This window comes from Spirulina sp. CCY15215 (genome assembly GCF_016888125.1).
Lineage (GTDB): Bacteria > Cyanobacteriota > Cyanobacteriia > Cyanobacteriales > Spirulinaceae > CCY15215.
The window spans coordinates 1-44,283 of record NZ_JACSWA010000389.1 but is presented as its reverse complement, the minus strand read 5'-3'; the positions used below and the strand labels follow the sequence as shown (position 1 = coordinate 44,283).

General features: G+C 42.4%; 37 protein-coding genes and 2 tRNA genes. 20 read left to right on the top strand and 19 right to left on the bottom strand.

Annotated elements, in window-relative coordinates; translation table 11 throughout:
• The 4 genes from JUI58_RS11195 to JUI58_RS11180 all read right to left on the bottom strand — a co-directional run.
• Positions 1-2,012 (bottom strand): S8 family serine peptidase (locus tag JUI58_RS11195; RefSeq protein ID WP_204103863.1); only part of this gene is annotated, 2,012 nt, incomplete at its 3' end.
• 158 nt (positions 2,013-2,170) lie between these two features.
• On the bottom strand, positions 2,171-3,841 hold the full coding sequence (gene groL, locus JUI58_RS11190; RefSeq protein ID WP_204103862.1) for a chaperonin GroEL: 1,671 nt from the start codon (positions 3,839-3,841) through the stop codon (positions 2,171-2,173).
• Positions 3,842-4,089: 248 nt separating this feature from the next.
• On the bottom strand, positions 4,090-5,265 hold the full coding sequence (locus JUI58_RS11185; protein WP_204103861.1) for a M20 family metallopeptidase: 1,176 nt from the start codon (positions 5,263-5,265) through the stop codon (positions 4,090-4,092).
• Between the two features lie 25 nt (positions 5,266-5,290).
• The gene (locus tag JUI58_RS11180; protein ID WP_204103860.1) at positions 5,291-7,501 is read right to left on the bottom strand and encodes an ATP-binding protein; all 2,211 of its coding nucleotides are present in this window, start codon (positions 7,499-7,501) and stop codon (positions 5,291-5,293) included.
• Between the two features lie 204 nt (positions 7,502-7,705).
• On the opposite strand from JUI58_RS11180, the gene JUI58_RS11175 reads away from it, so the two are divergent.
• From JUI58_RS11175 to JUI58_RS11160, 4 genes are all read left to right on the top strand, one after another.
• Positions 7,706-9,337 carry an AAA family ATPase gene (locus JUI58_RS11175; RefSeq protein WP_204103870.1) on the top strand — a complete coding sequence of 544 codons (1,632 nt, stop codon included), beginning with the start codon at positions 7,706-7,708 and terminating at the stop codon, positions 9,335-9,337.
• Positions 9,334-9,774 carry a deaminase domain-containing protein gene (locus tag JUI58_RS11170; RefSeq protein ID WP_204103859.1) on the top strand — a complete coding sequence of 147 codons (441 nt, stop codon included), beginning with the start codon at positions 9,334-9,336 and terminating at the stop codon, positions 9,772-9,774. Before JUI58_RS11175 ends, JUI58_RS11170 begins: the two co-directional genes overlap by 4 nt.
• Before the next feature lie 45 nt (positions 9,775-9,819).
• Positions 9,820-10,524 carry a hypothetical protein gene (locus JUI58_RS11165; protein WP_204103858.1) on the top strand — a complete coding sequence of 235 codons (705 nt, stop codon included), beginning with the start codon at positions 9,820-9,822 and terminating at the stop codon, positions 10,522-10,524.
• A 131-nt stretch (positions 10,525-10,655) separates the two neighbouring features.
• Complete coding sequence (locus tag JUI58_RS11160) at positions 10,656-11,243, top strand: Uma2 family endonuclease (RefSeq protein ID WP_348539878.1); 588 nt, start codon at positions 10,656-10,658, stop codon at positions 11,241-11,243.
• Between the two features lie 16 nt (positions 11,244-11,259).
• On the opposite strand, the gene JUI58_RS11155 is transcribed toward JUI58_RS11160, so the two are convergent.
• A complete protein-coding gene (locus tag JUI58_RS11155) occupies positions 11,260-12,828 on the bottom strand; it encodes an NAD(P)H-hydrate dehydratase (RefSeq protein WP_204103857.1) in 1,569 nt (522 codons plus the stop codon).
• A 147-nt stretch (positions 12,829-12,975) separates the two neighbouring features.
• Here JUI58_RS11155 and JUI58_RS11150 point away from each other — a divergent pair, with 147 nt between their 5' ends.
• Complete coding sequence (locus JUI58_RS11150; RefSeq protein WP_204103856.1) at positions 12,976-17,130, top strand: response regulator; 4,155 nt, start codon at positions 12,976-12,978, stop codon at positions 17,128-17,130.
• Between the two features lie 199 nt (positions 17,131-17,329).
• Positions 17,330-17,773: a thioesterase family protein gene (locus JUI58_RS11145; protein WP_204103855.1), complete on the top strand. Its 444-nt coding sequence runs from the start codon at positions 17,330-17,332 to the stop codon at positions 17,771-17,773.
• 23 nt (positions 17,774-17,796) lie between these two features.
• Here JUI58_RS11145 and glmU read toward each other — a convergent pair whose 3' ends face one another.
• The gene (gene glmU / locus JUI58_RS11140) at positions 17,797-19,146 is read right to left on the bottom strand and encodes a bifunctional UDP-N-acetylglucosamine diphosphorylase/glucosamine-1-phosphate N-acetyltransferase GlmU (RefSeq protein WP_204103868.1); all 1,350 of its coding nucleotides are present in this window, start codon (positions 19,144-19,146) and stop codon (positions 17,797-17,799) included.
• A gap of 83 nt (positions 19,147-19,229) precedes the next feature.
• On the opposite strand from glmU, the gene JUI58_RS11135 reads away from it, so the two are divergent.
• From JUI58_RS11135 to JUI58_RS11120, 4 genes are all read left to right on the top strand, one after another.
• Positions 19,230-20,015 carry a PD-(D/E)XK nuclease family protein gene (locus tag JUI58_RS11135; RefSeq protein WP_204103854.1) on the top strand — a complete coding sequence of 262 codons (786 nt, stop codon included), beginning with the start codon at positions 19,230-19,232 and terminating at the stop codon, positions 20,013-20,015.
• Positions 20,016-20,078: 63 nt separating this feature from the next.
• The gene (locus JUI58_RS11130; protein WP_204103853.1) at positions 20,079-20,603 is read left to right on the top strand and encodes a hypothetical protein; all 525 of its coding nucleotides are present in this window, start codon (positions 20,079-20,081) and stop codon (positions 20,601-20,603) included.
• Between the two features lie 60 nt (positions 20,604-20,663).
• Positions 20,664-21,596, top strand: coding sequence for a tRNA epoxyqueuosine(34) reductase QueG (gene queG / locus JUI58_RS11125; RefSeq protein WP_204103852.1), 933 nt, complete (start codon positions 20,664-20,666; stop codon positions 21,594-21,596).
• Between the two features lie 23 nt (positions 21,597-21,619).
• On the top strand, positions 21,620-22,258 hold the full coding sequence (locus tag JUI58_RS11120) for an HAD hydrolase-like protein (RefSeq protein WP_204103851.1): 639 nt from the start codon (positions 21,620-21,622) through the stop codon (positions 22,256-22,258).
• Positions 22,259-22,297: 39 nt separating this feature from the next.
• On the opposite strand, the gene JUI58_RS11115 is transcribed toward JUI58_RS11120, so the two are convergent.
• The 4 genes from JUI58_RS11115 to JUI58_RS11100 all read right to left on the bottom strand — a co-directional run bounded on the left by JUI58_RS11115 (position 22,298) and on the right by JUI58_RS11100 (position 25,747).
• Complete coding sequence (locus tag JUI58_RS11115; RefSeq protein ID WP_204103850.1) at positions 22,298-23,170, bottom strand: S-methyl-5'-thioadenosine phosphorylase; 873 nt, start codon at positions 23,168-23,170, stop codon at positions 22,298-22,300.
• Positions 23,171-23,200: 30 nt separating this feature from the next.
• Positions 23,201-23,830, bottom strand: a complete 630-nt coding sequence (mreD, locus tag JUI58_RS11110; RefSeq protein ID WP_239121398.1) for a rod shape-determining protein MreD — start codon at positions 23,828-23,830, stop codon at positions 23,201-23,203.
• 16 nt (positions 23,831-23,846) lie between these two features.
• The gene (gene mreC / locus JUI58_RS11105; RefSeq protein ID WP_204103849.1) at positions 23,847-24,614 is read right to left on the bottom strand and encodes a rod shape-determining protein MreC; all 768 of its coding nucleotides are present in this window, start codon (positions 24,612-24,614) and stop codon (positions 23,847-23,849) included.
• Positions 24,615-24,739: 125 nt separating this feature from the next.
• Positions 24,740-25,747 carry a rod shape-determining protein gene (locus JUI58_RS11100; protein ID WP_204103848.1) on the bottom strand — a complete coding sequence of 336 codons (1,008 nt, stop codon included), beginning with the start codon at positions 25,745-25,747 and terminating at the stop codon, positions 24,740-24,742.
• A gap of 333 nt (positions 25,748-26,080) precedes the next feature.
• On the opposite strand from JUI58_RS11100, the gene JUI58_RS11095 reads away from it, so the two are divergent.
• Complete coding sequence (locus JUI58_RS11095; protein ID WP_204103866.1) at positions 26,081-26,437, top strand: single-stranded DNA-binding protein; 357 nt, start codon at positions 26,081-26,083, stop codon at positions 26,435-26,437.
• Positions 26,438-26,495: 58 nt separating this feature from the next.
• On the opposite strand, the gene acs is transcribed toward JUI58_RS11095, so the two are convergent.
• On the bottom strand, positions 26,496-28,463 hold the full coding sequence (acs, locus tag JUI58_RS11090) for an acetate--CoA ligase (protein WP_204103847.1): 1,968 nt from the start codon (positions 28,461-28,463) through the stop codon (positions 26,496-26,498).
• 251 nt (positions 28,464-28,714) lie between these two features.
• Between acs and JUI58_RS11085 the strand changes: the two genes are divergently transcribed.
• Positions 28,715-29,872, top strand: coding sequence for a hypothetical protein (locus JUI58_RS11085; RefSeq protein WP_204103846.1), 1,158 nt, complete (start codon positions 28,715-28,717; stop codon positions 29,870-29,872).
• 57 nt (positions 29,873-29,929) lie between these two features.
• A complete protein-coding gene (locus JUI58_RS11080; protein ID WP_204103845.1) occupies positions 29,930-31,081 on the top strand; it encodes a CapA family protein in 1,152 nt (383 codons plus the stop codon).
• A 20-nt stretch (positions 31,082-31,101) separates the two neighbouring features.
• Here the strand turns inward: JUI58_RS11080 and JUI58_RS11075 are convergent, their stop codons facing one another.
• Together JUI58_RS11075 and JUI58_RS11070 are read right to left on the bottom strand one after the other, a co-directional pair.
• The gene (locus JUI58_RS11075; protein WP_204103844.1) at positions 31,102-32,199 is read right to left on the bottom strand and encodes an acyltransferase family protein; all 1,098 of its coding nucleotides are present in this window, start codon (positions 32,197-32,199) and stop codon (positions 31,102-31,104) included.
• Between the two features lie 95 nt (positions 32,200-32,294).
• The gene (locus JUI58_RS11070) at positions 32,295-33,614 is read right to left on the bottom strand and encodes an aminopeptidase P N-terminal domain-containing protein (protein ID WP_204103843.1); all 1,320 of its coding nucleotides are present in this window, start codon (positions 33,612-33,614) and stop codon (positions 32,295-32,297) included.
• Positions 33,615-33,762: 148 nt separating this feature from the next.
• On the opposite strand from JUI58_RS11070, the gene JUI58_RS11065 reads away from it, so the two are divergent.
• Positions 33,763-33,966: a hypothetical protein gene (locus JUI58_RS11065; RefSeq protein WP_204103842.1), complete on the top strand. Its 204-nt coding sequence runs from the start codon at positions 33,763-33,765 to the stop codon at positions 33,964-33,966.
• 179 nt (positions 33,967-34,145) lie between these two features.
• Here the strand turns inward: JUI58_RS11065 and JUI58_RS11060 are convergent, their stop codons facing one another.
• Complete coding sequence (locus JUI58_RS11060; RefSeq protein WP_204103841.1) at positions 34,146-34,385, bottom strand: 2Fe-2S iron-sulfur cluster-binding protein; 240 nt, start codon at positions 34,383-34,385, stop codon at positions 34,146-34,148.
• Between the two features lie 241 nt (positions 34,386-34,626).
• Here JUI58_RS11060 and JUI58_RS11055 point away from each other — a divergent pair, with 241 nt between their 5' ends.
• The gene (locus JUI58_RS11055; RefSeq protein ID WP_204103840.1) at positions 34,627-34,926 is read left to right on the top strand and encodes a hypothetical protein; all 300 of its coding nucleotides are present in this window, start codon (positions 34,627-34,629) and stop codon (positions 34,924-34,926) included.
• Between the two features lie 65 nt (positions 34,927-34,991).
• Here the strand turns inward: JUI58_RS11055 and murJ are convergent, their stop codons facing one another.
• From murJ to JUI58_RS11040, 3 genes are all read right to left on the bottom strand, one after another.
• A complete protein-coding gene (gene murJ, locus JUI58_RS11050; RefSeq protein ID WP_204103839.1) occupies positions 34,992-36,584 on the bottom strand; it encodes a murein biosynthesis integral membrane protein MurJ in 1,593 nt (530 codons plus the stop codon).
• A 77-nt stretch (positions 36,585-36,661) separates the two neighbouring features.
• Entirely contained in the window at positions 36,662-38,368 is a 1,707-nt protein-coding gene (locus tag JUI58_RS11045) for a DUF262 domain-containing protein (RefSeq protein ID WP_204103838.1), read from the bottom strand.
• A gap of 41 nt (positions 38,369-38,409) precedes the next feature.
• A complete protein-coding gene (locus JUI58_RS11040) occupies positions 38,410-38,898 on the bottom strand; it encodes a biopolymer transporter (RefSeq protein WP_239121396.1) in 489 nt (162 codons plus the stop codon).
• Between the two features lie 279 nt (positions 38,899-39,177).
• Here JUI58_RS11040 and JUI58_RS11035 point away from each other — a divergent pair, with 279 nt between their 5' ends.
• The 5 genes from JUI58_RS11035 (at position 39,178) to JUI58_RS11020 (ending at position 44,004) form a co-directional block, all read left to right on the top strand.
• Positions 39,178-39,396: a hypothetical protein gene (locus JUI58_RS11035; RefSeq protein WP_204103837.1), complete on the top strand. Its 219-nt coding sequence runs from the start codon at positions 39,178-39,180 to the stop codon at positions 39,394-39,396.
• Between the two features lie 131 nt (positions 39,397-39,527).
• On the top strand, positions 39,528-40,049 hold the full coding sequence (locus JUI58_RS27710; protein WP_204103836.1) for a GNAT family N-acetyltransferase: 522 nt from the start codon (positions 39,528-39,530) through the stop codon (positions 40,047-40,049).
• Between the two features lie 243 nt (positions 40,050-40,292).
• Positions 40,293-40,418, top strand: a complete 126-nt coding sequence (locus JUI58_RS27005) for a hypothetical protein (protein ID WP_275414338.1) — start codon at positions 40,293-40,295, stop codon at positions 40,416-40,418.
• Positions 40,418-41,341, top strand: a complete 924-nt coding sequence (locus JUI58_RS11025; RefSeq protein ID WP_239121395.1) for a UbiA family prenyltransferase — start codon at positions 40,418-40,420, stop codon at positions 41,339-41,341. The genes JUI58_RS27005 and JUI58_RS11025 overlap by 1 nt, the downstream gene beginning before the upstream one ends.
• On the top strand, positions 41,338-44,004 hold the full coding sequence (locus JUI58_RS11020) for a PEP/pyruvate-binding domain-containing protein (protein WP_204103835.1): 2,667 nt from the start codon (positions 41,338-41,340) through the stop codon (positions 44,002-44,004). Before JUI58_RS11025 ends, JUI58_RS11020 begins: the two co-directional genes overlap by 4 nt.
• A 38-nt stretch (positions 44,005-44,042) precedes the next feature.
• On the opposite strand, the gene JUI58_RS11015 is transcribed toward JUI58_RS11020, so the two are convergent.
• A tRNA-Gln gene (locus JUI58_RS11015) sits at positions 44,043-44,102 on the bottom strand.
• A gap of 12 nt (positions 44,103-44,114) precedes the next feature.
• Positions 44,115-44,187: transfer RNA gene (locus tag JUI58_RS11010), tRNA-Asn, on the bottom strand.
• Between the last annotated feature and the right edge of the window lie 96 nt (positions 44,188-44,283).

Here is a 44,283-nt window from a genome sequence, read left to right as displayed (position 1 = left end):
CCTGACACATCACGGATTTGTCGCCCATCAGGAATATCAAATTCATGGGTCACTGGTGCTACTGAATTATAGAACCGCTTAAAAATTCGTTCGAGAATATCCTTAAAACCAGAACTGGTAGGATTACCAAAAATCCCCAAAAATGAACTCCAAGAAGGCGAAGAACCACCCCCAGAAGAACCCGAAGAAATGCCATTTGCAGCCCGTTCCATCGGAGTTACCTCACCTTCCCCACTCCAACTCAACGGCACATACTGCAACTCCTTCTCATACTCCTCCTCCTGTATCGACTTCGCCACCTGTACCGCAGCAGCCAGATTCAATAACCCCGCACCCGTTTCCAAATCCCAACCTACTTCACCTAAATCCGTCGCTGTCTCCTTCAAAATCTCAATCACCTGTCGATAATGTAACTCTGGATTTGCCGCCCAAACGCGAGAAATTGCCCCCGTGACTTGCGCCGTCGCCACCGATGTCCCGTGCATTCCCTCTACGCGATCGCCAACGGTAGATAAAATAGGCTTCTCTAAAGTACCCCCCTCAGCAACAAGATCCAAACCCTGCCCATAACTGGAATAATCCGCCCGTCCCGTGCCATCCGCAGCACCCACGGTAATGATATGATCGAACTGTTCGGAAGCCTGACCCAAAGCCGACATTACGCCCCCATCATTCCCCGCAGCAACCGCCACTAAAATATCATTTTGACGGGCATATTCTAAAGCTGCCATTTCCATCGGCGTAAACTCATAGCGGGTGCTAATATTGCCCTCTGCATCGATTTGGGTTAAATCCATGCTTAAATTAACAACAGCATTGGGTTGTCCCGACTCCCGCGCCGCATCTACAAACTCCACCAAAGACTCAGCCCATTTCCCCGATCCTACCGCACGCCCCACCCAAATTGGCGCATCGTCGTTAATCCCATCAATCCCCAGATCGTTATCCTGGGTCGCCCCGATAATCCCTAAAACATGGGTGCCGTGTTCGTCTCCTTCTCCCTCACTCAATAAAGGATTGTCGTCACCGTCTACTAAATCCGAACCTAAAGTAATGCGAGAATAATCCAGATCGGGATTGTTCTCATTAAAACCCGTATCAATTATCCCGATCAAAGGCTGGCTCTCATTTTCCACATCCTCCATTGTGATATAATCGATAATTTCTAAACCCGTATCTGTCCCTCGCCAATCCAAATCCGGATCGATGAGATCGTCCAGATCCGGGGCATCCCCCGTTGCTCCCGTCACCCGGAAGATAAAATCGTTATAATCCTCATCTGACCCGCGATCCATCCGTATATCTTCCATAACAAAGGTATTTCCTGCCCCATCCACATCGGCAATTTGTCCCAAATGTAAGCCATCATCAGGGTTAGCCGTCGCTAAAGAAAACAAAGGCGTTTTTGAGCCGCCAATATCGGGATTTTCCAGCACCTCTTCCACCGTCCCATTAGGAACCAACATTACCCCAAACTTCGTCCCCGCCTTCATTTGCAAGTTTTTGACCCCTTTATATTCTCCCGCATTCCAATCCGTCTTTTCTCCCAAGGTGCCATCAAATAACGCCCCCTCAGTTTTGTCAGAAATCACAATATAGCCCTCTTCCGTATTAGAAAAAGCCCGTTCCGCCGCCTCAGCAATAAATTCCTCAGAACCGGGTTCTAAATGCTCCATTCCCTCTAAACTAAAAATACCCAACTCACCTTTATATTTACCGCCATCAAAGAGAAACTCAACCCCCACTTCTCCCGACTCTCCCACAGTAAAGACTCCTGCATCAAACTGCGCGATCGCGGCGGAAGTTTCCCCGACACTGGGAGGAAGCGGCACCTCATCCCCCAAAGCATCCTCTAGATCCGGGGTCTCGTCGCTATCAAAGGGACTTTCAAACAAGGCACTGGGAGTTAAAATCGGTTCGAGGATAAAGGCTTGGAAATAAGGCTCCGACGGTTCTTGGGATTGTTCGGAACGACGAAACAGGTTCAACAGTAGATTAAGAACGAGCAACATAGTATATCTCTCTGAAATTAACGCTTCTATCTACCTCTCTGAAGCGATCGGGAATTTTTATGCAGGCAAAGAAAAACTTGTTACAAAACTAAACATTGGTAGAAATGTTTAACATTCCTACCAATGGCATCACAATATTATCCTCAAGGGGATGGGTTCTACATCATACCCATACCGCCCATGCCACCCATGCCACCCATGCCGCCCATGCCGCCCATGCCGGGATCCCCAGCAGGCATAGCAGAAGCGGGTTCGGGTTTTTCAACCACTAAGGCTTCAGTAGTGAGAACCATTCCCGCGATCGAACCTGCATTTTGCAGAGCAGAACGAACGACCTTAGCGGGGTCAATAATTCCCGCCGCGATCATGTCTTCGTAGGTGTTTGTCATGGCGTTGTAACCCATGTTAAAGTCGCTGTTACGGACTTTTTCCACGACAACAGAGCCTTCCACCCCGGCATTAGTGGCCAGTTGGCGTAAAGGTTCTTCCAGGGCGCGGGTGACAATATCCGCCGCTACTTTTTCTTCCTCGTTGCTGAGGCTATTTTTAAAATCGGCTACTTTAGCAGCGAGGCGAATTAAAGTTGTGCCTCCTCCAGGTACGATACCTTCATCAACCGCCGCTTTCGTGGCGTTGAGGGCATCTTCGATGCGGAGTTTGCGATCTTTGAGTTCGGTTTCCGTGGCGGCTCCTACTTTAATTACTGCAACACCGCCGGCAAGTTTGGCAATGCGTTCTTGTAATTTTTCTTGGTCGTACTCAGAGTCGGTTTCTTCTAACTGCTTGCGAATTTGACCGATACGCTTGTTGACATCGCTGGTATGGTTTCCAGTGGCAACAATGGTGGTACTTTCTTTGTCGATGGTTACTTTCCGCGCCGATCCCAACATATCGAGGCTAACGCTATCTAAGCTCAAGCCTACTTCTTCAGAGATCATTCGTCCTCCGGTGAGAACGGCAATATCTTGGAGCATTTGCTTGCGGCGATCGCCAAAACCAGGGGATTTAATAGCGGCGACGTTGAGGACTCCACGGGCTTTATTAACCACGAGGGTTGCCAGGGCTTCTCCTTCCAAATCTTCAGCGATAATGAGCAGGGGAACGCCTTCTCGAGCCACTTTCTCGAGGACGGGAACCAAATCTGAGATCGAGCTAATTTTCTTATCCGCAATGAGCAAGCGGGGATTTTCAAATTCGACGATTTGCCGCTCTTGATCTGTGACAAAGTAGGGGGAAATATAACCGCGATCGATTTGCATTCCTTCCACGACTTCCAATTCCGTGGCCATAGATTTGGATTCTTCTACGGTGATGACTCCATCTTTGGTTACTTTGGCCATTGCTTCGGAAATCATGCGACCGACTTCATCATCATTCCCAGCCGAAATAGTTGCCACTTGCGCGATCGCGTCTCCTTCGACGGGTTTGGAAATTGTTTCGATTTCCTTGACCAAATAGGCGATCGTTTTTTCGATGCCGCGACGCAAAGCGACGGGGTTTGCACCAGCAGCCACGTTTTTCAAGCCTTCTCGGATCAGGGCTTGAGCAATAACCGTTGCTGTGGTGGTTCCATCTCCTGCAATATCCTTGGTTCTGGAAGCAACTTCTCGAATTAATCGCGCTCCCGTATTTTCTAGAGGATCTTCTAGTTCAATTTCTTTGGCAACGGTGATCCCGTCGTTAACAATTTGCGGTGCGCCAAATTTCTTCTCGAGGAGAACATTGCGGCCTTTGGGACCGAGGGTAATGCGTACTGCATCAGCAAGGGTGTTAACCCCTTTTTCCAATGCACGTCTGGATTCATCTTTAAACGAAATGATTTTAGCCATTTTCTTTAAGTCCCGTTATCTCTAATAATTTCTACCATAAGCAAATTTAGCACTCTCTTGACCAGAGTGCTAAGTCTCGGGCAATTTACCGCAATAAACGGCTGAAGTGATTGCTAAGACTGCATTTTAAACAAAAAGAAGTTTTTTGATGCACAAAATAGTAGTTTTGTCAAGCTCTATTTTTGGCGTATTTTCCAGAAAAGAATTGTGATTGTAGCAGGATGTAAGGATAAATTTTTTCCCCTGAATCAGGAGGCAAAATACTTAAACGCAGCATAAGCTAAGGTAACAACCCCAGTGACGATCGCCCCTTCGTCAGCCTCAAAAGCAGGATGGTGTAAGGGATAATTGGTTTTCCCTGGCATTCCCACCCCCAAACGAAACATACTCCCAGGTGCGTGTTCTAAGTATAGGGAAAAATCTTCCGCCCCGAGGGAAGGCTCGAGAATGCGCTGGACGCGATCGCTTCCCCAGGCTTCCTTCGCAGCTTCTTCAACTAATTGCGTCATCAGTCCATCATTCTGCACGGAAGGCACCACGCGCTGATAATTCACCTCATATTTTGCCCCGTAAGCACCGCAAATGCTGGCAACAATACCCTCGATCCATTGTGGTAGATTTTCGTGAGTTTCTGGGTGCAGCGATCGCACGGTACCTGCCAAACGTACTTGGTCGGCAATCACATTCGGCGCTCTACCACCATTGATTTGTCCAAAAGTGAGGACGATAGGGCGCAGGGGATTTTGCGTGCGACTAATCGCTTGCTGTAGTGTGGTGATAATTTGAGCCGCAATCCAAATCGCATCCGTGGCTTCATGGGGTCGCGCCCCATGCCCAGATTCCCCATAAATAAAGATTTCCAGATCGTCCGCCGCCGCCGTTAGCGCCCCATAGCGAATGCCGATAGACTGGGCAGGAATTGAGGGGAATACGTGAACGCCCAAAATATTGCTCACATCTCGCATTGCTCCATCTCGCACCATCCAGCCGGCTCCTTGAGCAATTTCCTCGGCGGGTTGAAAGAGAAAACGCACATTTCCAGGCAAATATTCCTGTAATTGTGAGAGAATCATCGCCGTACCCAAACCGAGAGTAGAATGGATATCGTGACCGCAAGCGTGCATTACACCAGGCTTACGGGAAGCAAAATCTAAATTCGTACATTCATCGATCGGTAACGCATCCATATCTGTGCGAATAGCCAGTCGGCGATCGTCTTGTCCTTGTCCCTCCAATTCTCCCACAACACCCGTTTTCCCCACGGCTTCTTCAACGTGCAACCCACAGGAAGAAAGCACCCCAGCAATATAGGCTGCTGTTTGGTACTCCTGACCGCTCAATTCCGGGTGTGCATGGATATGACGGCGAATTTCAATCAGCCGAGGAGCAAGAGTTTCCGCAAGGGTTTTAATTTGATTTAACATTGATAATGATTGCTAATATTACTAATTATTCATTGATAATTGTTTCTTGAAAAGGAAGTTCGATCGCAAATTCTGTTCCTTCTCCAACTTGCGAGGCACAATACAATCTACCCCCATGTTTTTCTACAATAATATCGTAGCTGGTCGTTAATCCCAATCCTGTTCCTTTGCCGACAATTTTGGTGGTAAAAAAGGGATCGAAAACACGCTGTTGAAGGTGTTGGGGAATTCCTGCGCCATTATCGGACAAATGAATGCGAAGGCACATTTGTTGAGTATCGGGATATAGGCCGATTTCAGTGCTTAGGGTGAGGGTAGGCGTAAACTGCACCCCTTGACAGCATTTTTCTTCTAAAGCATCGATCGCATTACTCAATAAATTGATAAACACCTGATTGATATCTCCTGGATAGCATTCAATTTCAGGAAGAGAAGCAAAGTTTTTCACCACTTGAATTTCCGGGCGATCGCCTTGCTGTCTGAGGCGGTGTTGCAGCAACATTAAGGTACTATTTAAACCTTCATGGAGATCGGCACATTTGCGATCGGCTTCATCTAAACGCGAGAAATTTTTCAGAGATTTGACAATTTCTTGAATCCGATTTGCTCCAGTTTTCATAGAGTCTAAAAGTTTGATAAAGTCTGCCGCCATGAATTCAAGATCGATATCTTTTAGCATCTTCTCCACTTCATCCACGGGGTTAGGATAATGTTTTTGATAGATATGAATCAGTGCTAATAAGTCTTCTGCGTAGTTCAAAGCAGGAGCAATATTTCCGTAAATAAAACTAATTGGATTATTAATTTCATGGGCAATTCCAGCTACTAATTGTCCGAGTGCAATCATTTTTTCATTTTGAATAGCTTGAGCTTGAGAGTGTTTGAGTTTGTGCATCGCTTCTCGTAATTGTCGAGTTTTCTTTAATGCTTTTTCTTCTGCTCGTTTTCGCTGCATAAATTCTCCCAGTTGCGCGGCGACAACATTCACAATATCAACCAAGTGTAGATCGCAAGCCAAAGAAGTTGTTTTAAAAAACATTAAAATTGCTAAAACACGCTTATTTTTGAGAATAGGTATGCCAAAACAGGCTTTTAAGCCAAATTGTTCTGCCATTTCTTGGCGATGAAAATCCTCTTTATTGGCACAGGAAACGTCTTCAATCCATTCCGGTTTTTGAGAAGCATAAATCTTACCTGCAAAACCAATATTGGGAACCCAATCGATCTCTTGGGAGCGATGGAGAAAGTCTTGAAAACTTGGTTTGCTGACATATCCTCCCCGCACAGATTGTAAGTTTCTACCCTGATCGATCGGAATCCAGGCTTCAGCTACATCCCAACCAATGGTCTGACAAAATAAGGGTAAAATAACGGCGATCGCATCTTGAAAATAGCGAGCGCGGTTAATAGCTTGGGTTGCTGCTAATAAAAGGCGCAATTCTAATTCTGTTTGTTTGAGCGAAGTAATTTCAATAATAACGCCATCCCAGAGAATATCGCCATTCTTTTGCTGCTCCGGTTTCGAGACTCCTTTTAACCATTTCTGTTTTCCCGATAGGGTGATAATACGAAATTCTAATTCCCAAGGCTGTAGAGTTTTGGCATTATCTTGCAGGGTTTGGGTAAAGCGATCGCGATCTTCGGGATAAATGTAGGCGATCGCGGATTTCCCCAAAGTTTCTGTAACTGAAAATTCGGTAATTTTTGTCCAAGCGGAATTTAAAAATAACCAATTCCCCGAGGTGTCAATTTGAAAAATAACTTCTTTAATGGAATTAATAACTAAGCGATATTTTTCTTCACTTTTGCGTAAATCATTTTGATTTTTTTGCCGCTCAATGGCATGAGTTAAAGAGCGAATTAAAAGCTGACTTCCTACTTGATTTTTGATTAAATAATCTTGCGCTCCCGCTTCTAAAATCTGTCCATAAAGTTTTTCTGTACCTCCATTACCTAAAACAATAATAGGGAGATCGAAACTCCATGATTGAATAGTTTGGAGCGTTTCAATTCCTTCACTATCTTCGAGAAATAGATCGAGTAAAATAATATCGAAATCTTCTCTATTTTTTAGATATTGTCTAGCTTGCATTAAGGATTTTGATTCGCGGTAAATAATCGAGAAATTAGTTTCTCTTTCAATTGCCAAAAATACATCTTCGACGAGATCGACAATATCTCGCTCAGTTTCAATAAAAAGAATTTTTATCTTTCCAGACAGAGACGTTAAAACCATATTTTTCTTTCCTTCAAGTGAACTATGCGATCGCAAATACAGCCTTTAAAACTCCAAACCTTACCTAAAACGATAGTACAATATCTAATGAAAAATAAGTGTAGCAAAATGCTAAATATTCTGGTGCTTTTTTCCGTCCCTTGGCAAGAGTCGAAAAGCGCAAAATCGACTAAGATGGGATAAACTTTGTATTCTGCCAAAAACATGACGGTAAATGCGATCGCGTCTCAATTTAATAATGACCAATTTTCCCAAGCGCATCAACATCTGATTACCGAAATCGATCTGGCAATTCGAGCGCGTTACCCTCTCCTTTATTTGGTGGCTGTTGAAGAAGCTCCCATTTGCAAAATTCTCGATCGCGTCGCCCGAGAGTTATACCCCCCTCGGCAACTCTTAATCTGGGATTTAGTGAGAGGCTGGTCAGACAATAGTACCAATCGCAACTCAGTCATGGGAGCATTAGAGCGGATTCGCCGACAGGAAATACAAACACCCAGCATTTTTGTTCTTAAGGATATTCATTTTATTTTACGCTATCCCCACAGCCCTCAAAATGCCCCCGTGGTTAGAGAATTGAAAAATTTGGCGGCGGATCTCAAGCAAACCCCCCATACCTTGGCGATCGTCAGTCATATTTTAGAAGTTCCCCCAGAGTTGAGCGAAAATATTACGGCGATCGATCTGCCTCTTCCCAATCTTGAGGAAATTGAACAACTTATTGAGAATGGGGTCAATGCGAAACAACTTAAAGTAGAAGGATTAGCGCGGGAACAATTGTCCAAAGCCTGTCAGGGATTAAGTCGAACTCGTATTGAAGGTATTTTAAGGAAAAACCTTGTGGCGAAAGAAGTCATCGATGAAACGGCGATCGAGGAGGTATTAGAAGAGAAAAAACAAGCCATTCGTCAAACGGGAATCTTAGAGTTTTTTACGTCCCGAGAATCATTGAAAAATGTTGGGGGTTTGGATAATTTAAAGCGATGGGTGCGAATGCGAAATGATGTCTTTACAGAGGAAGCAAGGCGCTATGGCATTCCTAACCCCAAGGGGGTGTTATTGGTGGGTATACAGGGGACGGGGAAATCTCTCTCGGCGAAAACCATCGCTTGTGAGTGGCGTTTACCTCTGCTGCGTTTGGATACAGGGCGATTATTTGGGGGGTTGGTGGGAGAAAGTGAGAGTCGGGTGCGACAAATGATTGAAATTAGTGAGGCGATCGCCCCTTGCGTCTTATGGATCGATGAAATTGACAAGGCTTTTGGCAATTTAACCTCGGGAAGTGATGGAGACTCGGGGACATCTCGGCGGGTATTCGGGTCTTTAATTACTTGGATGCAGGAAAAAACGGCGGCGGTATTTATTGTGGCAACGGCGAATAATGTTAATATTTTACCGGCTGAATTGTTGCGAAAGGGTCGCTTTGATGAAATTTTCTTTTTAACGTTACCGACGCAAAAAGAACGAGAAGATATTTTTAAAGTTCATTTACGCAAGTTACGTCCAGCAAGGATTAGGGAGTTTAATATCGAGATATTAGCTAAACAATCAAAAGGGTTTAGTGGGGCGGAGATCGAACAAGCAATTTTTGATGGAATGCACTATGCTTTTGCTGATATTATCGATGGACAGCGCCGGGATTTTACTACGAATGATATTATTCGCGCAATTGAAGAAACGGTTCCTTTGGCGGCGATCGCCCGTAAGCCTATTGAAGCATTAAGACGTTGGGCTGCAGAAGCAGGGGCGAGGACAGCTTCTAACGATACGCAGCTTTCTGAAGCCTTACAACACTATCTCTTGCGACGAAAATTGGAATGGCAAGAGGAGGAATGAAAAAACAGTTGATGAGTTCAGATGCTCTATTGCTCCGAGAACTCTACCTGAAGAAAAAATTTCCCAGAGGAAATGTCGCTATAATTGAGGTATATCTTGCTGATGAGACGATATTTTGTGCGGGTGCAACCTCTCAGGCAAAAAGTCCGAGTCCTAAACCCAAACCGCGATCGCAAGGTGGACAATTTGAACCAATTGTTGATTCTCATTCCCAGCGTATGATGGATACAGATGCTGAATACAAAGCCTTTTCTGCAATAGCTGAAACATTAGAGCAATTTGGCGATCGCAACATTATTGGTAAGTTATATCTTTACACAGAACGAAAGCCCTGCGAAAGTTGTGAAAATGTTATCGAGCAATTTCAGCAACAATATCCTAAAATTGAAATTGCTGGGATTTTTTGGGATCATCCTTATCCTACTTTATCCTCTTAACTATTTACCATTCACTATTCACTGGTATGACCTCAACTGCGAATTATGACTTCTTTATCTTTTCCCATTCAAAATCTTAAAATTTCTCCTACATTTGATGTTCCAAGTTCTCTGTATAATTGCCTGTCTCAAGTTTGGCAATACTCCTATGAAGAACTTTATGAAGATAATACGGAGAATAGTATTACTCTTGAAGATGCGATCGATCGCGTGTTAGATTCTCTTGCAGACAATGATATTACTGGCAGTCATCGCCGTTATATTTGGATGGCACTTATTCTGGCAAACTCCGTCGAACCAACGATTAAAAGTTATTTACCTAATGATACCAGAACAAAACAGATTTTCCAAAGTGTTCAAGATCGGTTACAAACTCCAAAATCATCATCACAATTTAATGCTGAATATTTAATTTCAGAGCTTTTTCCTCAAGTTTCCTTGGGAAATCAGGCCATTGATGAAGCATTTGATGTATTCCAGAATTTATTGCGGGTTTTGGATCGCGATCGTGCAAAAGAAGCTCTTACAGAAATGTTAGAAGATTGTTTAGAAGGATATGCTATCTTTCCTGGTTCTCAGGAAAGACGAGACTTATTCAATTGGTGGCTACTTGAGGTTGTTCCTGCTTCGTGGTGTTTGGAAATTCCCAATGCAATTTATACAATCCAAGGATATGAAGTCTGTATAAAATCGTACAAAGATCCCTTAAAATTTAGATTATTTGGACGCGCCTCCGTTTTGACAAAATAGGGAGTAAGCAAGCAAGAGTTCCGCACTACAACATTATCAGTTTTATAGAGGGCATTATCGGATTTTTCAGAAGATTACAAATAAAAGAAGTACGATAAAACAATTAACATTGCGTTTTTGGAGAAAAGATTGTGGACACATCAACTATTTTTCTTCCCAGAGGATTAGAATTAAAGATAGACCTCACAGACGAACAGTTTTGGCAACTGTGTCATGATAATGATGATTTGCAATTTGAAATGACAGCGACGGGAGAATTAATTATTATGTCGCCGACTGGAAGTATTACCAGCGATCGCAATTCTGATTTAAACTTTCAATTACGATATTGGAATCGCCGGAATAATCTAGGCAAAGTGTTTGATTCTAATGGGGGTTTTCAGCTTCCCAATGGTGCGAGACGCGCCCCTGATTCTTCTTGGGTTAAAATGGAGCGTTGGGATGCCCTAACTCCAGAAGAACAAGATAGATTCGCACCATTATGTCCCGATTTTGTTGTCGAGTTAATGTCTCCGAATGATTCTTTAGAAGTCACTCGGGATAAAATGAAGGAATATCAAGAAAATGGAGCGCAGTTAGGATGGTTAATCAACCGGAAAAGACGACAAGTAGAAATTTATAGATTGAACCAAGAAGTAGAAATATTAAATAATCCCCAAACTGTATCGGGGGAGAATATTTTACCTGGTTTTGTATTAGATTTGGCAACAATCTGGTAGATAATTTGGATTACGTTTAAGAATTCGCAGCCAAGATTGAATTGGCAACAGGCAATAAAAATTGTGTCAGGGTAAAGGCATCTACTCCCAATTCAGTGCGCTCTTTTGCCGCTAAAATTCCCCCTCGGGCGTGCCACCAAGCAGCCGTTGCCACCACTACCTCCAAAGGCTGCTCAGAGGTGGCTAACTGCGCCGTTAAGCCCCCCATTAACCCCGTCAGGACATCCCCACTGCCTCCCCGTGCCAAGGCGGGGGTACTGTCGGGAATGAGCCAGATCGAGCCGTGGAGAGAGGCGATCGCGGTTCTGGCTCCTTTAAATAACACAATAGCACCACTTTGTTGCGCCGCTTCTCGAGCCGCTTCGATGTGGTTTTCTGGGGAAATATCGGGAAAAAGTCGCTTAAATTCGCCGAGATGGGGGGTGAGAATGGTGGGAAAATTCCGTTGAGAGAGGGTTAAAACTGCATCCATTTCCGACAAAATATTTAAACCGTCAGCATCTAAAATTAAGGGAATAGGGGCTTGTAAAACTTGCGCGATCGCCGATTTAGATTCCCGAGTCAGTCCAGGTCCTGCGGCGATCGCGCTAAACTGTTCTAAATCAGCAATGGGTAACGAGGCGATCGCGCCTTTTTCCGTCTCGGGACAGCCAATGATTAAGGCTTCCGGTAAATGAGAAACTAACATCGGCTGTAATGACTCTGGGACAGCAATAGAGAGCATTCCCACCCCACTTGCTCTTGCTCCCAAACCTGCCAGGATCGCCCCTCCAGCATAGCGTTTTGACCCGCAGATGAGGAGTAAATGCCCCTGTTTGTATTTATGAGTGACTAGAGGACGTTTTAGGGGTAAAATTTCTAAGGCAATAGTTTCCGTTAACCTTTGAATTGGAGGATTTTCGGAAAGAATTGCCTGGATATCTGCGCTGGGAATGCCAAATTCGAGCAGAGATGCACCACCGCAGTATTCTAAAGCCCGATCTTGAAAAAATGCTAACTTCCATAACCCCAAACAAAAGGTATGAGTTGCCCGAATTGCTATCCCTAAAACTTCTCCTGTATCCGTATGAATACCGGAAGGCAGATCGATACTAATAACAGGTTTACCACTGTTATTAACCCAATTGACCGATCGCGCAATTTCTCCGGTAATTTCTCGCGTTAAACCAAAACCGAATAAACCATCAATAATTAATTCGCGATCGCCTAAAGATTCGATTTTAGTATAGCCAGAAATACCCAAACTAGCTGCATATTGAGCATGACTAGCAGTTAATTCTTTTAACTTTTCAAAAGGAGAATAAAGACTAACATCATAGCCTTGCAAGTATAATTCTCGTGCCACAACTAAAGCATCACCCCCATTATGGCCAGGGCCTACCAAAATACCAATGCGATCGAAGTGCGATCGCGGATAAAGAGTAATGATTTTTTGAGTAATTAATCCAGCCACTTTTTCCATTAATGCAGCAACCGGCATTCCTGCGTCAAATATTCGTCCTTCAATTTGACGCATCTGATTTGCGGTCACGATCGCCCGCGAAGTAATAAAAAATGAACCGATTTGTCTGAGATTGGAGGGCATGAATGATATCCTAATGATTTACTTTTTCTCGATTTTACTCCGATAGGGAAGGAGAGGAAGAAATTGACATGAGTGAATCAAATAAAGATAGAATAGTTATAATTGATTACCAATTACCAATTACCAATTACCAATATCCCCTATATTATGAATTTTTTAAAGCAAATTGCTAAAACTCTCCGCTTGCCTTCTTCTTGGCCAGCATTCGTTGTTCTTATCTTGCTTATTGTTGCAGGATATTTAGGCAATTATTTTCACCTGACCTTCTTTTTTGGTATTGATTTTTTATTTGGCAGTATTGCTGTTTTAATTATTGCTTACTTTTATGGCATCTTTTGGGGCGCGATCGCCAGTCTGATTGCCAGTAGTTGGACTTATTTTGCTTGGGATCATCCCTACGCCATTGTTACCTTTACCTGCGAAGTGCTATTTGTTTCCATATTAATGCGCCGAACCCGCCAAAATATGGTTTTTTTAGACGGTTTGTACTGGCTATGTCTAGGAATGCCCCTCGTTGGTTTATTCTATGGCGCAGTTTTGCCCGTCTCGATCAACGGTACGATTCTCATCGCCCTCAAACAAGCCGTTAACGGAATGTGCAACGCGATCGTGGCTTACCTGTTCGTGACTTATTTTCCTTTTAATAAACTTTCTCATAAATTCAAAACAAAACTCAATAAAAATTCAAAATTAAGACAAGGAATCTCTTTTCAACAAACCATTTTTATTCTGCTGATTACGTTCGTTTTCTTCCCCACCTTATTACTCACCATCTTGAATGGACGGGAAGCCCTCAATAATCTCGAACGAGAAATTAAAATCGAATTAGAAGCCACATCAACCCCCTTAATTGCCGATTTTAGTCGCTGGTATCAACAGCATCTCAATGGCGTACAAGCCCTCGCAACAACTGCCCGTAACTTGCAAAATGCCCCCCCAGAAGACCTGCAAAACAGCACGATCGCGATTAAAGAAGCCTTTCCTTCTTTTCTCAAACTTTATGCCACCAATGCAGAAGGAGCCATTATTGTTGCCGATCCCGCTACCAATGAAGCGGGAAAAACTGTAATTGGTGATAACATTTCTCAACAAGAAAATTGGCAAACAACCCAAGCGACCTTACAACCCTTTTTTACCGATGTTTATGGCGATCGAGCCAATGATGCTGCTCACATTGGCATCAGCGTTCCCATTCTGGTTAACGAACAGTGGAACGGTTTAGCTTATGGTTCTCTAAAGTTAGAAGAAATTGCCCAAGTTTTGCAAGCAAGCCTCAGCATTGCCAACGATCGCCTGCACGCAACTTTATTAGACGGTCGAAATCGGGTGATTGCCAGTTCCGATCGCGATCGCAAAGCCATGACTCCTTTCAATTTACAGGAAGAAAGAATAATCCGTTCTTTAGAGAATACCCAGAATATTTTTCAATGGCTGCCCAGCACCCCAGGATTGCCAGATATGGTCCGTTGGCGAAAATCTCGTTTCATCCAAAAAGTGGCGATCGACAAGGATTTGCCCTGGACCCTGATCGTAGAAATTCCCGCTCAACCCCATATCGATCGCCTAGAATGGCTCTATATCAAAAATTTGGCCTTTGTCCTCCTCATCGCCATTCTGACCCTCTTTAGCGCCGTTATAGTTAGTCGGCGCTTAGTGTCCCCCATCAAAAAACTGGCCGCCGTCACCACAGACTTACCCCAAAAACTCGAGCAACGTTCGAGCCTCGATCGCTTCCCCCACTCCCGCATCAGTGAAATAAGCTCTCTCGCGAGTAACTTTCAATCTATGATTGCAGCCCTAGCCGAAAAATTTGGGGAACTGCAACAAGCGAATGAAACCCTCGAACATCGAGTCACCAGCCGCACCCAAGAGCTTTCCCGACTCAATGACAATCTCAACGAGGAAATGATTCGTCGCCAAGAAATCGAAGCCTCCTTACGAGAGCAAAAAGAAAGATTTGACTTGGCTATCTCTGGAACCAATGATGGGATCTGGGATTTGAATATTCTCACCAATGAAGTCTATTATTCTCCCTCATGGATGCGAATTTTAGGCTATGAAGATGCTCCTCTCCCCAACGAACTGAGTACCTGGAGCGATCGCGTGCATCCAGAAGACTTAGAAACCGCCCTACAAGATATTCAAGACCATTTAAGCGACAAAACACCTCTTTATGAAAACATTCATCGCTTGCAGCATCGCGATGGCGAATATCGCTGGCTTTTAGCGAAAGGAAAATGCGAGCGAGACGAAGAAGGAAAGCCCTATCGACTGGTAGGAACTCTGACGGATATCACCGAGAGAAAACAAGCAGAAGCAGCCTTAAGAGTGGCAAAAGAAGAAGCAGAAATCGCCAACCGTGCTAAAAGTGAATTCCTTGCCACCATGAGCCATGAAATTCGCACCCCCATGAATGCAGTGATCGGCATGACAGGTTTAATTCTCGATACCGAATTGAACCCCCAACAACGAGAGTTTGCCGAAATTATTCGCGGTAGCGGCGATTCCCTGCTGACCTTAATTAATGATATTCTCGACTTCTCTAAAATCGAATCCGGTAAATTAGACCTCGAAGCGCAACCCTTCAACCTGCGGCAATGCGTGGAAGAATCCTTAGATTTAGTCGCCACTCGAGCCACAGAGAAACAGCTAGAACTTGCCTATTTGTTTGAACCCCAAACCCCGAAAGCGATCGTGGGAGATGTGACCCGCTTGCGGCAAGTTTTGGTAAATTTATTAGGGAATGCTGTCAAGTTTACCCAAGCAGGAGAAGTGGTGGTTTCCGTTCGTACCCGCAACCGGCGATCGCAACAGTGCGAAATTGAATTTGCTGTCAAAGATACGGGTATTGGCATTCCCCGCGATCGCATCAGTCGTCTTTTTCAGCCTTTCAGTCAAGTGGATGCCTCCACCACCAGGAAATTTGGCGGCACGGGGCTAGGATTGGTCATTAGCAAGCGCCTCACGGAACTGATGGGGGGAAAAATGTGGGTGGAAAGCGAAGAGGGACAAGGATCGGTATTTTTGTTCACTATTGTTGCTCCTGTCGCTCCTGTTGCTCTTTCAGAAAACAGCGATGTCAAAGGACAACTCGAAGATAAACACCTGCTCATCGTGGACGATAATGCCACCAATCGCAAGGTTTTGACCCTACAAGCGCAATCCTTTGACATGATATCCCGAGCGGCATCCTCGGGACAGGAGGCTCTGCATTGGCTCGAAGCAGGAGAACAATTTGATATTGCCATTCTCGATATGCAAATGCCAGACATGGATGGTTTGATGTTAGCCAAGCGCATTCGCCAAATGCCTATCGGTCAAGCACTTCCCTTAGTCATGTTGACTTCTATCGGCCAAGGCGATCGCGATCCCTCGGGGGTTAATTTTGCAGCTTATTTGAATAAACCCATTAAGCAATCTCAGCTTTATAATATTCTCGTCAACCTATTAATCCCTCAGCCCCTCTCAACGGGAGAATCTATGTTGTCTTCTTCTCAATTTGATGCTCTGTTAAGCGAACAACTCCCTTTAAAAATTCTGTTGGCGGAAGATAATGTCGTCAACCAAAAAGTTGCCCTCAATCTTCTGAAAAAATTAGGCTATCGAGCCGATGTTGCTGCCAATGGGCTAGAGGTGTTAGAGTCCTTAAAACGTCAGTCTTACGATATTGTGCTGATGGACGTACAAATGCCGGAAATGGATGGTTTAGAAGCAACTCAACACATTCGCGAGAGGGAACGGGACATGGGGAATAGTCACATTACTATTATTGCTATGACTGCCAATGCTATGCAGGGCGATCGCGAGATCTGTATCGAGGCGGGTATGGACGATTATATCAGCAAGCCCATTCGTATTAATACTTTGGTGGAAGCCTTAAAAAGATATCAAAAGCAATCTCAATCTTTATCTTCGCCAGTTGCTCAGGAAGAAGACTTAGACTTGGTGGCGATCGATGAGAAGATGTGGCAAGAGTTAATTGAAATTGGGGGTGATGATGCGGACGGTCTCATTCGCGATTTGGTTGAGTCTTACTGTGAAGACAGTCCGAGGTTATTAGCGGGGATGAGAGAGGCGATCGCGAATCAGGATGCCAAGCAACTTGAATATTACGCTCATACCCTTAAATCGAGCAGTGCCTCTTTTGGCGTGATGCAATTTACCGATATCTGTGCAAAACTGGAAAAATTGGCGCGATCGGGGACAACTGTAGGGGCAGAATCTCTTTTCACACAAGTTCAAGCAGAATATCAACGAGTGGAAATGACATTAAAGAACAGAATAAATAACTCAACTTGCTAGTTATCAATTTGATCCCCCCCAGCCCCCCTTAATAAGGGGGGAGAATCTGGAAGTCCCCCTTTTTAAGGGAGGAGAATCTGGAAGTCCCCCTTTTTAAGGGGGGAGAATCTGGAAGTCCCCCTTTTTAAGGGGGATTTAGGGGGATCGACATACATAATATTTGTAACTAGCAACTCGGGTTAAATAATAAAAATAAAAGATGAAAATGAAACAAAAACCTTGGTTTGATTATCCCATTAAGGTACAACCCCATCATACAGATTATGCTGGTATTGTTTGGCATGGAAACTATATTAATTGGCTAGAAGAAGCACGAGTTGAGTATTTAAGTTCCCTCGGTATTCAGTTTGCCGATCTTGTGAAGTTGGGATGCGATCTTCCCGTGGTCGAATTGACACTGCGCTATCGTCAAGCCTTACAATTGGGACAGTCTGCGATCGTTAAAGCTAATTTGACTTTGAAGGGAGTTCGTCTCAATTGGGATTACGAAATCCGATCGCCAGACCAACAGGAATTATATCTTACGGCACAGGTTACTTTAGTTGCAGTCGATCGCGATCGCCGCAAAATTATGCGTCAATTGCCTCCTATCTTAAAAGAAGTCTTAACTCCCCTCCAAGAGGAAGGGAGTTCCTCAGAGTAGAAAATGGGAATACATCCCAGTTGTTAACGCTGCAAGCGCCATCCCTTTTTAACGGTTTGGCGACAGCGTGCGATCGCCAAACTATCATCTTCTACGTCCTCAGTAATAGTAGAACCCGCCGCAACTGTAACATCTTTTCCTAAGATCACAGGCGCAACGAGAACGCTATTTGCGCCAATTTTTGTGCCGTCGTCGATCGCAGTAGGATGTTTATTTACCCCGTCATAATTAGCCGTAATCGTTCCTGCTCCAATGTTAACGCGATCGCCCACCTTAGCATCTCCCAAATAAGACAAATGGGCGACATTGGTTTGCTCTCCTAAAGAAGTCTTTTTCAACTCAACAAAATTGCCCACCCGACAAGATTTACCCACCTTAACTTGTCCGCGTAAATGAGCATAAGGTCCCACGCGAGTTCCCCTTTCTATTTCACTATCGCTAACCACAGAATACAGCACCGTAACATCTTCGCCAATTGTACTATTTTCAATCAAACTGCCTGGGCCAATCCGACAGCCCGAAAGGATCTCCGTATTACCTCGTAAATGAGTTTGCGGCTCGATAATTGTATCGGGGTGTAATGTTACCGTATCATCAATGGTAATGCTGTCTGGGTCGATTAAAGTCACACCCGCCGCCATCCAAGCATCCTTGACCCGTGCCTGTAAAATGTGATAGGCATCGGCTAGTTGGCGGCGATCGTTAATACCCGTAATTTCCTGATAGTCTTCTACATCTACTGCCATAACCGGCTGCATCATGGCAAAAACATCTGTAATGTAGTATTCCTTCTGATCATTATCTGCTTTAAGAGCCGGTAAAATCTTGGCCAATTGTTGCCAATTGAAACAATAAATTCCCCCATTAATGCGAGAATTTTGTTTTTGAGCCGCCGTACAGTCGCGATCCTCAACAATTTGTTGAACGTAACTGTTATTGTCGCAGAATACTCGCCCGTAACCCCTAGGGTTCGGTAACTGAGCCGTTAAAAGCGTGGCTGCATTTTGATGTTTTTTGTGGGTTTCCCATAACTTAGCAATGGTTTGCGATCGCAGCAAAGGAACATCCCCATTTAAAACCAATAAATCCCCTTGAAAATCCTGCAAGTGAGGTAGTAATTGCTGGATAGCGTGACCCGTTCCCAATTGTTCCTTTTGTTCCACGAATTCTAAATTTTCATAGTTCGTGAGGGACTCTTTCACCCGTTCGGCTTGGTATCCCACGATCGCCAACTGTTTCGAGGGATGCACTGACGCGCAACTAAGAAGAGCGCGTTCTACTAAACTTTTCCCTCCCAACTCATGTAAAACTTTAGGATACTCCGATTTCATGCGAGTTCCCCGCCCTGCTGCTAAAATTGCTACCGCTACCATATTTCTGTAATTTTGTTTACGCTTAAAAAAGTGCAGTCTCCATTGTCCGCAAAAATGGTTCATTTTGGATTCTAAATTTCCCCATGTTTTCTCCTCCCATTCGTATTTCCCAAGGACATCTCAATCTTCTCGAAACTTGTTTCCGCAAATATCAACATATTTACCTCGATCGATTAGCATCTCCCATTGAGCCAAACCAGCAAGAAAGCCTCGCTTGGGGAAGTCAATTTCACCTTTTGATGCAGCAGAGGGAACTCGGGCTACCAGTTCAGATTCTTTTGCAAGGGAATGCCGAACTAGATCGCTCAGTTTCCTCCCTTGTGCAAGCAGCCCCCGATGTCGTTAACTTAGAGGGCAGCGATGAACGAGAAGCGGAACATCCTCGCACTCTAACTTGGGGAAGATATTTGCTCGTGGCGATCTACGATCTCTTAATCATTAGGGGCGATCGCGCTCAAATTTTCGATTGGAAAACCCATCGTCAACCCCCGAAACGCGGCCTCGCCGGTAATTGGCAAACTCGTCTCTATCCTTTTATTTTAGCGGAAACTTCGGATTTCACTCCCGAACAAATTTCCCTGACTTATTGGTTTGTCGGTTCTAGTCCTCAGTCCCTAAAATTCGGTTATAATACCATCCAACACGAACAAACTCGCAACGACCTAACTCATCTTTTAACTCAACTTCAAGAGGCCAGCGATCGCTATCAAACCGACCATATTCCCTTTCCACAAGTTCCTCGGGCTAAAAATATCTGCTCTCTCTGCGAATTTGCGGCGCGTTGTCAGCGAATTCCAGAAAACAAAGAAAAAATAAAGACTTTTAATTTCCCTGTTTCTTTGGATAGCATCGAAGAGGTTCCTTTATAAGATTTCCTTCCCACCATTAATCCTTTTCTACAAAAAAAAATTTCTAAACCTGGATAAAAAATTATGCGAAAAATATCTATTCCTCAAATATCTATTCCTCCTGCCTTGACCCAGTGGACGACATTAGGCTCACTACAGTTACTCAATGCAGTTCTTGTTATTCCCATCAGTTTTTTCTTAGCCCTAGATGAAGGGGTTAAGGTACTTTTAGGAGCAACGCTGCAACTTTCCCGTGATTTTAGTCCTGAAAGTTCGGCGCTTGCCATATTTGTGACATTGATTATTGCGGTTATTGCTTTAATTGCTGGCTCAACTTCAATTTTTATCAGTTTGGCAATGTTTCGAGGAAAGGAGTGGACTTTACTGGGAACAACTATCGCACAAAGTTGTATTTTAGGCACGGAGCTAACCAAATTTTTCTTGTACGTCAAACCTAATTTTCTGGCTTTACTGGGTGCGATCTTTATTGTCACCTTATGCTTGCTAAAACTGAAAAAGCGAGCCGATTTGGATAAACAAAAAGCCCTGTCTGCGGAGTCAATTCCCGAGCCACTTCAAGAAACGATACAAGTTCATCCTGAGAAATAGTCTTAGGGCTAAATTAAGTAAGATTAAGCCAAATGCAAACAAGATTTAAAGTTTAACCAAGTGGAGATTAATGGCGATCGCATCAAGGAAAAAGCGAGGGAAATTGGCTTTCATCAGGTAGGAATTGCCGCGATCGAGCAGGAAGATGGTTTAGAGAATCATCTCCAAACATGGCTAGATGCTGGCTATCATGGTTCGCTACAATGGATGGAGAATCCTAAACGCTTTGATGTTCGTAAACTGATGCCGGAAGTGCGATCGGTGATTGCAGTTGCTTTAAATTATTACACTCCTCATCAACATCAAGAAGGGGGCGATCGCGGTAAAATTTCCCGCTATGGTTGGGGAAGAGATTATCATAAAATCCTCTCTAAAAAGCTAAAAATACTGACTCAATGGCTAGAAAGTATGGGAGAAGGCATTCAAGCACGATATTATGCTGATACTGGACCCATACAAGATAAAGTTTGGGCGCAACGTGCGGGACTGGGTTGGATTGGGAAAAATAGTAATGTGATTACAAGAAAATATGGCAGTTGGGTCTTTTTAGGGGAGATATTAACCAATTTGCATCTTACCCCCGATCGCCCTCATACAGAACATTGTGGGACTTGTACGCGCTGTTTGGAAGCGTGTCCCACGGGGGCGATCGCGCAACCTTTCGTTGTTGATGCTAATCGTTGCATTGCTTACCATACCATTGAAAATCGTGCCGAAAAATTGCCCGAGGCGATCGCCTCCCATCTGGAAGGATGGGTTGCAGGGTGCGATATTTGCCAAGAGGTTTGCCCCTGGAATCAACGATTTGCCACAGAAACAGATATTACAGACTTTCAACCCTATCCCGATAATATATCTCCTTTTTTGATGGAATTGGCAACAATTTCTCAGGAAGAATGGGAGCGACGTTTTCCAGCTTCTGCTTTACGTCGAATTAAGCCAGAAATGTTAAAACGCAATGCCCGTGCTAATCTAGATCATAGTCAGGAGTAATGGGTAATGAGTAATAGAAAAAAATGACGATTGAATTAGTTATCTTTGATTTTGATGGCACGATCGCAGATACCCATAGTACATTTGTTGAAATTATCAATCAATTGTCTGAAGAATTTGGTTATAAACCCGTTACCGATGCAGAAGTAGCTCAAATGCGAGGTTTGAGTTCTCGCGAAATTGTGCAAAGGTCAGAAATTTCTATTTTTAAAATTCCCTTTCTCTTGCGGAGGGCTAAAGAAGAATTAAATCAAAAAATTGCCAATATTTTACCCATATCAGGGATCGAAATCTCTTTAAATGCCCTGATTGCCCAAGAAATCAAACTGGGTATTCTCACTTCTAATATTGAAAAAAATGTGAGTGCGTTTTTAAAAGAAAACAATTTAGAGAATATTTTTGAGTTTATTTATTCTGGTAACACAATTTTTGGTAAAGATAGAATTCTTCGCAAGCTATTACAAGAATACAATATCGATCCCAACTTAGTTGTTTATGTCGGTGATGAAACGCGAGATATCAATGCAGCCAAAAAAAGCGGTGTAAAGGCGATCGCCGTTACTTGGGGGTTTAACTCCCAAGAAATCTTACAACAACATCAGCCAGATCTCTTGGTCGATTGTCCGCAAAGTTTAGCCAAGGCCATTGCCAGTTTATTCTAAATTTTCAGTTTTAGGTTTAAAATACGGACTATTCTAGAACTACAAATATTTTTTTAACAACACAGCTAACTTTTCCTTTGTAGCTACATTTACCTTATCTAAAGGGGTTAGAATCGCATATTTTAAGGCAGAATGAGCCTCTGACTTAGGAGGATTTTGACCGATTTGTTTGACAGTCTCTCGAATAACTTTTTGAGCATTGGCCCCATTGCGATGTAGATGTTCTATGATCATCTCAACAGTGACGCTATCATGGTCGGGATGCCAACAATCATAATCTGTTACCAAAGCCAGTGTTGCATAAGCAATTTCCGCTTCTCGTGCTAATTTTGCTTCTGTTAAATTGGTCATACCAATAATACTCGCTTCCCAACTGCGATACAAATTAGATTCAGCTTTTGTGGAAAAAGCAGGACCCTCCATACAAACATAAGTTCCTCCTCGATGTAAACTAACATCGGGAAGTTCTAACTGGGCGATCGCATTCCCTAAAACTGTAGCTAACTGTTTGCAAACCGGATCGCCAAAAGCAATATGAGCAACAATTCCTGCGCCAAAAAATGTAGCAATTCGATTTTTAGTGCGATCGATAAATTGATCGGGAACAACCAGATCTAATGGTTTGATTTCTTCTTTTAAAGAACCCACGGCTGAAGCGGAAATTAAATATTCAACTCCTAATTGCTTCATGGCGTAGATATTCGCACGAAAAGGTAACTCAGAAGGAAGTAAATGATGAGCGCGTCCGTGTCGTGCTAAAAAGGCAACAGGAATACCATCTAATGTTCCTGTAATGATTGCATCAGAAGGATTCCCAAAAGGTGTATCTAAACACACTTCTTTGACATCTTTTAAAGCCTCCATTTTGTAGAGACCGCTTCCTCCAATAATGCCAATTTTAATATCTGCCATAATGTTTAGTTCCAATTTAAAGTATTAAGATCATTGTTCCTTTTCTTTTTTAAATTCCCACCATCTATTTAAAGGATAATAAATGACTGGAGCCCAAAGACTGCTAATTACGGCGGAAGATAGAGCAATACGCTGGTGTTCCGTCCAGACTAGAGCCACATCACGAAAGTCTTGCATACTGTACTGTGCCGCCGTAATGGTTTCGGAAATAATCGCCCCACCAAAAACAATCAAAGCAATGGAAATAAAATCTTCCTGAATATAGCGTTTTTTGTCAATGAGAGCCGTCAGAATTCCTACAATGGTTAAACTCCAAATATGGGAAGGGTAAGAGGTGTTAACGGCTTCTGTCGGAGTATTGACATCGACAGGAATGCTAATATCAAAGCCATCTATGACATCAATCCCATCTATAGCCGTCATGCCATCTTGAATTAAACCCAAAGCAATTCCGGCGATCGCGCCTTGCAAAGGAGTACGCTTTACGCTCCAAACCACAACCCAAATCAGCAACCAATTCGGACGGATTCCCAACAATTCGGTTCCTGGCAATCGTGTTGGTAGGATCAGCAAACAAATCAACACTGAACCAACAATAATAATCCAATCAAAAATTTGTCGCAAGCGAGGAGAAACTTCAAAGATTTTTAACACAACCATCCTTGCTTTTATTTGTCTATTTGTCTTTTAATTGACTTGTAAACGGATGAATGGCAACCCATTCCAAAAAATCGATAGGAGCCGTAAGTCTGACAATCACTTCAGGAGCAGGACTTTTTTCGAGATCGACGGATTCTACCTTACCAATCGGAATGCCGGGAAGAAATAAATAACTGGCTGGAGAGGTAACAATTGTATCTCCTACTTTTACGCTGGGCACTTTTTCGTAAAATACCATCGTTACTTTTTCTTTCCCTTTGTCTTTTCCACCGCCTTGGATATAGCCCATACCACTACTGCGGGATACCTTAACTCCTACTTTACTGGTGGGATCGCTAATCAACAGAACGCGACTGGTATTGGCTGTCACTTTAACGATGCGGCCAACCAATCCCCCTGGAGCGGTGACGATGTAACCCTCTTGAACGCCGTCGTTACTGCCGCTACCGAGGAGAACCTGTTCCCACCAGTGATCAACACTCCGCCCGATAATGGGAGCATTTATAGTAGGATGGGCGAAGCCTTGAGTATGTTTGAGGAGTTCTTGTAATTTAGCATTTTGCCCCTCAACCTCCGTGAGCTTGGCTTCAAGCTCACTAACCTTCGCGTCAGCCCATTGTTCTTCGGGAAGAGTGTCTCCGTGAAACGGTCGCACGACCTGATAATAGATTTCTGCAACAACCGCACCTTGGGTACGACGAATAAATAAGGCTAGACCTAAAACTAGCCCTATAAATATCAAACGCGACCCATAACGCTCCCACCAACGACGCATTGTAAACATTTTTATTTTCTGAATCTTCGTTGAGCGGTCTTTTCTGCTATAGCGGGTAAGCCATTATAAATAATGGCCGACAGATAAACAACAGATAAACAATTGACCGAGAACAACCGACCTAATTTGACAGGCTAAATTGTACGAGAACGACCGCTAAAGACCCGTTCAAGTTGTTTGAAGTTCTCCAAAACGCGACCGGTTCCCAAAACAACACAGCTTAAAGGATCGGCGGCGACGTGGGTGACAATTCCTGTTTCGTGACTGATCAGAGTGTCTAGTCCTTTCAGTAATGCACCACCTCCTGCCAGCATAATGCCGCGATCGATAATATCGGCGGCGAGTTCTGGGGGAGTGCGCTCTAAGGTGCGCTTGACAGCATCGACGATCACGGCGAGGGGTTCACTCATGCTCTCGCGAACTTCTGGAGCCTTAATGGTAACAGTACGGGGTAAACCCGATAATAAGTGCAAGCCTCGGACTTCCATCGTAATCTCGTCGTCTTCGGGAGAGGGATAAGCAGAACCAATCCGAATTTTGATTTCTTCTGCCGTTCTTTCCCCAACCACGAGGTTGTGGACTTTTTTCATGTACTGGGTGATGGACTCACTCAGTTCGTCTCCTGCGACGCGAACGGACTCGCTGAGGACGGTACCTTGTAAGCTGAGAACGGCAACTTCTGTTGTACCGCCGCCGATATCAATAATCATGTTTCCGGTGGGTTCAGCTACGGGAAGCCCTGCACCGATCGCCGCCGCCACAGGTTCGTCAATGAGATAAACATCCCTTGCTCCCGCTTGGGAAGCTGCTTCCATGACGGCTCGACGTTCTACTCCGGTGACTCCACTGGGAATTCCGATGACAATGCGAGGAGAAACCAGGGTTCGTCCTTCGTGAACTTGGCGGATAAAATGCTTGAGCATTAATTCCGCCGTGTCGAAGTCAGCAATAACACCATCCCGCAGGGGACGTAATGCAACGACGTTACCTGGGGTTCGCCCCAACATTTTCTTGGCATCTTCCCCCACTGCGAGAGGAATTTTCAAATCTTGGTCGATGGCGACCACGGAAGGTTCTTGCAGGACGATGCCTTTACCCGAGACATAAACCAAAGTGTTTGCGGTACCGAGGTCGATACCCATGTCTCTCGATAATGTAAAGCGACTAAATATACCCACGCCTAATTTACGCCCCCAAAGTGCGACAGTTTGCCTTCATTGTGTCTTATTTTTTGAATGTTAATCCATTTTTGTTAATGGAATTGAGGTGGATTCTATTCTTTTTTTCCCTCCGTGTCTAGTCTAGTATGGGTTTTCCCTGTTTTGAAAACGCTATCGGTTGTTTTACAATTGATAACCTATTCCGAGCGATCGCTTTTCTGTCAGGAAAATTTTACATTTTTCTCTCGCCATCGCCTAGGGCGATCGGCTAAACTAGATACAAAATTGTCCAGAACCAATGTACTGAAAAATATCATGGGTTTAAATGTCGTTCATTTAGTCGGCCGCGCGGGACGAGATACAGAAATCAAGTATCTCGATAGTGCCAAGCAAGTTGCCAATGTTAGTATTGCTGTCAATCGTATCGGCCGCAATGCTCCCCCAGACTGGTTTAATTTAGAAATGTGGGGCAAAACGGCTGAAATTGCCGCTAATTATGTCAAAAAAGGCAGTCTGATTGGGATTGAAGGCTCGTTAAAGTTAGAAACTTGGGAAGATCGCAATAATTCTGATATTACTCGTTCCAAGCCTGTCATTATAGTCAATCGCCTGCATTTGCTGGGTTCAAAGCGAGACATCGACCCCAATGCTGTCAGCGATTACGATGATTGACCATATTGACCATACTGAAAACAAAACAAAAGGCGGGTAAATTTACCCGCCTTGCCAATTAACCCTCGCGCAACTGATCCAAAACGCTACGATCTTCTAAAGTGGAAGTATCTCCCGCAACCTCTTCCCCGGCTGCCAAATTCCGCAATAAACGACGCATGATTTTACCCGATCGCGTCTTAGGCAGAACATCCGTAAAGCGAATTTCTCCAGGTCGGGCGATCGCGCCAATTTCTTGAACCACGTGCTGCATCAACTCACTTTTAAGAGCATCACTGCCTTGGTAATTGCCCTCAAGGGTGACAAAAGCAAACACTTCTTCTCCTTTAAGTGCATTGGGTCGTCCCACAACCGCCGCCTCTGCCACCGATGGATGAGAAACTAAGGCAGATTCTACCTCCATTGTTCCCAAACGATGTCCAGAGACGTTCATCACGTCATCTACCCGCCCCATAACCCAGAAATAGCCATCGGCATCTCGCCGCGCCCCATCTCCGGCAAAATAGAAGTGCTGTCCATTCTTGGGTTTAATATGTTCCCAATAGGTGCGACGAAAACGCGCCTCATCCCCGTACACTGTGCGGATCATACTCGGCCAGGGCTGTTTCACCACCAAATACCCCCCCTCATTTTCCCCCACGGGGTTGCCATCGAGATCGACAATATCTGCAACAATACCAGGGAAAGGAAAAGTAGCTGATCCTGGTTTAGTGGGGGTTGCACCAGGAAGCGGCGTTAACATGAAGCCCCCTGTTTCTGTTTGCCACCAAGTATCGACAATGGGGCATTTTTCGCCCCCAATAACCCGATGGTACCACATCCACGCCTCGGGGTTAATGGGTTCGCCGACGGTGCCGAGAATGCGTAAAGAAGAGAGATCCCGCGCCTTGGGTAAATCTTCCCCCATCTTAATAAATGCCCGGATCGCCGTCGGTGCCGTATAGAAAATAGTCACGCCATATTTTTCCACCACATCCCAGAGACAGCCTGGGTTAGAAGGGCGAGGCGCACCTTCATACATTAAACTGGTGGCACCGTTGGAGAGGGGACCGTAAACGATGTAACTGTGTCCCGTGATCCAGCCGACATCTGCTGTACACCAATAGACATCGGTATCCTTGAGATCGAATGTCCATTTTGTTGTTATATGGGTATAAAGGTTATAACCTCCCGTTGTGTGAACGACTCCTTTGGGCTTGCCTGTGGTGCCGCTTGTGTAGAGAATAAAGAGCAGATCTTCACTATCCATCGGTTCGGCTGGACAGTTTGCCGATGCGTCTTTTTCGAGATCGTGCCACCAATGATCGCGCCCCTCTTGCATTTGGATCTCGTTCTTGGTACGCTGCACTACGAGGACGTTTTCTACACTAGGAGCGCCATTATCTGCGAGGGCTTCATCAACGGCAATTTTTAGGGGAACGATTTTATCCTTGCGAAAGCCGCCATCGGCTGTGACGACTAATTTGGCTTCTGCATCCACCAGGCGTGTTTTTAAGGCTTCAGCACTAAATCCTCCGAAAATGACGCTATGGGGCGCACCGATGCGGGTACAGGCTAACATGGCGATCGCCGCTTCGGGGATCATGGGCATATATATTCCAACGCGATCGCCTTTTTTCACGCCCAATTGTTTGAAGACATTGGCCATTTTACAAACTTGCCGATGCAGTTGGGCATAAGTAAGGGTGCAACTATCGCCGGGTTCCCCTTCCCAAATTAAGGCGGCTTTATTTTTGCGCCAAGTGGTCAGGTGTCTGTCCAAACAGTTATAAGATAGATTCAGTTTACCTCCGACAAACCATTGAGCCGAGGGAGGTTGCCAGTCGAGGACTTTTTCCCATTTCTCAAACCAGTGTAGTTCTTTTTCTGCTAATTCTCCCCAAAAGCCTTCGGGATCTGTGGCGGCTTTATTATAAAGTTCCTGATACTTTTCCATGCTGCCGATGGTTGCATTGGCGGCGAAATCTGAAGAGGGAGGAAATGTGCGATGCTCTTGGAGAATAGATTCTATATTTGTTTCTGACATGGGTATTGTTGGTTATATTGAGTGTTTTTCAACCATACTGCTCGAGGGAACGACCACATCGCAAATGTTGTTTTTCTTTAAATTTCGGGGGGTGCGATCGTTTCTAGGCAATCAGTTCAATCTAGTTCTCTAGCACAACTATCGGACAAAATTACAGCTAAAATCCTGAATATTTTTTTCTCAACCAGGAAGCGCTATACTGGACAGCCAGAACTTTACTTTTTGTTACTTTTTTACTTCTGAGAAAAATTATGTCTTATTGGGTCTGGTTGGCGCGGATGGGATTGTTTGGCTTAATGAGTAGTGCTTTAGTTGCATCTCTGTTTCGTTTTTCTTCCCCCCAACAGGAGGGACAAGTCGATCGCCCAGAGGGAAAAGCAATGGCGATCGATATTGAAAATGTCTTGCCGTCGGACTATAATGCTGTACGGAGCTATACTCCGACCTCAAATTTACCGCTATTCCCTGATTCCTCTGAAGGTGGCCTCAAGCCGAGTTTAGGTTACGAACCCAACGCGGCGATCGCCGATCGCCCTCTCCCCAATGTTCCTAAACCGGCTGCGGTTATCCCGAATGCTGTAACACCGACAAAATCTCAAGGGACTGTTGCAAAAGATACTGCTAAAGGGGGAAGAGTGACGACACCAACCCCAAAATCTGCCCCGACTAAACCCCCTCAAACGCAACCCCAAAAATCTGCCCAACGTCCTGTTACCCCAGGACCCAACTCCTCTTTTAACTTAAATCAGAGTATTATTCGTCATTCTCAATTGTTTGCTTCTCCTGTGACTTTGGGAATGCTGGCGATCGGGGTTGCAGAGGGAAATTATCGCGTTTTTACGGAAAATGAAACTTTATATGTAGAACAAACTTCCCTTTATTTTGGCCATACAGATCCGGGTAATTTATCTTGGGGAGAAAGAGTGACCAATTACGGTCCCTGTAGCGATCAGGGACGTAGTGGGGGCAATATTGAACTAGCAGAAAAAATGTGTTCTCAGCGTGCTTTAGATCGCCTACCGACGAATTTACTTGATCTCTACAATGCGGGGATTAATCCCGATTATGCCTTGGAAGCGGTTCTTAATACTACCGACCTTTACAATCAAGCCAGTCCCATTCATTCCCGTCGCTTTCCTCAAGCCTTGGCGATCGCCCAAAAAGGGGGCTTAAATGGACTCGAGGCGATCGCTTGGGCCAGGACGGCTTCATTTTATTTGAATGCTAACGATGAGTTAGATTTAGATAGTGGTCAAAATCGTGCTTCGGGACTGTTGGGAATATGTTCCCGGGAAAGGCGAGGGTTAACGGAATGGGATTGTGTTTATATGGATCAAATGCGTCGTACTAAGGCGATCGCGTCGGTTTTAGATAAATATTTTAAAGTTTATAAACCCCAACAGGGATAGAAAAGCTGTTGTTCTTCCCATTCTAAGTGGGCTAAAGTAAGGTATTGGTGGTTTATTATGATTTCAGTGATTCGAGATCGCGCTCTTTTTAAGATTGGCAAATCTGCTTTTTTTGTTACCTTTTTTGTTAACTTTGGCTTGATATTCAGTTTGGGGACTGGCAAGGCGATCGCGCAGGTAGAAATTAATTTACCTTTACCGGAAACTCCTCAACCTTCTCCCCCTGAGTTTATTTTTCCCGAAGCAGAGACGGTGACGATTAAAGCTGTTGGGGATACAATTCTCGGTACGAATTACCCGACTAATCAACTCCCAGCAAATCCTGCTAGTTTATTTAATAATGTACAATCTTTCCTCATGGGAGCAGATTTTCTCTTTGGAAATTTTGAAAGTACAATTACAACCTATCCCAATAGTGCAAAAGTTCCGGTAGCGGGTCGCGTTTATGCTTTTCGTAGTCCTCCCAGTCACGCTCGAATTCTGCAACAAGCAGGCTTTAATGTTCTCAGTGTTGCTAATAACCATTCTTATGATTTTACACCACAAGGTTTTCAAGATACAATACGCTATATTCAAGCGGAAGGAATGAAAGCAGTTGGTGCAAAAGGTCAAATTGTTTATACAGAAGCCAATGGCATCAAAGTAGCTTGGATTGGGTTTAGTTATTTGGGGTATCATAATTCTTTAAATAATCTCGGACAAGCAGCCGCATTGGTCAAGCAAGCTGATGCAAATGCTGATATTATTGTTATTTCTGTCCATGCTGGAGCCGAGGGAAGCAATGCACTTCATGTCAGAAACCAAACGGAAACTTTTTATAATGAAAACCGAGGTAATATGGTGCAGTTTTCGCGTACAATGATCAATAATGGTGCAGATTTGATTTTGGGTCACGGTCCCCATGTTCCTAGGGCGATCGAACTTTATAAGGAAAGATTAATTGCTTATTCTTTAGGTAATTTTATCGGTTATCGCGTTCTTAGTAGTAGTGCAGAAAAAGGCTATTCTTTGATTTTAGAAACTCAATTGGATCGAGAGGGAAAATTCATGCAAGGAAATATTGTTCCTTTGCGTTTAAATGGAGAAGCTGTTCCTGCTTTTGACCCCGAAAAGCGCACGATCGCACTCATGCAAAGATTAACTCAAAGCGATTTTCCCAATACACCGATCGCGATCGATGCTGATGGTAATATTGTCTTAAAAAGATGATTGATAACAGGTCAATTGCTTTAGAGTATGAATCTAAAGAACTTGATTTTTCTCAACAAAAGAGTGAGTACAATAGAGAAAAACAACCAATTTACAAACAAAATAGAACTCATTAAAGCAATGTTTTCGCTTAAATTATAATTGAATAGAAACACTGCGATCGCATTCAAACCGATACCGAAAAAATTAGGTAAGAATTTATGAAAACAGTATATTCCCAAAGAGCAACTTGATAGTAGACTAACAAGAGGAATGGGTTTTAATGGTAGTAAGATAAATAAATAAACAAGGGCGATCGACCCAAAAACTAAAGAAAGTCGCGCATAGAGTGGCATAATTCCATCGATAAAAATATCGGGACGATAAAAGTATTTCCACTCTAGGATTGTAAACACAATAAAGGCGATCGCCAAAGGAATAATAATGCGATTAATTTCGCGTTTACGATTATAGCTTGTCTGTTGAGAAAGAGTGGAAACTCGTTGAAAAATGAGATATGAGGAAAAAATATAGGGTATAAAATTAAGCGGATTATCATAAGCTGTCCAAATATATTGGTAATTGAAGAGACTAATACTAGATACAATGATTAAATAACTACAGGATAAAACAAAACCTAGATATTCATAGAAAAGCCATCGCTTTAAATTAATTGTAAATTTTTCTTTAATTTTAATGCTAATATCCGCTAAAAAAGTTATAACTAAGAGAGAGAAAAAGAAGTAAAATAAACCTTTTGCTCCAGTAATAATTGTCCCTAAAATATGGGGAAATGTGCCGAAGCGATCGTAAAAATCAAAGTCACCTACTGCAATTTTGGCAAGCATAAATAAACAAGTCCAAAAACCGTAGAGAATTAATATCTTTGACAGTCTTTTCTCAACAAAATAGTTCTTGATTTTATCTCTTTTAACATAAAATAAATAGAGAGAAACTTGAAAAAAAATAGGGACTGCTATTAAATTAATACTGGTATAATAAAAAAGAAAAATTCGGGAAATGGTTTCATTAACTGCAAATACTCTCAAACCATCGCTATGATTGATAATAACCATTAAACAACCCATAGCTCGTAAATAATCAAAACCAATAATATTTTTTTGTGTGGATAAATTCATTATTCAAGATGAGCAAAAAACATTCAAAAATGAAAAATAGTCCCATGCAGAAAGAGAAAATAATAAATATCTAACGCATGGGAAGACAACAAGAGTTAGATTTTTTGCATTTCTTCCACAGATTTTGGTACTCCAGCAGTTAACACTTCACAACCATCGTTTGTGACTAAAATATCATCCTCAATACGAATACCAATTCCTCGCCATCTTTCGGGAATTTCCGGTTGTTCTTCCGCAGGCTTAATATGTGGAGAAATATAAATTCCGGGTTCAACGGTGAGAATATGACCAGGTTGAAGAATAACTGATTTTTCTTCCCCATACTGATAAACTCCTGCATCGTGAACATCTAAACCTAACCAATGTCCTGTGCGGTGCATATAAAAAGGTTTGTATTTTTCTTCTTCAATAATCTGCTCAAAATCTCCCTTTAATAGTCCCAAATCTAGCAATCCTCCCACTAAAACACAAACTGCTGTATCGTGAATTGTTTTATAATCATTCCCTGGCTTAATCTGCGAAATTGCTTGTAGTTGTGCCTCTAAAACCAATTCGTAAATACTTTGTTGTTCTTTGCTAAAAGATGCACCTACAGAAAATGTACGAGTAATATCGCTATTGTAATAATGATAAGAAGAACCCGCATCAATTAAAAGTAAATCTCCTTTTTGCACTTGACGTTTGTTTTCAATGTAATGCAAAATACAGGAATTTTCCCCAGAAGCAACAATAGAAGGATAAGCCGTAGTCATGCCATAAGACCCAAAAGTATGTTCAATTTCCGCTTGAATTTGATATTCATAAACTCCAGGTTTAGCAAATTCTAGAGCGCGATTGTGAGCTTCTACAGCGACTTTTACGGCTTTACGAACAAGTTCGATTTCCCTCGCACTTTTAATTTGACGTAAGGGATGAAGAGTAGGGTTACTATCTTCGATCGCAATGGGACCTTTCCCCCGCTTAGGATATTGTCGGATAAAACTTTGCCAATGCCGAATGACAGTTTGATTGAATGTGTCATCTCGCCCTAAATGATAATAAATGCGATCGGCATTTTTCAAATATTGAGGGAGTTTTTCATTGAGTTCATTGATAGGATAAACTTCATCTGCACCGTATTGTTTTTTGGTTTCCTCGACTCCAATACGATATCCCGTCCATGTTTCCTTTTCCAGATCTTTTGGCTGGACAAAAAGGACGAACTGATGTTCTTCGTGGTGAGGAGCAAAGACTGCCACAGCCTCGGGTTCGTCAAATCCTGTTAAATAGAAAAAATCGCTCTCTTGGCGAAAAGGATATTCAACATCGTGGTGCATGACGGATAAAGGCGCACTGCCAAAAATAGCCGTACCATGACCGATTTTTTTCATTAGGCGATCGCGTCTCTGGCGATATTCTGCTGCATCTATGCTCATATTGGTGGGATACGCGACATCAATTTTAGGGAATATCTTCTCATTTTATGGCTTCCTTGCGATCGCGCCCAAGTTCCACCACGATCGCCGATTCTATCTTAGAATAGTAAAGAATTGTAAATATTTCTAGACAAAAGGACAACTGGTCATGACAACCTCCGAAGCCACTAAAACCCCCGCAACCGAAGTTCCCGAACCCACTGTCACCCCCGACCTAATCGAACCTAAATTCGGGTTTAACGACTATGCAGAGCGCTTAAATGGTCGTGCAGCCATGATTGGTTTTTTTCTGACTGTTCTAATTGAAGTGCTGACTGGTCAAGGTGTACTGGCTTGGTTAGGTTTGCAGTAGGACTTAAAGATAGAGTACAGGAGTGGGAGCGTCTCGCTCCCTAGCTGCGTAAGTCCTGCTAGCTGCGTAAGTCCTGCTAGCTGCGTAAGTCCTGCTAGCTGCGTAAGTCCTGCTAGCTGCGTAAGTCCTGCGTATTTCCCGGCGCGATCGCCTTCTCCTCAATTGCTCAATACATCTCCCTACCATAAGGGATCGCCATAGAGATTAATTTGCAACTCTTTTTCTCCAGTTGGAACCGCGCTGATACAAGCACATATCGCCGTACCATCTGCTAATTCAACTTCACAAGCGTGACAGGAACCCATCAAACATCCTGTGGGAATGGTAATTCCTGCTCGAGCCGCTACTTCGAGCAGAGGTTCTCCCGCTTCAGCTTCTACTGTGACATTATCAGGTAAGAATTGCACTTGTACGCTCATAGTTTCTTTAATTCCGGAAATCTAATTTTAATTTAACATTTCTTTTGAATCTCTTTGGCTTCTAGACTTCCCTCTCGAGAAAGAAATTAAGCGGGAAAACCGCCCAAACATTCTAGTTTTCTGCACTTCATTCATTAAACAAGAGTATTCTCTCTCATCCTTCGCGAGAAATTTTTAAATTTATCCCGATAGCATCAAGAAAATCCGTATCAGGTAATAGCACCTAATACGGATGTCAATTATGTTCAACAACACTACTTTACTGCTCTTCTTGAGCTTTGTCGCTATTTCTCCTTGGCAAAATGCTAATGCGATCGAAATTGAGGCGATCGCTAATCCTAAAAACACCGTTGAATTTTCTACCCTTAACGATCTTTCCTTCCCAGATCGTTTAGCTACTACCGAGACTCAATGCGATCCAGAAAATCGTGGTAGTGGACGCATCTGCGCTAAAAGCGAAATTCAACAACTTAACAAAGAGCGAGGAAGTGGACGAATTGAGACTGATGAAACAACCTCTAAACAAAGTGTGCATCGTTAATTCTCGTCTATAACTCCAATCATCGGGGACACGAAGTAGTGTCCCTTTTTTAATGTTAAGTTAACTTATTTTTGGCGAAATACTTTTTGTCGAATGCGAGAACTTAGCATTTCTAATTCTGTAAGTTTAAGCAACATTGCCAGAGAGAAAAATACAACCAAAGCAATCAGAGTACAAAAACCCAGTTGACCTAAAAGCAAGAAAAAATTATCGACACCCAGCCATTGTTTCCAAAGATGACTCATCCCTAAACTTGCTAATCCTGAAACCGCACTACAGCCAATTAATCCCAATAAAATTCCACTCCATTCCCATAACGGTAATCCTCGCAAGCGATGATTTAAAATTCCGATAAAAATAGCCATCGAAACTGCATTAACGCCAATGGTTGCCATAACTAAGCCTGGAGTTTTAAAAGCATTGACCAGAAAATAGTCTAAAATAACATTGATAAAAATATTGATAATGCTAATCCGAAAAGGTGTTTCTCCATCTCCTAAAGCATAAAAAACGCGAACGAGAACATCTCTGGCTAAATAGAAAAACATCCCAAAACCATAAGCCATGAGAACAGGAGCAACTAATCTCGAGGCATTCTCATCAAAAGCAAGGCGCTTATAAATAACATCAACAATTGTTCCTGAAACAGACATAAAAATTGCAGTTAAAGGCAACATGGTTAAGGCAGATAAAATCAATCCTTGACGAATGCGCGTTTTTAATTCTGGCCAATTTTCAGGGGCAGAGAGTCGAGAGAATACGGGTAAAAAAGGAACGAGAATCATATTTGAAATAATTCCCAAAGGCGTGAGAACAATAAAATTCCCATAGCGCATGGCCGCAGCAGCACCTTCAATACTGGATGCAAAAAATAAGTCAGTATAAACATTAATATGTAGCATTCCCGAAGAAAATGTTGCGGGAGCCATTACTTTTAGGACATCTCTCACGCCGGAATTCTGCCAGTCAAACCGCAAACGAAATGTTCCCATTCCCGATCGCATTTGAGCAAAAAGTTGTGCTAACCATTGCAAAATTCCCCCAACTAATGTTCCTCCCGCTAAAACAATGCCGCCAATTTGAACATATTCTGGGGCGCTAATTTGCTGTCCAACTCTCCAAACTAATAAGCCAATACCGCTCAAAACAGCAACACTAGAAAAGAGGGGACTAATACCAGGCAACCAGTATTGATCGGCAGCATTTAAGGTGCCAAAACCAATGCCAATTAGCCCAGCTAAAATGGCTAAAGGTGCCATAATTTGTAATTGGAGAATGGCCAGATCGCGAGTGGTTTCATTCAGACCGGGGGCCAGCAAATCAATGAAAATATGGGCGAAAACAATTAAAACGATCGCAACAATAATTAATAAAAGACTAACTAGGGTACTAACGGTTTCTACAATAGGGGCAGCTTGGGATTTTTCTCGCTTGGCTAGAATACTGACTAAAGCACTGTGAAAGGGTCCGTTAATGCCACCGAGGAGGATGAGGAGAAAACCGGGGATAACGTAGGCATAGGTGTAAGCATTGACTACGGGACCGACTCCAAAAGCGGCGGCGATCGCCTGTTCTCGAAAGAGTCCAAAAATTTTACTAATTAAGGTCGCAAGGGCAATAATGCCTGCAATACCCGCCAGAGAACGCGATTTTTTCACAGGATTTTTCTTCAATAATCGATCAAGAATTACTTTATAATAGTTCGGAAACAATTTTCACAAATTATTTCTTGAAATTAAGAAGCAAAATCAGCTTTCCAAATCTGAACTGCACGTTTTGCCAAGTTTTTTTGGCGTGTTAGTATAGTGTCTGGTGTCCATTCCTCAGCGAGAATGTTATTGGTCAATTTATAAACACTGTCCTGATAAGTTTCTTGCTTGACAGAATAGAGATCATTGCCAACTTGACGATTCAATTTAGGTTCTAACGGAGTTAAATTTCCAATTCGATAAAGCATCTCTTCTATCTGAGAATCGGTAAAATTTTTCCGCCAATCTTCTGTTGGAGACTCAGGTAAAATATGTTCAATCGAGAAACTATCTTCATCAAGATCGTTTCTCTTTGAGGCATCATTTTCAAGTTTCCAGAGAATGTAGCGAACGAGCTTCTTTTTTTGCCCTTTTGTAGATATGCTAAAAAAGGAAAAGTCTTGCTCAAACTTTTTATTTTGAACATAAACAGGATTAAGTTTGTCGAAGACCTGTCTGGGATTATTAATCTCATTTTTCATAATGGCAATAGCAATCTTATTGTAAATTGTTTCTAATTCATTCGGGTTAAGACGACTGATAACAGAATAGCGAAAAGATACTACACACACAAGTTTAAGTAAGCGGTTGAAATCATCTGGAGAAAATTTTTCGTAAGCAGCAAATAGAGTTGGATAAGCCTGTTTTACACGAAATAGTTCAAGTTCGCGGATATAAATTTGATTGTCTGGGCTGTCGCGCCAAAATTCATCATTAGCATTACTCAGTGCCGTAAAAAGATCGCTATAGTTTTCTAGTTGATCGAGTAAGTCAAATGATTGTTGAGCATCTTTAACAGATTCACGAATAATTTTAAATATCCGTTTTTGCCTGACTCGAGTTTGTTGTAAGCTAAGATAGTAGCGAAGAAACTCAGGGAATTTTTCCATTTGCACAATATCAATAATTCTTTTCCATTGTCGTTGTGCTTCTTTTAAATCGTCGGGCCCTTGAAAAAGAGAAAATAGGTAATTTTTGAGTAAATCCGTTGAACTGAGTTCTATGCCTCTAGCATTTAAGGTTTCAAAAACAATATAAGCATTCAATTCATTTTCAACATTAATTTGAATAAAGAGTAACTGTTCGGCGATTGTATCTGTTAGGAATTCAGTGAGTTTTGCCCCACTGTTCGTAACTTCTGGAAGTTTATCTAGACACTTACAGAAGTAATCAAATGCTTTCCAAAGAAGTTGATTGGATTTTGCAAGAGAGCGAATATTTTTAGGCTTTCTTAAATTAATGAGATTACTTTGGTAAAAGTCATTATTATTTTCATTTAAAAATAACTTACTTGAGTAGCGAAGAGAACTTGGGTTTTGCTCACTGAGATAATCTCCCCGGAGAATTTCCTTTCTTTTTTTATTATCTTCTACTTCTTCTTCTCGATTGATAAGCTCTTGAATTTTTTCAAGTATAGCAATTGCAATAATACTGAGTGTGGCTAATCGTTGTTGTCCGTCAATAATGGTAAATTTTTTGTCTGAATCTTGAGAACTTTGCAAAACTAATGCTCCCATGTAGTGACCGGAAGGCGGATTATTATGAAGGGTAAGAATATCTTGCCAAAGGTCTTCCCAATTGTCTTCAGTCCAAGAGTAGTCACGCTGAAAAAGAGGAACTTGGTAAATTTTACCGTTACCAATCAGTTCTCTAAAATTTGTAGTCCGAGTATCTAAGAGATTACTGCGAGCCATTGTTTTCTATCCTTTATTATTCATTATCTATTATCAACGATTTAGTTCCGTTCTACGATCGCAATATTCCATTGTCCAAGTTGACTGGTTTGGAAGGCGATGGAACTACCATCGCCGCTAATGGTAGGATTGCGGGAAGACCCTCGTACATTCGCCGTTAACAGTTGCGATCGCGATGTTTGGCGATCGTAGACATAAACATCGCTACGCCCTCGTTCTGTGGAAATATAAGCAAGATACCGACCATCTGTACTGAGGGAGGGCTGATCTTGTACGGAGTTGCGACGGTTAAGGTTAGGAAGGGAAATAAGGGTGCGTTGTTGGAGATCGTAGAGATAAATATTGCGCTGTCCGTTGCGATCGGAGGTAAAGGCTAAATAACGTCCGTCACCACTATAAGCGGGGTTTTCTTCAGGAGAATTGCTATTGAGTCCTCCTGTGGGAATCTGGGGACGAATAAATAAGCCTCCACAACCTTGCAAGAGAAAAGCCAGAAAAATAATTTTAACAATCTGTTTTTTACTCATCATTAGTCCAAGTCAACGTACACAATATTTTCAATTCTTTAGTAGTCGTTAGTAAGTATTAATCTTGATTGTAAATCTTGAAAAATTGTTACAGATTGTGGCAATTTTACACAAATACGAGTATTCAGTTTAAGATAAACTTGACCTTTGCACGAAACTGAGCTATCCTAGTACGGGTAGGGGTTTGACTAAAAACTTAAGACTAAAAACTTAAGACTAAAAACTTAAGACTAAAAACTTAAACTTACTGACTCGATCATTAAAAAATTTAGGAAGAAGGTCATGCTAGTACGAAATCAGATTACATCAAATCAGCGAAAATCAAACTGGTGGAAAACTTTTTGCAAAAGATTCTCTCTGAAAAGAGATGAAAGTCCAAATATTCCGCAAAAAGATGAAAAATTGATTTTAAGTCTATCAGAGGAGGACAGCAAGATTATTTACAGAGCCATGATGAATCCACCAGAGCCATCCGATGAGCTTCTGTCATTATTTGAGTAGATGCTGAACAAATTCTCAACTTTATTAAATCATTAAAACTCTATTGGCTCACTCTAGTAGAGTTTTAAATTTGAACAAATTTTTCTGGTATATACTTTACTATTTACAATAAATAAAAGGACTTAACTTTTGTGGATTGGCAAATTAAACCATTAGATTCTGCGGGAGTAACTCGTAGTAGCTTGAAAAAGTATAAATTTGAATCCGGTCAATCAGACTTAGATCAATATTTAAAACAATATGCTTGGAAAAATCATGAATGGGGTGTGTCGCGAGTTTTTGTAGCTTATTCTTTGGAAACTAAGACAATCCAAGGATTTTATACCTCAAGTATGGGAATTATATCAACTCAATCTATACCAGATTTACAGGAGAATTTCCCAACAGAAACTCCCGCTTTTCTTGTAGGTAGACTGGCAGTAGATATTTCCGTACAGAAACAGGGATTAGGTAAAAAACTCCTAAGACATGCTTTTGAATGTGCTATTGATATATCTCATAAAATAGGTGTTTGGGCGGTTTATGTTAAGGCAAAAGATGAATCTGTTAAAAAATATTATCAAAACCGGGGATTTATTTCCTTAAAAAATAAACCCCTTGTTCTTTTTTTGCCACTACAAACCATCCGAAAAGCAATGCAACAAAATACATAGTAAGATAAATCGCAATTGACATTCCCTAATCATCATAAATCTTGAAAAATTGTTACAGATTGTGGCAATTTTACACAAATACGAGTATTAATTTAATAGTGAGAAGACTTAGGAGATATTTTAAATATTACATTATGGATCGTCGTCGCTATCTATCAGGCGATCGCCAAACCCTCCCAAGGCGATCGCGATCGCCCGGTTAACCCGAAAAAAGACGCAAATCAACAAGCACTGGTAAACTATATGAAACTAGCGAAAAGCAAAGGATTCAGCGATACTCAAATTAGCACTCGCTTGCGAGTTGAAGGATGGGGTAACGAAGAAATTACAGAAGCGCAACAATTATTATTGAGCAATAACGTCAGATAATGTTAAGAATTATGTTGAAAAGATGGTGGATTTATCAACAAGAACGTTTTCCACTTCTCCAGAATGGGATTCTCATTCTTGTTTTTAGTAGTGCGACGGTATTTTATTCGGCTTTACTCCGCGATCGCAATCCCAATTCAGAGGCGATCTTGGTTGCTTTTACTACCTTATTTTTATTCTTTTTACAACTGAGAATTATTGATGAATTTAAAGATTATGATGATGATCGCCGCTATCGTCCCTATCGTCCTGTACCTCGAGGTTTAATTGATTTAAAAGAATTAGGAACTCTTGGTATTTTTAGCGCAGGAATACAGTTATATTTAGCCTATTCTTTGTGTATAGATTTAGCTATTTTATTAGGCTTTGTTTGGGTTTATATGCTCTTAATGAGTCAAGAATTCTTTATTAAACCATTACTTAAAACTCATCCTGTTTTATATTTAGTTAGCCATAATTTAATTATACCTCTGATTTGTTTATATGGGACAGCTTGCGATTGGCTAGTATTAGGAAAATCTCTCCCTCTAGAAATATTTTGGTTTTTGGTTGCGAGTAGTAGTACGGGATTAGTAATCGAAATTGGGCGTAAAATTCGCGCCCCCCAAGATGAAGAAGTTGGCGTGGAAACTTATAGTGTTTTATGGGGGCGAGATAATGCTGTTTTAGTTTGGTGTTCTGTTATTATTTTAAGTTCAATTACCTCTTATTTTGCTGCCGAACAAATTGGATTTTCTCGCCCTTTTGGGTTCTTGGTTTTCGTTTTAGGGACAGGAGTGAGTTTAATTGCTTATGTTTTCTTCAACCGTCCCACTCGTAAAGGGGCGAAATTAATTGATACAATGTCTGCATTATGGACATTATCGATCTATCTTAGTTTGGGTATAGTTCCTTTTTTCGTTCCCTTTTTTCCTCCATTATGAGGTATATCGTTTCTTTGCGGGATAAACCCGAAAAATCTATCATGGGAGGCAAAGGCTTTGCGATCGCGCAACTCCATCAAAAAGGCTTCCTGACTCCCCCCGGTTTCATTCTCACCCCCGAGGCATTTACAGAAAGTTTGTCCTCTCAAAACTATCGTCTTTATCAGCAATTATTCCGAGATAAAACAGCAAAATTCAGCGATATTGAAGAACTATTAAACACTTTAAAACTCAGCGAACGAGTTCAACTAGAATTGTTACAAATTTTAGCCGATCTCTTTCCTTATGGAGGGCGATTTGCCGTTAGGTCTTCTGCAAGAGAAGAAGACGATTGGAGTCAGTCTTTTGCGGGACAACTAGAAACAGTGTTAGGTGTTCCTTTAGAAGATTTAGGCGAGAATATTATGCAAGTTTGGCGTTCTACTTTTAGCCAAAATGTTATTAATTACCGTCAAAAGCAAGGATTCTTTCCTATTGCTTTGCCCCCAGCCGTTTTAATTCAACAAATGATTGATTCTGTTGTTTCTGGGGTAGCTTTTGGTGCAGATCCGATGACAGGACGGCGTAATATTTCAGTGATTAGTTCTGTATATGGTTTGGGAACTTCTTTAGTATCAGGAGAGAGTAACGCAGATACTTTTTATTTAGATCGGCAAGGTCAAATTATACAACAACAAATTATCAAAAAAGAAAGGCAACATCAACTAAAAACAGAACTAAAACCAGGTATTTCAATCGCAGAAGTTCCCAGAGAATTAGCCCAAAAATCTAGTTTAAACGACGAACAAATTCAAGAAATTTTTAAGTTATTGCGTCGATGCAATCAAATCTTTGGCAGTCCTCAAGATATTGAATGGGCGATCGCCAATGATAGACTCTATATTCTTCAATCTCGTCCCATTACCGTTTTACCTCAAACCCATCAACCGAAGGGAACTTATAATCTTTGGGATAATAGCAATATTGCCGAAAGTTATCATGGAGTTACGACTCCTCTCACCTTTTCTTTTGCCCGTCGTGCCTATAAAGAAGTATATCGTCAATTTTGCCTTTTATTGGGTGTTTCAGCAAAAACAATTGCCCAAAAAGATCGCATTTTTAGTAATATGTTGGGCTTTATTCAGGGTAGAATATACTATAATTTGTTAAACTGGTATCGCGTTCTTGCTTTGCTACCGGGATTTCGCATCAATCGCCAATTTATGGGACAGATGATGGGAGTGAAAGAGTCTCTCCCCGAGGAGATTATTCAGGAATTACAACAAGGTAATTGGCGCGATCGCCTTCAAGATAGTTGGCGAATTTTACTAACCGCGATCGGTTTATTAAAAAACTATTTTCTCCTCCCCTACAAAATCCGTAAATTTTACAAACGATTAGAGAGAAATTTAGAGGGAACAGGCCAACAATTACCGAATAGTGCTGATGAATTAGTTGCCTATTATCGAACAATTGAACAAGAATTATTAACCCATTGGGATGCCCCTTTAATTAATGATTTCTTTACCATGATTTTTTATGGGGTATTGCGTCGCTTAACGGTAAAATGGTGCGGGGATGAAGAAGGAACGATGCAAAATGATTTGTTAGCAGGACAAGGAAATATTATTAGTACCGAACCTGCTAGGAGAATGCAGAAAATGGCGGCGATCGCATCCCAAAATGAGGCATTTATCCAAATTCTCTGTCAAGGGCGCTTAGAGTCGATTTTAGCCGCAATAGAAACGATTCCTGAGTTTAAATCGCGATATCAAAATTACTTGGCACGGTTTAGCGATCGCTGTTTAGAAGAACTTAAGTTAGAAAGTCTTACTCTTGCGGATAATCCCTTACCCTTATTGCGGGCGATCGGTATTCTCGCCAAATCTGCCCCTACTTCTCCTCCTCAACCTGACACCCCAAACCCTAATATATTAAAGGTTCGCCGTGCTTTGCGATCGCATCCCTTAAGACGATTAATCTTTCATTGGGTCTTACAAAATGCACGGAAAGGAGTCCGCGATCGCGAAAATCTCCGTTTTGAAAGAACGCGGGTATTTGGTCGCGCGAGACAAGTCTTTTTAGCGTTGGGAAAACACTTTTTTATCGCCGATTTTATCGAGAAAACCGAGGATATTTTTTATCTTGAAGTTGAGGAAATTATGAGAATGATTGAAGGCACCGCAACTTGTACAAATTTAAAAGGATTAGTTGCCCTTCGCAAGGCTGAAATTGAAGGCTATCGAGAAGGAAAAATCCCCAGCGATCGCTTTGAAACCTATGGCATTCCCTACCTCAAAGGACAGCCCTTAGAACGACTTTTTGCTACCGCTTCTTCAGCAGACTTTCAACAAGGAATCGGCTGTTCTCCTGGCATCGTTCGGGGTTCGGTGCGGGTTATTCAAAACCCCCAAGAATTCTTAGATCGAGATCATTCTTCAACCTTACAACCCGGTATGATTTTAGTCGCAGAACGTACCGATCCAGGTTGGATTCTCCTCTTTCCGGCTGCTGCGGGATTATTAGTTGAACAAGGAAGTGTTTTATCTCATGGGGCGATCGTTTCTCGAGAGTTGGGAATTCCCGCGATCGTCTCTATTCCAGGGGTTACACAATGGTTGAAAGATGGAGATTGGGTCGAATTTGATGGCAGTACCGGAAAAGTTTATAAGATTAAGAATTAATTGCGATCGCGCCAATTTCTCTAAAGTATTACTGAGGAGGTAGGGATCGAACCTACAAAATCCTGTTTCAGAGACAGGTGACTTTACCGAATTTGTCTATCTGGCAACGACTGTCCCAGCAGGCATCGAACCTGCAACCTCGCGGGTAACAACCGCGCACTCTGCCAATTGAGCTATGGGACAATATTGAACGCTCCCCAACCAAATCAAAGATTATGGTTGGGGATTCTTTCAGCTACGAGAGACCTCGTAGCGTTCCCAGAACAACTGGCGTTCTCA

What these genes read in the sequence shown, in the direction of transcription:
- groL (WP_204103862.1), bottom strand. Translation starts at nt 3,841, where the DNA reads ATGGCTAAAATCATTTCGTTTAAAGATGAATCCAGACGTGCATTGGAA.
- JUI58_RS11185 (WP_204103861.1), bottom strand. Translation starts at nt 5,265, where the DNA reads ATGTTAAATCAAATTAAAACCCTTGCGGAAACTCTTGCTCCTCGGCTG.
- JUI58_RS11180 (WP_204103860.1), bottom strand. Translation starts at nt 7,501, where the DNA reads ATGGTTTTAACGTCTCTGTCTGGAAAGATAAAAATTCTTTTTATTGAA.
- JUI58_RS11175 (WP_204103870.1), top strand. Translation starts at nt 7,706, where the DNA reads ATGACGGTAAATGCGATCGCGTCTCAATTTAATAATGACCAATTTTCC.
- JUI58_RS11170 (WP_204103859.1), top strand. Translation starts at nt 9,334, where the DNA reads ATGAAAAAACAGTTGATGAGTTCAGATGCTCTATTGCTCCGAGAACTC.
- JUI58_RS11165 (WP_204103858.1), top strand. Translation starts at nt 9,820, where the DNA reads ATGACTTCTTTATCTTTTCCCATTCAAAATCTTAAAATTTCTCCTACA.
- JUI58_RS11155 (WP_204103857.1), bottom strand. Translation starts at nt 12,828, where the DNA reads ATGCCCTCCAATCTCAGACAAATCGGTTCATTTTTTATTACTTCGCGG.
- JUI58_RS11150 (WP_204103856.1), top strand. Translation starts at nt 12,976, where the DNA reads ATGAATTTTTTAAAGCAAATTGCTAAAACTCTCCGCTTGCCTTCTTCT.
- JUI58_RS11145 (WP_204103855.1), top strand. Translation starts at nt 17,330, where the DNA reads ATGAAAATGAAACAAAAACCTTGGTTTGATTATCCCATTAAGGTACAA.
- glmU (WP_204103868.1), bottom strand. Translation starts at nt 19,146, where the DNA reads ATGGTAGCGGTAGCAATTTTAGCAGCAGGGCGGGGAACTCGCATGAAA.
- JUI58_RS11135 (WP_204103854.1), top strand. Translation starts at nt 19,230, where the DNA reads ATGTTTTCTCCTCCCATTCGTATTTCCCAAGGACATCTCAATCTTCTC.
- JUI58_RS11130 (WP_204103853.1), top strand. Translation starts at nt 20,079, where the DNA reads ATGCGAAAAATATCTATTCCTCAAATATCTATTCCTCCTGCCTTGACC.
- JUI58_RS11120 (WP_204103851.1), top strand. Translation starts at nt 21,620, where the DNA reads ATGACGATTGAATTAGTTATCTTTGATTTTGATGGCACGATCGCAGAT.
- JUI58_RS11115 (WP_204103850.1), bottom strand. Translation starts at nt 23,170, where the DNA reads ATGGCAGATATTAAAATTGGCATTATTGGAGGAAGCGGTCTCTACAAA.
- mreD (WP_239121398.1), bottom strand. Translation starts at nt 23,830, where the DNA reads ATGGTTGTGTTAAAAATCTTTGAAGTTTCTCCTCGCTTGCGACAAATT.
- mreC (WP_204103849.1), bottom strand. Translation starts at nt 24,614, where the DNA reads ATGTTTACAATGCGTCGTTGGTGGGAGCGTTATGGGTCGCGTTTGATA.
- JUI58_RS11100 (WP_204103848.1), bottom strand. Translation starts at nt 25,747, where the DNA reads ATGGGTATCGACCTCGGTACCGCAAACACTTTGGTTTATGTCTCGGGT.
- JUI58_RS11095 (WP_204103866.1), top strand. Translation starts at nt 26,081, where the DNA reads ATGGGTTTAAATGTCGTTCATTTAGTCGGCCGCGCGGGACGAGATACA.
- acs (WP_204103847.1), bottom strand. Translation starts at nt 28,463, where the DNA reads ATGTCAGAAACAAATATAGAATCTATTCTCCAAGAGCATCGCACATTT.
- JUI58_RS11085 (WP_204103846.1), top strand. Translation starts at nt 28,715, where the DNA reads ATGTCTTATTGGGTCTGGTTGGCGCGGATGGGATTGTTTGGCTTAATG.
- JUI58_RS11080 (WP_204103845.1), top strand. Translation starts at nt 29,930, where the DNA reads ATGATTTCAGTGATTCGAGATCGCGCTCTTTTTAAGATTGGCAAATCT.
- JUI58_RS11075 (WP_204103844.1), bottom strand. Translation starts at nt 32,199, where the DNA reads ATGAATTTATCCACACAAAAAAATATTATTGGTTTTGATTATTTACGA.
- JUI58_RS11070 (WP_204103843.1), bottom strand. Translation starts at nt 33,614, where the DNA reads ATGAGCATAGATGCAGCAGAATATCGCCAGAGACGCGATCGCCTAATG.
- JUI58_RS11065 (WP_204103842.1), top strand. Translation starts at nt 33,763, where the DNA reads ATGACAACCTCCGAAGCCACTAAAACCCCCGCAACCGAAGTTCCCGAA.
- JUI58_RS11060 (WP_204103841.1), bottom strand. Translation starts at nt 34,385, where the DNA reads ATGAGCGTACAAGTGCAATTCTTACCTGATAATGTCACAGTAGAAGCT.
- JUI58_RS11055 (WP_204103840.1), top strand. Translation starts at nt 34,627, where the DNA reads ATGTTCAACAACACTACTTTACTGCTCTTCTTGAGCTTTGTCGCTATT.
- JUI58_RS11045 (WP_204103838.1), bottom strand. Translation starts at nt 38,368, where the DNA reads ATGGCTCGCAGTAATCTCTTAGATACTCGGACTACAAATTTTAGAGAA.
- JUI58_RS11040 (WP_239121396.1), bottom strand. Translation starts at nt 38,898, where the DNA reads ATGATGAGTAAAAAACAGATTGTTAAAATTATTTTTCTGGCTTTTCTC.
- JUI58_RS11035 (WP_204103837.1), top strand. Translation starts at nt 39,178, where the DNA reads ATGCTAGTACGAAATCAGATTACATCAAATCAGCGAAAATCAAACTGG.
- JUI58_RS27005 (WP_275414338.1), top strand. Translation starts at nt 40,293, where the DNA reads ATGAAACTAGCGAAAAGCAAAGGATTCAGCGATACTCAAATTAGCACT.
- JUI58_RS11025 (WP_239121395.1), top strand. Translation starts at nt 40,418, where the DNA reads ATGTTAAGAATTATGTTGAAAAGATGGTGGATTTATCAACAAGAACGT.
- JUI58_RS11020 (WP_204103835.1), top strand. Translation starts at nt 41,338, where the DNA reads ATGAGGTATATCGTTTCTTTGCGGGATAAACCCGAAAAATCTATCATG.